This window comes from Caulobacter sp. CCNWLW153 (genome assembly GCF_036889365.1).
GTDB classification, from domain to species: domain Bacteria; phylum Pseudomonadota; class Alphaproteobacteria; order Caulobacterales; family Caulobacteraceae; genus Caulobacter; species Caulobacter radicis.
Genome location: NZ_JBAKFV010000004.1, coordinates 57,672 through 113,832, shown reverse-complemented (window position 1 = coordinate 113,832; position 56,161 = coordinate 57,672). Strand labels below are relative to the sequence as shown.

Genomic DNA, 56,161 nt, shown 5'->3' with positions numbered 1-56,161 from the left:
GACCGGGTCGCCGATCAGGGCGGCGGGGCTGGCGATATTGGCGTCCATGGCGCCACTCTACCCCGATCGCCGACGCAATGGTTCATCGGCGCGTGTAGCATCCGGCGGCGCGGACGGCGCATGACGAGGTCCATGAGCACCCAGCCTTCCCGCCTGCCGCTGATCACGGCCGCCGCCAGTTTCGGCTTCCTGGTCACCCAGCTGGACGTGACCATCGTCAATGTCGCCCTGGATGCGATCGGCGACGCGTTCGGCGCGCCCACCGCCCAGCTGCAATGGGTGGTCGACGCCTATGTGCTGGCGCTGGCGGCCATGCTGCTGTCGGCCGGGGCGATCGGCGACCGGGTCGGACCCAAGCGCGCCTTCCTGGCCGGGCTGACGCTGTTCGGCCTGGCCTCGGCGGCCTGCGGCTTCGCGACCGGGCCGCTGAGCCTGATCCTGGCCCGCGTCGCCCAGGGGGCGGCCGGGGCGCTGCTGATCCCGCCGTCCCTGGCCCTGATCGCCCATGCCGCCCACGGCGACGACCGCCGGCGCGCGGCCGCCGTCGGCTGGTGGACCGCCGCCGGCGGGGTCTCGATCGCCGCCGGACCGGTGCTGGGCGGCCTGCTGGTCGAGACCCTGGGCTGGCGCTGGGTGTTCTTCGTCAACCTGCCGCTCTGCGCGATCGGCGCGGTGCTGGCGCTGCTGGTGGCGCCGGCGACCCCGGCCAAGCCGAAGGTCCCGCTTGACCTGCCGGGCCAGGCCCTGGCCGTGGCCGCCGTTACCCTGCTGGTCGGCGGCCTGATCGAGGGCGGCCATCGCGGCTGGGGTGGCTGGCCGTCTTCGGCCCTGGTCGTTGGCGTCGCGCTGGCCTTCGCCTTCGTGGTGTTCGAGCGTCACGCCCGGCATCCGGCCATGCCGCTGTCGGTCTTCCGCAGCCGTCCGGCCTGGAGCGCGGTGGTGGTCGGCTCGGCGCTGAACTTCACCTATTACGGCCTGATCTTCGTGCTGGGCCTCTACATGCTGCGCACCCTGCACTGGTCGCCGGGCAAGGCGGGCCTGGCCTTCCTGCCGCTGACGGCCACCTTCATCGTCTCCAACCTCGCCAGCGGATCCCTGGTCGGGCGCTTCGGGGCCCGGGTCGTCACCAGCGGCGGGGTGCTGGTCGCCGCCTGCGGCTACGCCCTGACCGCGCGGCTTGGACCGGAAAGCGGCGTGCTCGACATGCTGCCCGGTTTCGCCCTGATCCCCGGCGGCATGGGCCTGGCCATCCCGGCCCTGACCAGCGGCCTCCTGGCCAATGTCGACCGCCACGACGCAGGGGCCGCCTCGGGCGTGCTCAACGCCTGCCGCCAGGTGGGCGGGGCGGCCGGGGTGGCGATCTTCGGGGCGTTCGCTGGGGCGGGGATCGCTGGCGGCCTGCGGACCTCGGCGATCGTCGCGACGGCGATGCTGATCGCGGCTGCGGGGGTGCTGCTGGCGCCGGGGCGGAAGGAGTGATCGCCACCCCTACCTCACGTCATTCCCGCCACCAGGGCGGGAATGACGGGAGATTAAGGGGCTAAGCCGCCGCGTAGTCGTACTTCAGGTCGAACGCGCCGTCCGACTTCAGCGAGAACACGGCCTTCGACCACGGCTCGTGGGCGCTCGACGCCGTCAGGCGGTGCAGGTTCCGCAGCGCCTTCGACACCGTGTGGTCCAGCTTGCGCACGTCCAGGTCGGCCACGTCGCCGGCGGCCTTGGTGTAGTCGCCGGTCAGGCCCACCGAGCCGTCGATCACGTCGATGTTCAGGCGGATCTCCGACCAGGGCTCGGCCACGCTGTCGGCCAGGGCCTGACCGACGTGGCGGTAGATGCCTTCGGGGCTGTCGATGTCGGCCATGGAATCCTCCGGGAGGCGATCTTGAGCGATTTTAGTCGTTGAAGAAGGTTCGGGTCGAGGGCTTGCCGTCGATGACGTACTCCACCCTGAACGCATCGGGCCGTTTGGAGCCGCCCTCGAACACCGCCTTGATGTCGACGTCGACCTGCTTGCCCTCCTTCAGGGCGGCGGCCCACTCGTTCTCCATCACCTTCCAGCCGCTCTTGTTCAGCGTGCCGTCCATGGCGTGGTAGTTGATCTGCTCGCCGGGGCCGTTGAAGATCGCCGCGATCAGGTGGCCCCCCTCGTCGCCGTCGACCCCGTCCTTGATCCCGCCTTCCTGGCCCGCCTTGGTCTGCTGGTAGCCGTTGCGGTCGGCGTGCTTCAGGTCGAGCGTGCCGGTGACCTGCTCCACGCGGCCGCTGGCGTCGGTGGAATAGGTGTAGCGGCCGCTGACCACGTAGTCGGTGTTTGGCGCCAGTTCGCCGTTCAGCTTTGCGTTCCAGCCGCCCTTGGCGCCCTGGTCCAGCTCGACGCGCGGACGGGCGGAGAGGGCCTCGTCCAGCTTGCGGCTGGCGGTCTCCAGCGTCTGGCGGGCGCTGTCGGGCAGCTTGTCCAGCGGCAGGGCGTCGATCGCGCCCTTCAGCTTTTCGAGCGCCGGCTTGGCGGCGGCGGCGAAGGCGCTGTCGACCTTGGCCAGATCGGCGGCCTTGCTCACCGTCTCGGCCCACTTGCCAAGCTTGCCCAGCTTGGCCGCGTCGCCGATGTAGGGAACCATGCTGACGGCCGACAGGCCCGCGCCCAGGAAGTCGCCGCGGAACAGCGAGATCACCCCGTTGACGCCGTCCGAGATCGGGGTCGGGTCGAACAGGCCCGCGACGTCCAGCGCCATCTGGCCAAGGTCGAGGATCAGCTCCTGCTTCTGGGCCGCCGTGGCCGCGTCCATGTCGTCGGCCAGGCGCTTCTGGTCGGCGGGCGACAGGTCGGCCTCGATCTGCGCGCGCAGGCTCTGGGCCTTGGCGGGATCGGACTTGGCGATCTCCGAAAGCTGGCCGGCCAGCTCGCTGGTGTTCAGTTGGCCGCCGGTGCGGCTGGCCGCCAGCAGGCCCGAAGCCTCGGTGGAGACGTTGGCGGCGCTGGTCGCGACGCGACTGGAGGCCCCGATGGACTCGGCTGCGTTCAGTCCGGACATGGATGCCTCCGTTGCGCCTCGACTGGCGCGACGATGGCCGGGGGCAGGGGGCGTCGATAGCTGGGGGCGTCCCTAGCTAGGGATAACCCTAGTTATGCCGCCAGCGGCCCGGGACTAGCGTCCTCTCCATAGGAAAGCGTCCGTACCAGGAGTGCCCGATGACCGCCGTGTCCCTCAACACCCAGTCATCCGTTTCAGGCTCCGGCGGCGGCAGGTCCAACGACTACGTGGTCAAGTCCGGCGACACCCTGTCGGCCATCGCCGATAAGCATGGCGTGTCGCTGGACGCGCTGATCCGCGCCAATCCGCAGATCACCAATCCCAATGTCATCCGACCCGGCCAGGAAGTGACCGTGCCGGCGGGCGCCGCGGCCGAGCCGCGCAGCTACACGGTCGAGGCGGGCGACAATCTCTCCAGCATCGGCGCCGAGTTCGGCGTCTCCTGGCAGTCGCTCGCCCAGGCCAACCGGCTGTCGAATCCCAACCTGATCAATGTGGGCCAGGAGCTGCTGATCCCCGGCGGCGGAACGGCCGCGCGGCCCGCGTCCGCCACGACGGACGCGGCACCGACCTCGCCGACGACGACCGGCCAGGCCACGGGCGTCCTGCCGTCCACCCAGGGCATGAGCGAGGCCCAGAAGTACGCGCTCTATTCCGGCTACGTGAACGCCTATGGCGACGCCCAGGCCAAGGCGGATCTCGCCGCCGGCAAGCAGGTGATCCTGGGCCTGCGCACCGAGACCAGCCTGGGCGCCAACGGCGGCAAGGGCGCCTATGACGACCGCGTAGTCGTGTTGCAGAAGGGCGGCAAGGTTCAGGAGTTCGCGGCCAACACCGAGCCTTCGGCCCAGTACGACGGCCGCTATGGCGCCGACTTCAACGGCGACGGCCGCAAGGAGCTGGGCCGCATCGCGGAAGGCACGGTCACCTTCCAGAAGAGCACGAGTTCAAGCCTGGGCGACGTGCTGCGGCCGACCGAGAGCCACGCCATCCAGCGCGACACCAATCACGACGGCCGGATCGACGACGCCGACGCCAAGGGCAAGGGCGTCAGCACCGACAACTCGTTCCTGTTCCACGCCGGCGGCAATTCCAACACCGGCTCGGCCGGCTGCCAGACCCTGAAGCCCGGCGACTTCCAGGCGTTCTGGAACGGCCTGGGCGGCCAGAAGGCCTTCAACTACGTGCTGGTCAATGTCGACAGGCAGGGTCCGCCCGGCGGCGCGACCGCGACGACGCAAACCTCGGCGTCGAGCGACGCGCGGATCGGCGCGCTGTCGGAACAGTACGAGACTGGCGGGCGAGGCCCGGGCACGGTGTCGAGCGGCGCGGGCGATCCGGGCGGCGTCTCCTACGGCACCTACCAGTTGGCGGGCAATCGAGGCCGGCCGCAGGAATTCCTCGCCGCCGAGGGCCGCCAGTGGGCCGCCGAGTTCGGCGGGGCCAGCCCAGGTTCGGCCAGCTTCACCGCGACCTGGAAGGCGATCGCCGCCCGCGAGCCGGAAAAGTTCGAGGCCGCCCAGCACGACTACATCCAGCGCACCCACTACCAGGTGCAGCTCGACACGGTGAAATCCGCCACGGGCCTGGACCTGTCGACCCGCTCGGCGGCGATCCGCGACGTGGCCTGGTCCACCTCGGTGCAGCACGGGCCCGAGACCGGCGCCATCGTCAAGGCCATGGCCAGGGTCGAAGGGCAGGGGCTCTCGCCCGCCGACGGCAAGGCCTATGACCGGGCCCTGATTAACGCCATCTACGACGAGCGCGGCAAGCGCAACGACGCCGGGCAGCTGGCCTACTTCACCAGCGCCTCGGCCGCCGTGCAGGTCTCGGTCGCCAACCGCTTCGCCAGCGAACGCCAGGACGCCCTGGCCATGCTGGGCCGATGAGAACCGCCGCGGCGGGCCGGCGTTGAACAGGCTGGCCCGTCCCGGATCACCCGACGATGAAGTTTGCTCCCCCAACCCTCATCGCCCTCGCGCTGGCCGTTGCCGGTTGTGAGCGACCGGCGGCGGCCGATCCCCCCCTACCCATGGCCGCCGCCGGCACCGCGCAGGGACCTGCGGGAAAGTATGTGATGAGCGGGCAGCGGCGAGGCCTGCTGACCCTGACCCCCAAGGGCGATCTCTGGCGGGTCAGCCTGTCGGGCGGCGCGCTGTCCGACGGCGCGGCGACGGCGGCCGATTGCGAGCTCGAGGCCGAGGGGCCCTTGAAGGACGGCCGCATCGAGGCGCGGGTCGTGCCCTTCGAGGGAACGAATATCGACCTTACCGCCGCCAACCTGGCGGCCCGTCCGGCCAAGGCCCAGGTGACCCTCAATGCGGAGACGGCCAGCGTGAGCACGGACTTCCAGGGTTGCGGCGTCGGCGCCGACCTTTCCGGCCGCTACGTGCGCCAGACGCCAGGGGCGATCGCCGAAGGGGATCGGGTGACCGATCTGGCGGCGGCCCTGCCGGACGCGCGGCTGACGATCCTCGATGGCTATCCCTGGGCCAGGTTCGCCATCGAGCACGGCGGCAAGCGCCTGGCGATCGTGCAGTTCGACGGCGAGAACGAGGAACTGGCCGACGGCCGCAACAGCCAGCAGGCGATCGGCGCCCGGCTCGGCTGGAGCGCGCTGAAGCCGGCCTTGCGGGTCGTGAGGGTCGAAGGAGGCGCGTCGTGATCCGTCCCGTCGAGCGCGCCTCGGGCGCGGATCTCTCCACCTGGACGCCGTCGACCACGGCGGCGCGGGCCGGCGTCGCGCGCCTGGCGATCGATGCCATGGCCACCGTCGCCGGCGCGGCCCTGGTCGATCCCCTGCGGGGCGGCGATCGCGGCCAGGCGGCCGCCTTCGTCTGGGCCGAGCACGGCCAGGGAAGCATGGCCCAGGTGGGCGCCGACCTGCGGATTCTGGCGGCCCAGAGCGGCCAGTCGGTGGCCGGCCGGCTGTCGGCCACCTCGCCGGTGGACGCCGGCCGCATCGAGCGGGTGCTGGCCGACTTCGCCCGCGAACTGCGCGCCCAGGCCGCGGGCAAGCCCCACCTGACGCCCTCGGCCATCGTCGAGCCGCTGCTGCGCTCGGTCGCCGCAGGCCTTCAGCGCGAGCCGGCGCCTGGCGTGGCGCGGGGCGATGTCGTCGAGCAGTTCGTGCGGATCATCGACGGCGCGACCGCCGAGCTGAAGGCGGTGTAGGGGGGGCTCGCCCGCTCGCGACCCCATCCCGTGTTTCCCCGCGAAGGCGGGGATCCAAGCTGACTTTCAGGAAGGTGTGATGCCGTGGATCGCCTGCGGATTCCGCTTGGATCCCCGCCTTCGCGGGGATGCTCGGAGGAAAACAGGGTCCTGATCGTGGATGTCGGCCGAGGCTAACCTTCCTAGCGGTTGCCCACCCCCGCGCCGTCGTCGGTGCGGGTCAGGTTGGCCAGGGCGGCGGCGGGGCGGTCGAGCTTGTTGTGGACCGCCAGGGTCACGTCCATCCAGGCCTGGCCGCGCATCTGGCTCCACCACTCGTCGTGGACCGCCGCCTGGAAGTCGCCGTTGACCCGTTCGGAGCGGGTCTCGACCACGGGATCGGCCACGGTGTCGGCGGTGTCTTCCACCACGCCCACCGTGTCGTCGACCACGCCGCCGACGCCGTCCAGCAGGCCGCCCAGGCCCTTGGCCAGCAGCGCGCCTTCAAGCGCGCCGCGCTGGGCGGGCGGCAGGCCCTTCAAGGCTTGCGTGGTTTCGGCCGGACCGGCGGCAGCGAAGGCCGCAGCGTCCACCTCGCCGGTGCGCGCGAAGCGGTCGACGGCGTCATCCAGGCGGCCGGGGCGCGGGGCTGGCGCGGCGGCGGCGTGGGCCGGGGCGGAAGGGTCTTGCACGATCATGGCCGGGGCCTCCTCAAGTGCAGCCTGCGCCGGGGGCGTCGCCGCCGCTATTGGGGTTTTCCCGATCGCCTCAGCGGACGAAGCCGGCCTCGGTCAGCTTCAGCTGTCGCAGGTCGATGCTCATCTCGTTGCGGAAGCGCGCCACCGCCGCCTCCGACAGCTGGCGGCTCAGCGTGGTGTTCTTCTTGGCGTTGGCGTCGGAGAAGGCCGAGCCCTGGGCCACGAAGTTCAGCATGAACACCTCGGCCATCTCCTGCTTGCCGGCGTCGTCGAGGCGAGCGAAGGCGGGGTTCGAGCTCAGGGCCTGCGAGACCTGGCCGCGCACGCCCTGCACCTGGGCGCGGTTGGCGAAGGGCACGTTGTTGGCGATCTGCCAGTTCTGCACCCAGTAGGCGGTCATGGCGTCGGCCACGTCGCCGCGCCGCAGGCCGTCGACCGCGACGTGCTTTTCCCAGGCGCCCAGCAGGTCCTTCTGCTGCACGGCCTGGCGCAGGCGCTCGCCGTTGGTCGGGTCGCGCTTGGCGACGAAGTCGGCGAACTGGCCGCGCACGCGGGTCGAGACGGCGGGCGAGGGGCGGTAGCGGGTGTTGGCCGCCGCGGCGTTGCGCTGCTGGGCCGACAGGCTGGCGCCGGGCACGGGCCGGGCCGTCGTGGAGCGGGCGCGGCCGCCGCGCTGCACCGTCGAGCCCAGCACGTTGTTCATCTGGCCCACCGACATCATCGACGAGCCGAAGTCCATGTACTGGGTGCCGATGCTGGAGAAGTCCTGCGCCGCGGCCGGCAGGCCGATCATCAGGGCGATGGCGCTGAGCGCGGGAACGAGGCGGCGGTTCATCCGGTGTGCTCCACTGTTTTTCCAACCCTGACGTGCAATATTGACAAGAAAACGACAGGCGGCCAGATGGCCGCCTGCCTTTTCTACTGTCGAGCTTAAGCTTAACCCTTGCGGGCGAGGGTCGAGCCGGCTTCGCCGATGGACTTGATCGAGTTGTTCAGGGCCTGGCTGACCATGTTCATCTCCTGGCCCAGGGCCTGGATCTCGGCGGTCAGCTGGCCGTACTTGGAGTCCTTGGAGTCCAGGCCGCCCAGTTCGTCGGTCTTGGCCTTCATCTGACCCATCTTGCCGTCCATCACCTTGCCGAGAGCCTTGGCCAGGGCGACCAGGAAGCTGTCGCCCTTGGTCGACTTGCCCTCGCCGCCGTCGCGGACGCTTTCCAGGATCGAGCTGGTCCAGCTCTGGGCCACGTCCTCGGCGGTGCGTTGCAGGTCGCCCTGCTCGGCCGGGCTGAAGCCGAAGGTGTCGGCCGCGCCCTGGACCGCTTCGGTCAGGCTCTGGGCCGCGCCGCCCGGGTTGCCGCTGGCGGCCTGGAAGACGCCCTGGGCCAGGTCGATCACGCCCTGCGGCAGGCCCAGCTGCTGACCCACCTGCTGGATCACCTGGCTGGCGACCGAGCTGATGATCTGCTGGAAGATCGACTGGAAGGCCAGCGAGGTGCCGCCGGTGAGCGCCGCCAGGGCGACGGTGCTGAACAGGCTGCCGATGTTGAGACCGCCGCCGCTGAAGATGCCGGACATGTTTCGAACTCCGCGATTTTGAAATCTGTCGTCCTCGGTCCCGCGTTCATCGCTGCGACCTGACGCCGCAAGACAACCATCGCGGGTCGATCGTCAGTAGTCGGGTCGTTCCCTAGCTAGGGTTTTCCCTATCAGCCGGCGCATGGCGGCCGAGGGCTGGGCCGCGCGCATGCGGGCCTCGTCGGCGGCGCGGGCCTCGGCGGCGATCTCCTCGGGGCTGCGCGTGCGGCGGTCCAGCACCGTGATCTGGCCGGCGGTCACGCCCAGCAGGAACACCTCGTCGCGATAGGCCACCAGGGTCAGCCGCTCGCGTTGGCCCACGGGCAGGGCCCGCAGGTAGCGGATCTGGTCGTCGCTGGCGGGCCCGGCCTGCACGCGCTTGAGCAGCTTCAGCGAGAAGAACGCCAGGCCCAGCACGATGGCCAGGGCGATGGCGACGGTCAGCAGGTCGAGGATGGCGCTCACGGGGGCTCCGTCTGGCGGCTAGGGCGGGGGCGGGAAGGTCGGGCCGGGCGGCGGCCCTTCTGGCGGTTCTTCGGCGGCGGCCCTGGCCTGCTCGTCCTTCAGCCGGCGGGCCCAGAGGATCACCTCGGCCACGGCGGCGAACAGGTCCTGGGGCACGATGTCGTCGATGGCGGCCTTGTCGCGCAGGGCGCGGGCCAATTCGACATTGCGGATGATCGGAACGCCCGCTTCCTCGGCCGCCTCGCGCATGGTCTGGGCGATCGGCCCTTCGCCCTTGCCCAGCAGCACCGGGGCGGCGTGCTCGGCCGGATCGTAGGCCAGGGCGCAGGCGATGTGGGTGGGGTTCACCACCAGCACCGAGGCGTCGCGGGCGGCCTGGGCGGCGTTCTGCTGCGCCCACTCCTGGTGCAGCTGTCGCCGGTGCGCCTTCACGTGCGGATCGCCCTCGGAATCCTTCATCTCCTGGCGGATGTCTCGCCGGCTCATCAGCATCTTCTTGGTGAAGCTGTGGCGCTGGTAGGCCAGATCCAGCAGCGACACGAAGACGAACAGCACCACCGTTCCGGCCAGCAGCTTGAAGGTCAGTCCGCCGTAGGCCGACAGCGCGCCGTCGGCCTCGCCGGCCGGCAGCGCCATCAGCTGGTCGAACGACATGGCCACGACGATCCAGGTGAAGATCCCCAGCAGCAGGGTCTTGGCCAGCGACTTGGCCACCTCGAACAGGTTGTCGAGGCTGAACATGCGCTTGAGCCCCTCGCCGGGGTTCATGTGCGACATCTTCGGGCTCATCTTCTCGAAGGTGAAGACCGGGCCCACCTGGCCGAACTCGGCCAGCATGCCGAAGATCGCCACGGGCACGAAGGTGATCGCCGTCAGCAGCACGAAGGCCTTGCCGGCGGCCGCGCCGGCGATCGGCCAGGCCTCGGCGAAGGGCCGGTCCATCACCGCGAAGACCTCGTCGAAGAGGCCGCCCAGCCTGTCGAAGGCGAAGCCCGCCGTCATTGCCCCCAGCAGCAGCCAGACGCCCAGCACCGCGGTCGAGGTCAGGTCCTTGGACTTGGGAACATCGCCCTTCTTGCGGGCGTCCGACAGCCGCTTGGGTGTCGGTTTCTCGGTCTTGTCCCCGCCGTCGTTCTTCTCAGCCATAGCGTGTGTTCTGGCGCCGTCGCGATGGACGTCGGGCGTTCGCCGACCGGTGAGATGCCGACAAAGGCCGTAATCATGGCTAAAAAGCGGCGAGCTTAGCCATAGTAGTTGTTAAGCTGAGCCATAGAATTTGTTGTCTGGTAAGCAGTATACTGAGTATGAAAATTGTTTTAACTCCGAGGTTGACAGGATTGATGCGCCAAAGTTAGCTTTTGAATGGGTAGTATGCACAGGCGGGGCGCTGCATAGAGGGACAAATTTATGCGCAAGTTCCGCGTAGTGGCGTCGAGCGTGTGTTTAATCTTATTTTCTTCAAGTCCAGTGTTCGCATATGAATGCGTGACCGCCGACGGCTTGAAGTTCAGCAGCGCTCTCCCGATCAATGAAAAGTTCTCGTTGGCGCGCATAGATTGCGTTGAAGAAACACAACCGACAGGGGTGTCTGAACAGCTCCGTCTCTATGACAGCCCCCAGGTGGCGACCGCCGTTATCTCGGCTGGACGTATCGCCCCGGCGCCGGTCGTCATCGCCAGGGGCGCCCGCGGATCGGCCCTCTACGCGCCGCTGGTGGCCGCCGCTGGCCGCGACTTCGACATCGATCCGGACCTGCTGCAGGCGGTCATGCACGTGGAATCGCGGGCCAATCCGGGGGCGATCTCGCCCAAGGGCGCGCGGGGCCTGATGCAGATCATGCCTGCCACCGCCAAGCGCTTCGGCGTGCGCGATCCGGCGGTCGAGCTGGGCGACCCCATGGTCAACATCCGCACCGGCGCGGCCTACCTCAAGACCCTGCAGGGCCACTTCGGCAACGACCTGGAACTGGTGCTGGCGGCCTACAACGCCGGCGAGGGGGCCGTCATGAAGTACGGCCGCAAGATCCCGCCCTATCGCGAGACGCAAGGGTACGTCGCCAGCGTCCTCGACCGCTATCGCGGCCTCGTTTCAGCCCGCGGCGGCTTCTGAGGACCCATTCCCCATGAGCGTCGAAGGCTATCTCAAGCGCCTGCAAAGGCGTCCGCGCCAAGGCGTCATGGCGCGTTTCAGCGACCTGTTCCTGGTGGCCGGCGTCGTGGCGATCGTCGCCCTGATGATCCTGCCGCTGCCGGCCCTGGCGCTCGACGCGCTGGTGGCGGTCAACATCTGCTTCGGCGTGATGCTGCTGCTGATCGCCATCTACATCTCGACGATCGTCGAGTTCTCGGTGTTCCCGAGCCTTTTGCTGATCACCACGCTCTACCGGCTGGCGCTGTCGATCGCCACGACTCGGATGATCCTGATCGAGGGCCACGCCGGGCACATCATCGACACCTTCGGCACGATGGTCGCCGGCGGCAACCTGGTGGTCGGCCTGGTGGTGTTCCTGATCATCACCGTCGTGCAGTTCATCGTCATCGCCAAGGGCGCCGAGCGGGTGGCCGAGGTGGCCGCGCGCTTCAGCCTCGACGCCATGCCGGGCAAGCAGCTGTCGATCGACAGCGACCTGCGCTCGGGCATGATCGACAAGGACGAGGCCAAGCGCCGCCGGCGCGTGCTGGAGATGGAGAGCAAGCTCCACGGCAGCCTCGACGGCGCGATGAAGTTCGTCAAAGGCGACGCCATCGCCAGCATCATCATCGTGGTCATCAACCTCCTGGGCGGCCTGGCCATCGGCATGCTGCAACAGGGCCTCGACTTCGGCTCGGCGATCCACAAGTACTCGATCCTGACCATCGGCGACGGCATGGTCACCCAGATCCCGGCGCTGCTGGGCGCCATGGCCGCCGGCCTGATCGTCACCCGCACCACCGACGAGGACAGCGAGACCCACCTGGGCGACGCGATGCGCCGGCAGTTCGCGGCCAAGCCCCGGGTGTTCCTGGTGGCCGGTGGCATCTGCTGGCTGATGGCCCTGGTGCCCGGCTTCCCGGTGATCGTGTTCCTGCTGCTGGGCGGCGTGGCCATCGTCACCGGCGCCCTGGTCGACGCCGACATGCGCGCGCGCCTGACCCGCAGGATCGCTCCGGCCCGCGCCGCCGCCGACGAGGCCAAGGCCTCGCCCGCCGCCGCCCGCACCAAGGTCACCGAGACCCAGCCCGTGGTGCCGCTGCTGCTCGAGCTCGACGGCGAGGCCGTGCGCCGCCACGAGGCCGCCGTCATGACCCGGGGCCTGGAAGAGGTGCTGGAAGAGTTCGAGCTGCGGCTGGGCGTGGCCCTGCCGCGCGCCTCGTTCCATTACGGTGAGGGCGCCGGCGCGCCGCGCTGGCGCCTGCTGGCCTTCGAGGCCCCGATCGGCGCCGGCGAACTGGCCCATCCGGCCGACCTGTCGGAGTTGCAGGACGCCGTGCGCCAGGCCCTGCGCCGCAACGCCGGCCTGTTCGTCGGCATCCAGGAGGCCAGCAACCTCTTGACCCGCGCCGGCGGCGAATATCCCGAGGTGGTCAAGGAAGCCGCCCGCGCCCTGCCTCTGGCCCGCATCGCCGAGGTCATGCGGCGCCTGGCCGAGGAAGAGGTGCCGCTGCGCAACCAGCGCGACATCCTAGAGGCCCTGGCCGACGCCGGCCAGCGCGAGAAGGACCCGCTGGCCCTGACCGAGTTCGCCCGCGTCGCCCTGCGCCGCCAGATCAGCCACCGCTACGCCCCCGACGGCGCCCTGAAGGCGGTGGTGCTGGAGCCGGCGCTGGAGCAGCACCTGCGCGAGGCCATCCGCACCGGCGGCGGCGCCCAGCAACTGGCGCTGGATCCCGAGATGAGCCGCCGTGCCACCGACGCCATCCTGGCCAAGGTCGACGAGACCGGCGCCACCGTCGTCCTGGCCGCCATCGACCTGCGCCGGCACGTGCGCAAGCTGATCGAGGCCCGCGCCTTCGACCTGGGCGTCCTGTCCTTCCACGAACTGCTGCCGACACTGCGGCTGGACGTGGCTGGCCGCGTGGCCTTCCCGCGCGAGCCCCTGACCGTAGTGCCCAACGATCCCGACCCGCCGCCGCCCGCGTCCGCGGCCGCCTGAACCCGGAGACAGAATGTCGCTTCCGAAGGATAGAACTGCTGTTCGCCGCGCCGCCCGGATGGGCGTGGCCGCGGCGGTCGCCGCCGCCCTGGCCGCGACGGCGCCCCAGGTCCAGGCGGGCGAGGTCCCGCTGGGCGCGCGCAGCGTCGACCTGACGGCGCGCGAGCAGCCGATCGCCCAGTTCCTGCAGAACTTCTACAATCAGGTCGGCGTGCCGGTGGTGATCTCCTCGCAGGTCGCCGGCACCATCAACGGCGTGTTCCGCGGCCCGGCCGCCAAGATCGACGCCGACATCGCCAAGGCTTTCGACCTCGTCACCTACTACGACGGCGGCGCGGCCTATGTTTACACCGCCGCCCAGCTGTCCAGCCGCAGCTTCCCGATCTCGGGCTCGGCCTCGCGGCGGGTCGACCGGGCCGCCCGGCAGCTTGGCCTGCTCGATGGCCGCAACACCCTGCGCGCCACCGGCGACATGCTGGTGGCCACCGGCGCGCCGCGCTTCCTGCAACAGGTCGACGAGCTGGCCCGCGGCGGGGTGCAGGCCGAGGCCGTATCGCCGACCCTGCAATATCGCGTGTTCTATCTCCGCTATGGCTGGGCCGACGACGTGAACCTGACGGTCGGGTCGCGCCAGGTGACCATTCCGGGCGTGGCCTCGATTATCCGCTCGCTGGTCAGCTCCGATCCCAACGAACGATCCGGCGCGGCCGCCCGCAGCGAGACCCCGATCCCGGCCGCCGTCCAGGGCCTGCGCGGCCAGGGCCTGGCGACGCTGGGCACGCCCAATGCCGGCGGCGCCTTCTACGGCGGCCAGGAGACCCTGGGCACGCCGCTGGCCAACGAGCAGACCGGCGTCTACTCGCCGCAGAACCCGATCCGGGTGCAGGCCGACAGCCGCCTCAACGCCGTCATCGTCCGCGACGTGGCCGAGCGCATGTCGGCCTACGAGGAGCTGGTCCGCGCCCTCGACGTCGAGCCGCAGCTGCTCGAGGTCGAGGCGGCGATCATCGACATCGACACCACCAAGGCCCGCGACCTGGGCGTCAACTGGCGCTTCGACGACGGCAACGGCGGTATCCAGTTCGGCCGCGGCCCCAATGCGCCGGCGGGCCTGGAGGACGGCAACCTGGTGCGCGGCAACACCTCGCCCAAGTCGGCCGCCGGGCTCGTGGCCTCGACCATCATCGGCAACGGCGACTACTTCGCCGCCCGCCTCAACGCCCTGGAGACCGAGGGCGTGGCCCGGGTCGTCTCGCGGCCGCAGATCGTCACCCTGTCGAACGTCGAGGCCGTGTTCGAGAACAGCCGCGACTTCTACGTCCGTCTGGCCGGCGAGCGTGATGTCGACCTCTTCAACGTCACCGCCGGCACCACCCTGCGCGTCACCCCGCACGTCACCCGCGACGGGACCCAGACCCGCATCCGCATGCTGGTGACCATCGAGGACGGCTCGCTGACCAACGCCAGCGTCGACAACATCCCCGTCGTCCGCCGCGCCGCGCTCAACACCCAGGCCCTGATCCAGGAGGGGCAGAGCCTCCTGCTGGGCGGCATGACCGTACAGTCCGACACCACCGGCTCGCAGAAGATCCCGGTGCTGGGCAACATCCCGGTGCTGGGCAACCTGTTCAAGGTGCAGCAGCGCAGCAGCGGCCGCATCGAGCGGATGTTCCTGATTACCCCGCGCCTGGCCTCGATCGCCGCGCCGCGCTCCACCACCCAGGCGGGCCTGCGCTACGACGCGCCCGCGTCCGGGTTCGAGAACGCGCCTTTGCCGGCCGCGCCCAAGCTGCCGTCCGACCGCAAGCCGCCGCCGAAGTCGGCCCCGCGTGGGCCCGCCCAGCCGCTGCCGCCGGCGCCGCCCCCGGCGCCGGAACCCTACGGCACGATGAAACCCATCCCCAATCCGAGCTAGGCCCATGACCGATCAAGCCCTGCTGTCCGAAGAACCGACCGAAGTTCCCGCCGCCACGCCGTCCGAGGCGCTGGTTGTCAAGGTGCTGTCGGGCCGCGTCGCCGGCGCCGTCCTGCCATTGCCGGCCGGTGAAAGCGCCGAGCTTGGCCACGGCTTCGACGCCGACATCGTGCTGCGCGACCCCAGCGCCAGGGGCGTGCGCGTCCGCCTGACCGCCGGCGAGGAGGCCGCCGAGATCGAGGTGGTCTCCGGCCAGGTCGAGATGCTCGGCCACCGGCTGGAGGCCCCGGCCCGCGCCGTGCTGCCCTGCTACGTGCCGCTGATCGTCGGCGACAACGCCCTGGCCCTGGGCGTCGAGGAAAGCCCCCGCTGGGGCGAGGCCGAGCGCCTGCTGGCCGCGTCGGGTCCTTCCGAGTCCGCCGCGCCGGCTGAAGAGGAGGGCGACTTCTTCGAGGACGGCCGCAGCCTGCTGCGCCGCACGCTCGACCGCGGCGTCCAGGTGGTCGGCTCCACGCCCCACCTCGTGCCGGCCCTGGTGTTCGGCGCGGCCCTGGCCTGCGTCACCTACGCTGTGGCCAACGTGCCCCGCTTCGGCGGCCAGGAGGCCAGCCCCTCCAAGGTCCACGCCCTGCTGCGCCAGGAGGGCTACGGCGCCCTGGCCGTGCAGCCCGAGGCCAACGGCAAGCTGGTCATCGCCGGGGTGCTCAACCGCGACGCCGAGAAGGCCCGCCTGGCCCGCCTGATCAGCTCCCGCGAACTGCCCGCCCGGGTCGAGGTCGTCACCAGCGAGGGCCTGGCCCAGAACGTCGAGGACGTGTTCCAGGCCAACGGCCTGGCCGCCACCGCCCGTCCCAACGGCCTGGGCCGCGTGCGGGTGCAGGTCACCGGCCCCTCCGACGAGGTGGCCAAGGTCGAGAAGATCGCCCTGCACGACGTCAAGGGCCTGCGCGACCTCGACGTGGCCCGCGCCGCCGGCGGCGACCGCTTCGGCGCGGTCTTCGACCAAGGCCCCGGCAAGCGCGTGGTGGCGGTGGTCGGCGGCGACGCCGGCTACGTCGCCACCGCCGACGGCGCCCGCTACTTCGCCGGCTCCACCCTGCCCACGGGCGACCGCATCGTCGGCGTCGAGAGCCAGGCCGTCGTCGTCGAGAAGGACGGCGCCACCACCCGCCTGATGTTCTGAAATTCCAACCCCATACGAGGAGAAGCGACCATGTCCGACAGCAGCATTTCCGGCTTCAGCAGCGCCTCCGTCGCGCCCAGCCTGGCCGGCTCCAACAACAAGAACCGCCCGGGCAGCTGGTTCGAGGCCATGGCCCATGCGTGGGGGCAGGTGCTCGACGCCCAGGCCGTGAAGATCACCGAGCTCTCCGACCAGATAGGACCCGGCGGCGAGGACAAGCCCTCGGTCATGGCCCAGCTGACCGCCGAGAGCCTGCGGATGAACTTCATGGCCAACTCGGAATCCACCTCGGTCGACAGCGTCGGCCGCGCCCTCGAAACCATGGCCCGCAAGAACTAAGCGCGTCTTTCAGGAGAGGACGCCATGTCCTTCGATCCCGTTTCGGCGGCCGCCCTGGCCATGCCCCAGGAAGCCGCGCCGCAGGTGGCCCAGGTCGGCTATGGCGCCAGCCTCACCGACGCCGTCCAGTTCCAGAACGCCCTGCACACCGCCGGCGCCTCGCAGGTGGCGGGGCTCGGCGGCCCCGAGGCCCTGGCCCCGGCCATGAAGGGCGTCTTCAACCAGCTGGAGTTCGTCAACAGCCAGGCCTCGAACCTGGCCGCCCACGCCAAGGCCGCCGAGGCCAAGGGCGCGGCGATCACGCCCGGCGAGATGATCGGCCTGACCGTCCAGTGCCACGAGTTCATGTTCAACTGCCAGCTGACCTCGAACATCGCCAACCGCACGTCTGACGGCCTGCAGCAGCTGTTCCGGCAACAGGCTTGAGGGTGGCGGCCATGCGCAAGATCCTGCCCGCCGTCCTGGTCGCCGCGGCCCTGGGCCTGTCGGCCTGCGCCGAGAAGGAGCTCTACGGCGGGCTCACCGAGCGCGAGGCCAACGAGATGGTCGCCGTGCTGCAGAACGCCAATGTCTCGGCCTCCAAGAGCAGCAAGGACGGCAAGGTCTGGGCGCTGAAGACCCGCGCCGAGCAGTTCTCGTCGGCCGTCGCCGTGCTGCACGACCAGGGCTATCCGCGCGACAAGTTCGAGAGCCTGGGCGAGGTCTTCAAGAAGGAGGGCTTCGTCTCCTCGCCGATGGAGCAGCGGGCCCGGCTGATGTACGGCCTCAGCCAGGAGCTCAGCCAGACCATCTCGTCCATCGACGGCGTGGTCCAGGCCCGGGTGCACATCGCCGTGCCCGAGGCCGATCCCCTGGCCGAGCAGCAGAAGCCGTCCTCGGCCTCGGTGTTCATCCGCCACAACCCCGACGTCGACCTCTCCGGCCAGGTGGGCTCGATCAAGGCGCTGGTCACCAACTCCATCGAGGGCCTGCCCTACGACAAGGTGACGGTTGTGATGTTCCCGGCCAAGCCGGTGATGGCCGCCGCGCCGGTCTCGCCGATCCGGTCGTTCACCATGCCGGCCATCGCCATCCTCGCGGCCATCGGCGGGGTGGGGGCCTATGTCTTCAGCCGCACCAGCCGGGGCAAGCCGCGCCGCAAGCTGAAGACCCTGGCCGAGACCGGGACGCCCGTCGCATGAGCGCCCGCGCCGACCGCCGGCGCCTGGTCGCCCAGGCCCGCCTGCTGGACGCGATCGGCGCGCCGGCGCCGGTCGGCCCGCGCGCGGCGCGGCTGGCGCGACGCCTGACCGGGCGAGCCGAGACGCCGCTGGCCTTCGCCGACGTCGCCGCCGCGCCGGACTGGGCGGCCTGGCCGGCCGAACGCCGCGCGCGCCTGGCCGACTTCGCCGCCGCCGCCGCTTGCACCGAGGTCCTCCAGCGGACCATCGACGGCAAGCGCCTGGCCCGCGTCGCCCGCCGCATAGGCGAGCCGGCGCTGGACGCGGTGCTGGCCTCGCCGCCGGGCCTCGTGGCGGCGATCCCGCAGGCAGCGTTGGCGCTGGGCGACGAGGACGCCTTCAGCGCCCTGGGCGCCGGCGTGCTGCTGGCCGAGGTCGGACGCCGCCCGGTCGCCGTCGCCCGCCTTTCCGAGCTTTTCGAGGTCGCCCCGCTGGCGATCGATCCCGACCGGGGCCTTGGCGCGGCGCACGCCGCGCGCGGGCTCTTCATGGCCTTCGAGGCCGGCGCCCTGGAGGCCGCCGCATGACCTATCTGCTCCTGTCTTCCGGCCCTTCGGGCGCGCTTCTGACCGACCAGCCGGTGATCCGCCGCGAGGACGTCGGCGCCGTGCGCGACGCGGCCGAGCTCACCGCCGCCCTCGACGCCCTGCGCCAGGCGACCCGCGAGGCCGCCCTGCGCGACGGCTTCGCCCAGGGCCATGCCGAGGGAACGGCCGCCGCCGCCCGCGAGACGGCCCATGTGTTGGCCGGCGTCCACGCCGCCCTGCAGGTCGAGCGCGACCGCCTGCGCGCCAGCGCGGGCGCCCTGGCGCTCGACATCGTCCGCCGCATCGCCGCCGGCCTGGCCTCCGACGAGGTGCTGGCCGCCCTCGCCGAGCAGGCGGCCCGCGACCTGCTGCCCGAGGAGCCGATCCGCGTCCGCGTCGCGCCCGAGGCCGCCGGCGCGGTGACCCGCCGCCTGTGGTCGATCGACGCCCGCATCGAGGTGATGGCCGACGCCGACGTAGCGGCCGGCGACTGCGTGCTCGACACCCCCTCGGGCCGCACCCACGCCGGGCTCGAAACCCAGCTTAGGGCCCTGGAGGCGGTGTTCGCCGCCCCAGCCGGCGAGGCCGCCGCATGAGCTTCGACGCGCCGCCTTCCGAAGTCGCCAACGACGCCCGACTGCGCGACGTCCTGCGCGGCGCCCGCACCGTCGAGCGGCGCGGCCGCGTGGCCCAGGCGTTCGGCACGACGGTGCGCGCCACGGGCCTGGACGTGCGCATCGGCCAGGAGTGCGAGATCGTCGACCGCGCCAGCGGCAACGTCGTGAAAGCCCAGGTCGTCGGCCTCGACGGCGGGGCGGCGATCCTCACCCCGCTGTCGCGCCTGGAGGGCGTGGCCGTCGACGCCGAGGTGGTGGCGGGCCCCCGCCGCAGCGAGATCGGGGTAGGTGAGGGGCTGCTGGGCCGCGTGCTCGACGCCCATGGCGAGCCGCTGGACGGCCTGGGTCCGATCACCGGGCCGCTGCGCCCGTTTCCCGTCTATGGCGAGGCCCCCAATCCGCTGGCCCGTCCGCCGATCGCCCAGCCGTTCGCGACTGGGGTGCGCTGCGTCGACGCCCTGCTGACCACCGGCGAGGGCCAGCGCGTGGGCCTGTTCGCCATGGCCGGCGGCGGCAAGTCGACCCTGCTGGGCATGTTCGCCCGCCACGCCCGCAGCGACGTCAACGTCATCGCCCTGATCGGCGAGCGGGGCCGCGAGGTGCGCGAGTTCCTCGACGACTGCCTGGGGCCCGAGGGCCTGGCCCGCTCGGTGGTCATCGTCTCGACCTCCGACCGGCCGGCCATGGAGCGGGTGCGCGCGGCCCACGTCGCCACCGCCATCGCCGAGGGGTTCCGGGCCGAGGGCCGCCGCGTGATGCTCCAGATGGACAGCGTCACCCGCTTCGCCCGCGCCCTGCGCGAGATCGGCCTGTCGGTGGGCGAGCCGGCGGTGCGCCGGGGCTTTCCGCCGTCGGTCTTCGCCGAACTGCCGCGCCTCTTCGAGCGGGCGGGCGCGATCGAAGGCGGGGCGATCACCGCTTTCTACACCGTGCTGATCGAGGACGAGGAGGGCGGCGACCCGGTCGGCGAGGAGGTCCGCTCGATCCTCGACGGCCACATCTATCTCTCCCGAAAGCTCGGCCAGGCCGGGCACTATCCGGCCATCGACGTCGCCGCCAGCCTCAGCCGCGTCTATCCGCGCGTCGCATCGGCCCAGCAGCAGGAAGCCGCCATGAAGGTGCGCGGCTGGATGGCCAAGTACGCCGAGATCGAGTTCCTGCTTCAGATCGGCGAGTACAAGCCCGGCGGCGATCCCCTGGCCGACGAGGCCATCGCCCGCCGTCCGCGCATCACCGACCTGCTGCGCCAGGGCGCGCACGACGCCGTCGCCTTCGACGAGGCTCTGTCGGCCCTGGCGGAGGCCGCCGCATGACCGCCCGCGCCCAGGTCCAGGCTCTCGTTCCGGTGGTGAAGCTGCGCGAGCGCCGTGTCGAGAAGGCCATGCGCGAGGCCGCCGAGGCCCGGCGCAAGGTGGCCGACGCCGTAGAGGCGCTGGAAATCCGCGACCGCCTGATCGCCGCCCACGACGTCGCCAAGGCCCGGCTCGACGACTGGTTCGCCGGCGGCCTGTCGGGCGCGGCCCATCTGGTGGCCTCGGCCTTGGCCCGGCGAGAGGCTGTCGCCATCGCCCGCGACGCCGACCAGCGCCTGCGCGACCAGGAGGCCGTGGCGCTGGACCTGGCGCGCGAGGATCTGGCCGCCGCCATCAGGGCCCTGGCCCGCGCCCAGGGCCGCTTCGACGCCATGAACGGTCGCCTCGATCACGCTCGCGCCCTGGTCGCCGCCGACCGCGAGGCCCGCGAGCAGCTCGAGATCGAGGACGCCGGCGCCTTCAGGAGCTTCCGATGACCACCATCCGCGACAACGCCGCCGCCGAGCGTCCGAACACCTCCACGCCGCGCGGCGCCGGCGAGCCGCCCACGCCCTGGCGCGGATCGGAGTTCCAGGCCCTGCTGCAGCAGGCCGCCGAGCGCCGCGAGCCGCTCGTCCGTCAAGGCGCGCGCGCCGAACGGGAAAAGGAAGCCGAGCGCGACGAGGACGACGGCCGGATCGACCTGTCGGCCCTGCTGGGCCCGGCCCGCGACTTCCAGGACCTGGCCGGCGGCCAGGAGGCGACGGGCGTCGACGCCCTGTCGGCGCTGACCAGGTCGGCCGGCGGCGGGGTAGAAGCCCCCGTGACGGCGCCCGGCGCGACCGCGGCCGACATAGAGGCCTTCAGCGCCGCCATGGACAAGGCCTGGCTGGCCTCGGGCGGCGACCGCAAGACGCTGGCCTTGGGCATGGCCGACAAGGCTTCGCTGCTGACCGGCCTTGGCCTGTCGCGCGCCCCCGACGGCTCGCTGTCCCTGACCCTGGCCGCTCGCCCGGAGGCCACGCCCGAACTGACCAAGGCGCTGGAGGCCTTGCGCAAGCGGCTGGAGGTGCGGGGCCTGGCGCTGGCGGATCTCTTCGTGGAAGCCGACGACGGGCTGGATCCCGAGGCGTTGATCCGGAGGGTGCGTTGAGCGTCAGCCCCTCTACCCCCCACCTCCCGTCATTCCCGCCCTTGTGGCGGGAACCCCTCTCTCAGCCGCAGGGGCGAATGGGGCGGCATGCCGAGCATGCCGCTCGCATCTCACGTGTCAGCGGAACCAGGGGTTCCCGCCACAAGGGCGGGAATGACGGGATCAATGGGAAGTGCTCACCGCAACGGCAGCCCGAACCGTCCCACGCCGCGATCGGCTTCCGCCGCGCGGGTCACCGCCCGGGCCACCTCCGCGGGCGGATCGCCGGCGGCCCAGCGCTCGGCCAGCACCTCGATCAGCCGGCGGCTCTGGGCGTTGTGCAGTCCCTCGGTCGGGTCGGCCGCGTCGGCGCGCAGCTTGTCGATGTAGAGCGCCGTCGCCTTGGGCGAGGCGCTCACCAGGTCCAGCAGGTAGGTCGCCGCCGTCTCGAAGGCCTCGGCGTCCAGCGGCGCGTCGGCGATGTCGCGCACCAGCCAGACGCACAGAAACTCCAGCGGCCCGACCTTGCGGCTGTTGCTGAGCAGTGGTCCGCCGCCGCCCAGGCCAGCGAAGCCTCCAGCGCCCCAGGCGGGAACCCGCGCGGCCGGCAGGCGGGCGGTCAGCAGGGCCTGGGCCAGCGCATCGGCGACCAGCGCCTTGACCTCCGGCTCGCCGAAATGCGCCACGGCCGCCAGCAGCTTGGCGAAGCCTGGGTACAGCGCATCGCCCAGGTCGGTGCAGACGCGCTCCAGCACGTCGACGCGGCGGTCCAGGCTGGCCTGGCCCCGCAGGCCCTCGACCAGCGCCTGGGCGGCGCCGAACCAGTCGGGCTCGGACTTGAGGATGCGGTCGGCGTTCACGCCGAGAAGCTAGCTTCAGAAGAGGCCGTTGTCGCGGGTGTCGGTCAGGCGATCGGCCACGGCGCGGGCCGTATCGTCCAGGTCGCGGGCGGCGCCGGAAAGACCGATGCGGCCGTCATGGCGCGAGAAGCCGGAGAAGTCGCCGAAGGCCTGGGCGCGCGAGGGCTCGCCCGCCGGGCTGATCCCGGAAAGACCGTGGCTCCAGACGCCGGAGACGGACGGGGCGTCGATACGGCTGGCGGACATGGCAAGCTCCTTCAGTCTCTCGATACGAAAGACAACGCGCGCCCGCCAGTCGGGTTTTCCCTAGCCGGCCTGTGTGTCGCATGACGGGCCTGGCCGCGCTACTTTCGCAATCGCCCGAGGCCGAGGCGCTGGACGTCCTGGGTCTGGCCGTCGCCGCCTTCGAGGACGCCGCCGTCCCGCGCCTGGCCTGGCGCTCCCCGGCCTTCGCGCGGCTGACCCCCGACCTCGCCCCCGGCCGGGTTCCGGCCGGGGGCCTGCTGGCGGCGGTCGAGGCGGCGCGGCGCGGGGAGGGCGGCCTCTTCCCGCTGGATCTCGACGGCCAGGCCTTCGAGGCCCGGGCCGCGCACGGCGACGGCCGCATCTGCCTGATCCTGTCCAGCGCCGCCGAGCGCCAGGAGGCGGAAGGCCGTCGCCTGGCCGACCGCGAGCGCCTGCTGCTGACCTCGCGCGTCATGTCCGTCGGCGAGATGGCCACCATGATCGCCCACGAACTGAACCAGCCGATCGGCTCGATCACCAACATCGCGCGGGGGCTCAAGGCCCGGCTGTCGCGCGGGGCGCTGTCGAAGGAAGAGGGCGTCGAGGCCCTGGATCGCGCCGCCGAGCAGGCGCTCTACGCCTCGGGCGTCATCCAGCGCATGCGCTCCTTCGTTGAGCAGCGCCAGCCCCAGGTCGAGCCGCTGGACCTGCCGAGGCTGGTGCGCGCCACGCTCGACCTGCTCGACTGGGAGATCGCCCGCGACAAGGTCGTGGCCCGCGCCCAGTTCGCGACCCTGCCGCCGGTGCTGGGCGACGCGGTGATGATCCAGCAGGTGCTGGTCAACCTCGCCCGCAACGGCCTGGACGCCATGCGCGGCCGGCCCGGCCCGCGCCGCCTGACCATCGCCGCCGCGCCGATGGAGGGTTCTGACCGCATGGTCGAGCTGACCGTCGCCGACAGCGGTCCGGGCGTCGAGGCGGGCGCGGAGGGCAAGATGTTCTCGCCATTCTTCTCGACCAAGCCCGGCGGCATGGGCGTGGGCCTGGGGATCTGCCGGTCCATCGTCGAACTGCATCGCGGGCGTCTGTGGCACGCCCCGGATCCCGAGGGGGGGACCGTATTCCACATCGCGCTGCCCGCGGCGCGCCAGGAGGAGCCATGACCACCCCCTCTACCTCGACACCCCCGCCCAGCGCCCTGGGCGCGGTCTGCCTGGTCGACGACCACGGCGAGTTCCGCCAGTCCGCCGCCTGGTGGCTGGAAAGCCTGGGCTACGCCGTCTCCACCTTCGACGGCGCGCGGGCCTTTCTCGACGCCGGCGATCCGCCGCCGGACGCCTGCCTGCTGCTGGACGTGCGCATGCCCGACATGTCGGGGCTGGAACTGCTCGACGCCTTGAAGGCCCGGGGCTGCGAGCGGCCCGTGATCTTCATGACCGGCCACGGCGACGTGCCCCTGGCGGTCGAGGCCATGCAGAAGGGCGCCGTGACCTTCCTTGAAAAGCCCTTCCAGGAAGCCGCGCTCGAAGCGGCCCTGGAGCGGGCCTTCGCCCAGGTCCGTCCGGTCCAGACGCCCGGCCAGCAGGCCTATGCCCGCCGCGTCGCCGGCCTCACCGAGCGCGAGCGCGAGGTCATGGCCCTGGTCGTGGCCGGCAAGGTCAACAAGGTCATCGCCTACGACCTGGGCATCAGCCCCAAGACCGTCGAGCTGCATCGCTCGCGGATCATGACCAAGATGGAGGCGACCAGCCTGACCCGGCTGGTGCGCATGGCCGTCACCGGAACCGTGGACGACGACGCATGACGGCCTTCCTCGACCTTCAGGCCGGGGAGGGCGCATCGTCCGCCGCCGACCTCGCGGGCCTGGTCTCCCGCAACCACGCCCTGGCCGTGCTGGCCGCCCTGCGCGCGCCGGGCCTCGTCACCCGCGTCGCCCTCGACGCCGAGGTCGGGGCCGGCCCATGGATCCTGTTCGGCGAGGACGAGCCGAGCCTGCGCCTGGCGATCCGCGAACTGTCCGGCGCCGCCTTCGTCCCGGCCGACGACGCCGAGCTGCTGGTCGCCCTCGACCGGGTCGAGCCGGTCCTGGCCGCCATCGAGGCCGCCACCACCGAGAGCCTGTCGCCGCTGGGCGTCGAGACCGACGCGCTGGACGGCCTGCTGGCCCTGTCGATCGTCGTCGAGACCCAGGACGGCGCGCCCTTCGCCCGCCTGGTCCTGGCCGTCGACCCCGGGGCCGCCCGCGCCTGGCCGCAGCCTATCTTCGATCCATGGGCGCCGGGCGCGCACCAGGCCGTGCCGGCCGTCGGCCCCCTGGTGCTCGACGGACCCGACCTGCCGGCGACGACCGCCGCGGCCCTGCGCCCGGGCGACATCGTCTTGACGCCGTTGTCGGCGTCGCGCCCCGGCCTCGCCAGCCTGACCCTGTTCGACCGCCGCCTCGTCGGCCGGTTCGAGCTTTCCCAGCATCGCTTCACGCTCAACGCCATCGAGGAGAGCGCCATGGCTCCGCCGCTCGACATCGCCGTCGTCCCGACCGAGGACGCCGCCCCTGACGCCTCCCCGGTCGCCCCCGCTGACCTGCCCGTGCCGTTGAAGGTGCTGCTGGGCGAGGCCAGCCTGCCGCTGTCGGAGCTGGCCGGTCTGCGCCCCGGCTCCACCGTCGTCCTGGCCGGCCCGCGCGAGGACGCCCCCGCCGTGCTGCTGGCCGGCGACCGCGCCATCGCCCGGGGGCGCCTGGTGCCCGTGGGCGAGGCCTGGGGCGTCCTGATCGAAACCATAGGCGGCGAAGGCTGAGCCCAGATGGACCTGACGCAATTCTCGCCCGGCTCGGCCCTCATCACCGTCATCCTGCTGGCGCTCGCGCCGTTTGTGGCGGTGATGGTCACCTCGTTCACCAAGATCGTCGTCACGCTCAGCCTGTTGCGCAATGCGCTGGGCCTGCAGCAGGTGCCGCCCAACATCGTGCTCAACGGCCTTGCCCTGATCCTGACCCTCTACGTCATGTATCCGGTCGGCCAGCAGATGGCCGCCGCCAACCAGGACATGAAGCCGATCGCCGCCGTCAGCAGCGACACCCAGGCCCTGTTCACCTACGCCGACAAGGCCAAGGAGCCGCTGCGCGAGTTCCTGATCAAGCATTCGACGCCCCGCGAGCGGGCCTTCTTCCTGAAGACCGCCCAGCGCATCAACGGCCCGGAAAAGGCCCGCGCCCTGACCCAGCGCGACTTCATCGTCGTTGTCCCGGCCTTCACCGTGTCGGAGCTGGCGGCCGCCTTCCAGATCGGCTTCCTGATCTTCCTGCCGTTCCTGATTATCGACCTGGTGGTCTCTAACATCCTGCTGGCCATGGGGATGATGATGCTGTCGCCGACGACGGTGTCGCTGCCGTTCAAGCTTTTGCTGTTCGTGCTGATCGACGGCTGGGTGAAGCTCTCGCACGGCCTCGTGCTGTCCTACACGTGAGGAGGGCCGCGCCATGCTGAACGCCCAGGCCATCGAGCTCGTCAACCAGGCCCTGTGGCTGGTGCTGATCCTGTCGGCCCCGCCGATCGTCGCCGCCTCGCTGGTGGGCCTGTTCGTGGCGGTCATCCAGTCGGCCACCCAACTGCAGGAGCAGACCCTGCAATACGCGGCCAAGTTCTTCGCCATCGTGCTGACGATCTTCGTCACCGCCAGCCTGCTGGGCGGCACGCTCTATCGCTTCGGCGACCGGGTGTTCACCGAGTTCCCGGCCATGGTCCGCCGATGAAGAGGGGCGCATGACCGGAGCGCCCGACTGGCTCGGGGCGATCTTCGAGAACACCCTGATCCTGGCCGTCGGCGCGACCCGGGTGGCGGCGGCCTTCATGCTGCTGCCGCTGCTGTCGCCCGAGACGGTGCCGGCCCTGGTGCGCAACTCGATCTTCCTGGCCTTCGGGATCATCGTCATCACGCTCCAGCCGCAACTGGCCCAGATGGAGCTGCCGACCGTCCAGTGGATCATGATCTTCGCCAAGGAGGCCTTGGTGGGCCTCGTCATCGGCTTCTTCTTCGGAACCATGCTGTGGGCGCTCGAGGCGGCCGGCCAGATCATCGACGCCAAGGTCGGCGCCACCATCGCCCAGGTCGTCGACCCCCTGAGCGGCCACCAGACCTCGCTGACCGGCGAGTTTCTCAGCCGCCTGGCCAACTTCGTCTTCATGTTCTCGGGCGGGCTTCTGCTGATGGTCGGGGTGATCCTCGACAGCTACGCGGTGTGGCCGATCGGCAGCCTGACCCCGGTGCTGTCCCTGCGCAGCCTGTCGCTGTTCGAGGGCGAGTTCTCGCGGCTGATGGTGATGGCCGTGATGCTGGCGACCCCGGCCCTGATCGTGCTCTACCTCGTCGACGGCGGCCTTGGCCTGATCAACCGCTACGCCCCGCAGCTCAACGTCTTCTCCCTGGGCCTGGCCATCAAGTCGTGGATCGCCACGGCGGTGGTCCTGGCCATGCTGACGGGCCTGGTCCAGCTGCTGCTCAACGAGATCGGCGCCCGGCCGACGGTGATCCTGCAGGTGCTGCGCGGGCTGGATGGGAAGGGGTAGGGCGCTTCGCGCGCTAGGGTTTTCCCTGATGGGATATGCCCCAGCTATCTGGACCGCCCCGCTTGGCGCCACCTTTCGTCGCAGGCCGCAACCGGCGGCTATCCGATCGAGCAGGGGTAGGAGCGATGACCACCATCAACAGCGCCTTGAACACGGCCGTGAACGCGGCGATCCTTACCGGCGTCAGCGCAGGCCTGGGTCAGTCGCTGAAGACCTTCGGCGCCATGCAGTTCACCCTGGGCGCGATGGTCGCCGGGCTGTTCCAGCCCGCGCCCGCACAGCCCAAGTTCTCGGCGACCATGCCCGAGGCGGGCAAGGCCGAGATCGACATCGGCGACGGCTACACCCTGTCGATCAACGAGGCCAACTCCGAGATCACCGTGCGCGACGCCGACGGGAACGCCACGCGCATCTGGGGCGACCCCCACGTCGACTACAACGGCAAGCACATCGGCGACTTCTGGGGCACCACCACCTTCCAGCTCGAGAACGGCACGAAGATCACCATCAACACCGAGAAGTCGACCTGGAACGACATGACCTACGCCGAGCAGGTCGTGATCACTCGCGGCGACCAGGCCCTGGTGGTGGACGGCGTCAGCGAGCTGACCAAGGGCGACCTGTCGGTCTCGGTGAGCACCGACGGCCGGGCTCTCGACGCAGCCCATGACGACGGCTTCGTCATCCATGAGAACGACGCCTCCTCGACGGGCTGGACCAGCAGCATCACCGGCGGCGACGTCGGTCAGGCCGACTTCAACCTGACCAAGCCGGGCATGGAGCCGGTGCGCGAGGCGCTGGAAGCCTTCAACAGCAGCCTGGGCCTGATGCTGACCGGCTGGTTGCTGGGCGTTGGCGTCGCCGCCCTGGCCGAAGGCTCGACGGAGGCCACGACCACCAACGCCAAGGCGGCCGAACGCTTCCCGCTGCTGAACTTCTGATCCTCGGCCCGTTTCCGGTCCTTTCCACCGCCCGCGATTTGCCAAATGACGCAAATCATCGTGGGTAGGCCACAAAGGATCTGGGGGCGGACGATGCGCGCGCGAAATTGGTTTCTGACCAGCGGACTGATCATGGCGGCCGGGCTGTTGACGCTCTCGCCCGCCCAGGCCGCCTCTTCGGACGCCGAGGCGCGCGCATCGGCCGCCTTCGACGCCGCCGCTCCCGACAAGGCCAGGCTGCGGCTCTTCCTACAGGCCATGCCCAAGGGCGGCGACCTGCACAACCACCTGTGGGGCGCGCCCTATGCCGAGGACTTCATCGCCTGGGCGGGCGAGGGCGGCCTCTGCGTCTCCACCGCGACGCCGCCGGCCCTGACGCCCGCGCCCTGTGATGGCAAGGCCACGGTTCCCGCCGCCGGCCTCGCTCGCCGCGATCCGGCCCTCTACAACCGGGTGATCGACAGCCTGTCGGTGCGCAACTACGACCGCGGGGCCGACCACGCCGCCGCCTCGGGCCACGACCAGTTCTTCTCGACCTTCGAGCGCTTCGCCGCCGCCGCCGCGCCCAACATCGGGCCGATGGTCGCCGTCACCCGCGAATACGCCGCCCAGGACCGCGTCTCCTATGTCGAGAGCTCGGCCAACCCCAACGCCATGCGCGCCTTCGCCGAGCGCGAGGCCGGCCGCTGGGATGGCGACTTCGCCAAGACCTACGCGGCCTTCGCCTCCGGCCTGCCGGCCATGGTCGAGGCCTCGCGCAAGGAGATGGACGCCGCGCTCGCCGAAGCCGACAAGCGCCTGGACTGCGCGCAGAACAGCGGAACCACTGGTCCATGCGCGGTCGAGGTGCGCTTCCAGCCCTTCGTCGAGCGCGCCCAGCCGGCCGGCTTCGTCTTCGCCCAGATGGCCGCCGCCTTCGCCCTGGTCGACGCCGACCCGCGCTTCGTCGGGGTCAACATCGTCAATCCCGAGGACCATCCAGTCTCGCTCGGCGACTACGCCCTGCATATGCGGATGATGAGATACCTGTCGGGCCGCTACCCCAAGGTTCCGATGGCCCTGCACGCCGGCGAGCTCTCCCTCGGCCTCGTGCCGCCGCGCGACCTGACCTTCCACATCAATCAGGCCGTCATGGTGGCGGGCGCGAAACGCATCGGCCACGGCGTCGACATCGCCTACGAGCACGACGCGCCGGGCCTGCTGAAGCGCATGGCCCGCGACAAGGTCGCCGTCGAGATCAACCTGACCAGCAACGACGTCATCCTGGGCGTCAAGGGCGCGGACCATCCGCTGTCGCTCTACCGCCAGGCCGGGGTGCCGGTGGTGCTGTCCACCGACGACGAGGGCGTCTCGCGCATCGACCTGACCAACGAGTACGTCCGCGCCGCCACCGAGCACGGCCTGCGCTATGCCGACCTCAAGGCCATGGCGCGAGACAGCCTCGAATACGCCTTCCTGCCGGGCAAGAGCCTGCGCGGCGCGGTCGAATGCGCCAAGTCCGGCACGGCCTGCGACGTGTTCCTGAACAAGAACCTCAAGGCGGCCATGCAGTGGCGGCTGGAGAAGGACTTCGAAGCCTTCGAGGCGATCCAGTAAACCTCTCCCAGAGGGAGAGGGAGGGGCCCGCGCGCAGCGTGGGAGGGTGAGGGGTTACGCCGCAAACCGGCGTGCCGGCGCGCCGTCTCCGGTCCCTAACCCCTCATCCGACCTGCTCCGCAGGCCACCTTCTCCCTAAGGGAGAAGGATCACTGTGCGCACGCTCCCGCGGGCGCCAGCACCAGCGCGTCAAGCACCACCCCTGGATCCACCGCCGTCACCCGCATGGCATGATCGCCGCCGCACAGCGTCAGGCCCGAGCCCACCCGCAGGCGGCCTTCAGTCACGCCCTGCGCCCAGGCCTTGTCGCCGACCTTGCGCGGCGCGACCACGGTCACCGGCGCGCCGCCGTCGGCGCTCACCGCCAGCCGCAGCGCCGTCTGGCCGTTCAGCGGGAAGGTCGGCAGCAGGTCGAGGTCCAGCGCCCAGGCGCCGGCCGGCAGCCTCACGGCATAGTCCAGCGTCGCGCCGCCGGTGGAAGCCTTGCGCACGTCGCCGGCCGCCATCGACGCCCCGCCGCGCCCCAGGCCGTCGATCCGCCGCCAGCCCTTGCCGCTGGCCGTCTCGGCCTCGACCACGATCACGCCCTGTCCGGTCGCCTGAGAAGGCGCCAGGCGCGGCGTCGTCGCGTCCGCCGCCGGAGCCGCGAACGGCCGCTGGCGGAACGAGGTCCACGAGCCGTCGGCCGGCTCCACCGACATGATCCCGCGCCACTTGCCGCCGGCGATCTCGTCGTTGAACCGGCGGGTGAGGGCGGCGATCTGCGCGTCCGCCGCCCGGGCCTTGGCCGCGCGGGCGCGGGCCTCGTCCGGCCGCTCGCCGATCAGCCGGTCGAAGGCCTCGGCGTCGAAGAACCGGTGGTTGGCCAGCGCCGCGGCCCGCACCGGATAGTCCACCAACTCGAACCAGGCGTCGCGCTGCTCGGCGGGGACCTTGGCGGCCTCTGCGTCCAGCTTGGAGACCAGGGCGTCGAACCGCGCCAGCCGCGCATCGGCCTCTTCCACCGACAGCGGGCTGGAGCGCGGCGTCGAACCCTTGCCCCAGAACCATTGCAGGTGCTCGGGCTTGCGCTCGAAGTTCAGCTGGTGATGGTCGGCCAGGATTTCCGCGATCGCCTTGGCCCGCTTGGGCCCGAAGGTCTCGCGGGCGAAGGCCTGCTCATAGCCGTGGGCGCCCAGCCCGCGCACGCGCTCCACGTCCCAGGCCAAGTCGAGGAACAGCTGGGTCCCCAGCTCGGCCGGCTTGATGTCGCCGACATTGACCACCCACAGCTGCCGGGCGTCCAGGTCCCAGGCCCGGCCCATCTCCTCGATCACCAGGGCCGGCGGCACGGTCGACAGCCATAGGTGCGACAGCGGCGCGCCCAGGTACGACAGGTGATAATAGACGCCCGATCCGCCGGGCCGCTTGCGCTCGTCGGCGTTCGGCAGCTGGCGGATGTAGCCGAAATTGTCGTCCGGCCAGACCAGGGTGACGTCGTCCGGAACCTTCAGCCCCGAGCGGTAGATGTCCAGCACCTCCTTGTAGGCGGTGAACACCTGCGGGACGGTCTCGACCTTGGGGTCGACATACTGGCCGATCAGCCCGCGCTGGTCGGTGATGATCTTCTCCAGCAGCGCCCGCTGGCCGTCGATGTCGCCGCCGCCGACCATGCCGGAGTCGTGGATGCCGCGCATGCCCAGGGTGTAGACGTTCTCGTAGCGGCCGTTGGCCTTGGTCCGCTCGCGCCAGTAGTCGAGCACGCCGCCCGGATTGGCCGCGTAGTTGAAGGCCTCCGCGCCGGCCTTCCACTCGCCGACATTGTTGCGCAGCATCGGTTCGGCGTGGGACGAGCCCATGACGATCCCCCAGCGGTCGGCCAGGGCCGCATTGGCCGGATCGGCGTTGAAGGGCCTGGTCACCTCGTGCATGGCCGGCCACAGGGTGTTGGCCTTCAGCCGCAGCAGGAGCTGGAACACCTTCACGTAGGTCTTTGGCCCGATGTCGCCATAGGCCGGGTCGAAGGTCTTGGCCGCCCAGGGTTGCAGGCCCCAGTCCTCGTCGTTGATGAAGATCCCGCGATACTTCACCGACGGCGGGCCGAACCGGCGGGTGTCGGCGGCGACGTAAAGCGCCTTCTTCCTTTGGGGTTTGACGTCGGCCCACCAGGTCCAGGGCGAAACCCCGGCCGCGCGGCTCAGCTCATAGGCGCCGAAGGCCGCGCCCCGCCGGTCGCTGCCGGCGATCACCAGGGCGCGGTCCAGGCCCGGCGCCGGCTTGTCGACCACGGCGATGACGAAGCTTTCCCAGGCGCCGGCAAGATCCCCGACCTTCAGCCTGCCGTTGCGCGCCAGGCCGTCGATCAGCGGGTTCCTGCCCAGGGTCCCGACGATGATGGCGGTTTTGCCGGCGGGCCCGCCGGTGGAGAGGGAAGGGGTCTTGCCGATGACCGCGCCCAGGTCGTCTTGCAGGTCCTTGGCGGCCAGGCCGACGACCGGATAATCGCCTTCCGCGTAGAGGATCCCGGCGCCGGCGATCGGGAAGGCGCCTGGCGAGCGCTTTTCGCTGACCCAGGCGTCCTGCGCCCAAGCGGTCGTAGCCAAGACGGCGGCCGCCAGGCCGGCCAGCAGCGACGTCAGCCGCATGGTTTCCTCCAGATCGCGAAGCTGTCAGGCAGCTTGGTCGAATTGGTCAGACCATAGAGCGATCTGGAGGATTATCCATTCATTTTATGAGCATTGATCCCACAATGTGGACTTGGCTATTCGAGATAGCGGGCCCGCAGGCTGGCCAGGTCCTTGGCGTCGACGCCCAGCACCTTGTCCATATAGGCCTCGACCGAGCCGTACTTCTCCGTCATCGCGTCCAGAGCCGCCTCCACATAGGCCGGTTCGGTGCGCATCAGCACCCGGGTGATCTCCGGCGGCAGCTTGGCGAACATCGCCGCGTTCGGATCGTCCGACTTGGCGCCGGCCGCCATGGCCCGGCGGGCGCTCTCGGTGTCGAGCAGGGTCTCGCTCATGGCGTAGTCGGCGGTGACCTGGGCGCGGGGCACGCCCAGCGCGGTCAGGATCAGGGCCGAGGCCACGCCGGTGCGGTCCTTGCCCGCCGAGCAGTGCACCAGCATCGGCGCGTCGCCGGCCAGCAGCTTTGCGAACATCGCCTTGTATTCGCCCGCATAGGCTTCCGGCATCAGCTTGTAGAAGCCGATGAAGTTGCCCCGCACGGCCTGCGGCGTCGGCGGGCCGTTACCGAACAGCGCCCGCATGTCCATGTCGAGCCCCGCCTTGGGCGAGTTCAGGAACACCGGCACGGCCTTGCCGCCGCGCCAGACGGTGGGCTGGGTCTTGCGCTCCTGGTCGGTGCGCAGGTCGCAGACCAGGCGCACGTCCAGGTCGCCGACGGTCTTGTAGTCGGCGTCGGTCAGGGTCGACAGGCCGTTGGAGCGGAACACCTGGCCCCAGCGCACGTGCTTGCCGCCGGCCGCCGAATAGCCGCCGAGGTCGCGGAAATTGGCCGCGCCTTGCAGCGGCACCACACGGGTGGCGGTGCGCAGGCCGGTTTTCTCGCCATCGGCGACCACGTAGAAGTAGGGGCGGGCGGCGCCGGCCTCCGCGGCCGTGACGCTGGCCGCGCCGTCCTTGTCGTTGTCGGCCAGCTTGCGCATGGCCTTCAGCGGCGCTTCGGGCGAGCCGGCGACATAGAGGTCGACCGGCGCGCCGGGGCGGCTGGTCTTCCAGGCCACCTGGTAGGTCCCATCCTTCAGCACGACCGAGGCCTCGGTCACGGTGGCGGAAGCGGTGCGGGCCTGGACGGCCGGGGCGGCGAGGACGGCCGCCGCGCAGGCGGCCGTCAGCAGGTTGCGGATCAGCATTTTTCTATGTCCCGATTTTAGAAGTTGAACCGCACGCCGCCCATGAACCGGCGGCCCACGCCCTCGGCTTCGATCGGGCGGTTGGCGTGGCCCTGGTAGCGCATGCCCGTCTCGTCGGTGAGGTTGCTGGCGTCGAAGTAGACGGTGACGCCGTCGCGCACCTGGTAGCGCAGCGACAGATCAAGCTGCTCGGTGGCCGCCCAGTAGGTGTGGTCGGTGGCGTCGGCGCTCGGCTCGTCCAGCCAGTCGTTGCGCCACTGGTACGAAAGGCGCGCCGACAGCCCGTACTTCTCATAGAAGATCGAGGCGTTGACGAGGGTGTCCGACAGGCCCGGGAAGGCGCTCTTGATCCCTTCGGGCGTCTTGAACTCGCCGTCCAGGAAGGTGACGTTGCCCTGGAAGCCGAAGCCGCTCAGCGGGCCGGGCAGGAACCGCCACTGCTGCATGTAGGCCAGCTCCAGGCCGGCCATCTTGCCGTCCGAACCGTTCAGCGTGGTGACGTAGGTGTAGTCCCTGCGAGCTGCGCCGTAGCGATCGTCGCCGACCATTCGGTGGCTGTCGAAGAGCACGTCGTCGATCTGGCGGTAGAAGGCCGAGGCCGACAGCAGGCCAGCCCCCGGCAGGTACCATTCCAGCGCCGTGTCGAAGCCGAAGGCGCGCTCGGGCTTCAGGTCCGGATTGCCGCCGCTGACCGTTTCGGCGATGTCGTCGACCGACACACTGGTGCGGATCTCGCCGAACGAGGGGCGGGCCACGCCGCTGATCACGGCGAAGCGGGCCTGGATGTCGTCGGTGACCTCGTAGTTGACGTGGATGCTGGGGAACAGGTCGGTGTAGCTCTGCTTGGCCGTCATCGGTGTCTGGACGCCGCTGGCGACCGCCACGCCCCGGCTTTCCAGGTCAACGCTCTCGACGCGCAGGCCGGCTAGCACCTCCCACTTGCCCAGGGTCCACTTGTTCTGGGCGTAGGCCGACAGGATGTTCTCGTCGACCGCGAAGCGGTCCTGCGGCAGAACATTGCCCGCGGCGTTGTAGAGCCCCGCGCTCGTGGCCTTGGCCAACAGGGCGTCCAGGTCCTGGCGCAGGCCGATGTTGTCGACGTAGTTGACGCCCCAGCCGCGCGCGAAGTCGCTGGTCCACTGGGCGTTGGTGATCCGGGGGGTGACGCTCCAGGTTCCGCCGGTCTGGCCCGCCAGCTGCTGCAGGATCGGCGTCGAACCCGGCATGCCAGAGAAGGTGTTCCCGGTCGCCTTGCGCATGTCGTACTTCACGCCGGCCTTGAAGGTGGAGCTGACGCCGAACGGGGTCCAGTCACGGGCGATGTCCACCTGGCCCGTCCAGGCGTCGGTGTCGGTGGTGTAGACGATCGGGATCAGCACGTCGGCCTGCGAGCCGGTCTGCGGCAGGGCCGACAGCGCCGTTCCCCGGCTGTAGGTCGCGCCCGAAAGGTTGGTCGTGTAGAGGTCGAGGTCCGGAATGCCCGAGGTCGCGCCGCTGTAGACGAGCGACAGGCGGCCGAAGTTCTGTCGGATCAGCGGCAGATAGGCGCCGGCGTCGGTATGGGTGTAGTTCAGCCGCCACTTGATCGAGGTGTCGGCCCAGTCATGGTCGCCGCCCAGGGTGTTGGCGAAGGTGTCGCTGTAGTAGCGGCCATACTGCCAGCTGGCGGTATAGGCCGCGCCGTCGGCGAAGCCGCTGTCGGGGCCGCGATTGGCCGCCGTCTGGGTGCGGGCGTTCCACAGCGAGAAGTCGTACTGGTTGCGCTGCTCGCGGTCGATGAATTCCGAATACAGGCTGTTGAAGAAGATCCGGCCGCCGCCGTCCGGCCGGTACTCCAGTCCCAGCTGTCCGGCGTTGTTCTCGCGCTCCAGGCGGTAGGAGCGGAAGCTGAAGGTGTCGACGGTGTCGAGGTTCTGGTCGTTGTTCCAGCCGATCTCGCGGTTGTCGGTGGTCTGGTTGCGGCGGTAGTGGGCCAGAGCGGCGACGACGCCGAACTTGTCGTTCGACCACGAGCCGCGGATCGAGCCCTGGCGCTGCGGGCCGTCGCCCAGCGCCATCTCGCCGTAGCCGATGTCGCCCGAGACGTGGAAGCCGCGGCGGTCGAAGGGCGAGGCGGTGACGATGTTGATGCGGCCGGCCAGGGCCTCGGCCGGTTGTTCCGGCGTCAGGGTCTTGTTGACCTCCATCGACTGGATGACCACGGCCGGCACGGAGTCGAAGCGGAACACCCGCTCCTCGGCGCCCAGCACGTTCATCCCGTCGATCGACACCACGGTCCAGCGCTCGGGTGCGCCGCGCAGCTGGACGTAGCGCTCCTGGCCTTGGTCGCGCTCGATGGCCGCGCCGGGAATGCGCGACAGGGCGGCGGCGGCCGACTGGTCGGGGAAGCGGCCGATGGCGTCGGCGGCGACCACGCTCATGATGTTGTCGGCGGCGCGCTGCTGGGCGATCGCGGCGGCCTGCGAGCCCAGGATCGGCCCGGCGGTCACGACCACGGCCTCCATCTCGGCGCTGTCGGCGTAGCTGATCTCGATCGGCGCGGCGCCGGCGCTGGCCTCGACCGAGCGGTCGGGCAGGCCAGGATAGCGCACCAGCAGGGTCTGCGCGCCGGCCGGCAGGGCCAGGCTGAAGCGACCCTCGCGGTCGGTGGTGGTGCGCAGGCCCAGCTTCGGGGCCGACACCTCGGCGGCGACCAGATAGGCCCCGTCCGTGCCGATCACCCGGCCGGTGGCCGTGGCGGTGGCCGCGATCGCGGCGGGCTGGGCCGCGTCGGCGGCATGGGCGGCGATCGGCAAGGCGAGCGCGGCGGTGGTGAGCAGCAGGGCCTTGGCGGCGCTCCGGCGGGCGCGGGTCATGATGGCTTCCCCTCGATGAAGATGAGGGGCGGATAGCAATTTGAACGATTGTACCGTGTGAAACTGTCGTGAAATTTAGGCGACGGATTAATGTACTCAATGATATATATCTGAAATTACTGAATAATATTTGTTGCCTGTCGCCCCGCTCTCGCTCTTCGTGGTGCGGAACTTGAACGCTTGTCCAGACTTGCATTTGAACGGCTGTCCAGCCACACACGCGCATGGCCGTCGCAGACTTGGATTCCGCCGCCCAACTGGTCGAGGCGGGCTACCGCATCGCCCTGGAAGAGGGGCTGGGAGCCGTCAGCGCGCGTACCGCCGCGGCCCGCGCCGGCGCGGCGGCGTCGGCCGTGAACTACCATTTCGGCGATCGCGCCGGCTTCCTGCGGCGGATCCAGGCCCTGGCCCTCGAAGAGGCGGCAGCGCGGCGCGAGGCGCTGGTCGCGGGCCTGTCGCGCGGTCCGCGCTGGAACAGCCTTGCCGACCGCATGACCCTGCTGGTCGCCGAACGGCTGGAGGCCGGTCGCCTGGGCTTCGTGCTGCTGGGCGAGTTCGAGATCGAAGCCGAGGTCGGCGGTGATCTTGAGCTGCAAGCCGCGGCCGGGCAGGGCGGCGAGGCGGAGTTCGCTTTCTGGCGCGAGACGGCGCTGGTTCTTGGCGCGTCCGAGATCGAGGCCGACGGCTGGGGCGGTCTCGCGGTCGGCCTCTGCACCCTGCTGCATGTCGAGCCCGACGCCGGCGAGCGCCTCCTTTGGCTGGTCCCGGCCTTCCGGCGCCTTGGCGCGCGGCTGGGCAAGGCGGCCATCGAGCCGGTCCCGCCCGGTCCCGCGCCCGACGAGGTCCTGCCCGAGCGCGAGCACGCCAACGACACCGCCCGCCGCATCGTCGAGGCGGCCATCGCCGGCATCGCCGATCGGGGCGTCTCCCGCCTGACCCAGCGCGACGTCGCGGCCCGGGCCGGGGTGTCGCTGGCGGCCACCACCTACTTCTTCCGCACCAAGGCCGACCTTGTCGAGGCGGCGATGGTCGAACTGCATCGTCAGGTGCGGGCCGAGGTCCTGGCCTCGTCCGACGACACGGGCGTCGCCACCGTCATGGCGCCGACCGGCGGCTTCTCGGCCCGGGTGCGGGCGCTGGGGGCCCTGCAACTGGCCGCCGCCCGCGAGCCGGCCCTCCAGCCGCTGGCCGCCGCCGTCCGCGCCACCCGCGGCGCCACCTCGATGCGCATGCTGCGCCGCCAGGGCGTCAACGACGCCGACGGCCTGGACGCCATGGTCTGGTCCACCCTGATGGGCGGCCTGATCGGCAAGCTCCGCTTCGCCGCCCCCGCCGACCGCGAGGCGGCCTTCGGCGTCATGCGCGATGCGCTGCAGGCCAGGCTGTTCGGAGGGGTCTAGAGATCCTCCCCCAGAAGGGGGAGGTGGCCCGGAGGGCCGGAGGGGGAGCGGCTACCGAGGCCAGAGTCCCTTCCCAGCCACCCAAACCCGCTTCCCTCGCCCCTGTGGCGAGGGCCCATGGCGGCCGTTGCTCAGATCGGGGCCCGCCTCGAAAGGTCTGAGCAAGCTGAACAATGGATCCTCGCCACAAGGGCGAGGAAGACGACCCATTTAGATCCTTCCCCTGAAGGAGGGAGGTGGCCCGGAGGGCCGGAGGGGGTCTGCTTCGGCCTACTTCAGCCCCAGCGCCCCGGCGATCGCCGACCACGGCACGAGCTTGAAGTTCTGGTGCTCGGGCGGGAAGACGTTGCGGCCGTCCTGGGCCACGAAGGCGCCGGCTTCCAGGCCCGCGCCCAGTGAGGCGCTGGTCACGTCCAGGCCGTCGGTCTCGGAGATCCCGTCGATGCCTTTCGCCCCGTCTGCGGTCACCGAAAAGCTGCCGACATAGGCGTTGTCGCCCTCGCGGCGATAGACGGCGTAGCTGTTGTTGCCCTGACTGGAGACCACCAGATAGCCCTTGCCCCCCGCCTGCCGATAGAGGCCGATCCCTTCCAGGTCGTCCTTCAGGGCCGGGTTGGACGCCACGCGGTCGATCGCCTTGGGGACCTTCCGGTCGGTCGGCTCGGCGCCCAGCTTCCACAGGGCGACGTCCTCCTCGGCCACGTACAGGGCGCCGGTCTCGTCGTCGGCGACGCAGCCTTCGGTCTGGGTGTCGAACTTCACGTCGCGCACCGGAACGGCGCGGACCTTGCCATTGGCCTGGGCGACCAGCTTCCACTGGCGCACCAACCCGTCGGGATCGCCGACGAACACGTAGGTCTGCCCCTTGCGGCCGCGGTACATGCAAAGGCCGTAGGGATCCGAAAGCCCCGTGGCCTGCACCCCGTCGGCGACCGAGGTCAGCTGCCGGGTGGCCGGGTCCAGCGTGTAGAGGGCGATCGACTTGTGGGTGCGGTCGCTGGCGGCGACCAGGATCGTCTCGCGGCCGGCCAGCTTGAAGCCGGCCCGCAGGTCGACATTGTTCATCTTGCCGTCGGCCAAGTACTGCAACGGCTGGCCCGACAGGTCGTAGACCAGCAGGCCGCCCTTCTTGTCGGTGGCGATGATCGCGCTCCTGGCCGGATCGGCCGGGTTGGCCCAGATCGCCGGATCGTCGGCGGCGTCGCCGTCATGGTCGACGGGCCTGGTCTCCATGGTCGGCTGGACCGTGGCGAAGCCCTTGGCGGGCCTGGAGCCGGCCGCGTCGCCGGTCGCCAGCTTCAGCCCGGAGGCGACGTCGGCCCACGAGACGACCTTCATGTCCGCGCCCGACTTGCGGTCGTCGGCGACCAGCAGGGCGCCGGCCGGCAGGCGATCGGCGAGGGGGCCGCGCAGGGCGAACAGGCCCGACGGGTTCTCGACCGCGTTCTGGTCGCCGGTCCCGATGCGGAAGGTCCCGACGAAGGCGTCGTCGCGGGCGCGGTCATAGACGTTGTAGTCGCCGGCGGTCGCGTTGGCGGCCACCAGGAAGCGGGCGCTCGGCCCCCCATCGACCAGGGCCAGGCCCGCCACTTCGCCGGCGATATGGCCCAGGCGGTTGGCGTCGACCAGGGTCGGCACGGCCTCGGCTTCGGGATCGGCGTCGTAGCGCCAGACGCCGACCGCCTCCTGGGCGACGTAGAGCGCGCCCGTGGCGTCGTCGCTCACGCAGTACTTGGCTTCGGACGACAGGTGCAGGCGGCGCACGATGCGCCCATCCAGCTTGCCGTCGGCGGTGGGAAACAGCAGCCACTGGTCCATCTGGCCGGCCACGCCCAGGGTGAAGGCGTACAGCGAGCCGTCGCGAGCGCCGCGATGCAGGCAGACCCCTTCGCCGGCGTAGTCCAGCGTCAGCGGCTTGGCGTCGAGGCTGGCCGCCTGGCCGGTGGCGAAGTCGTAAGAGGCCAGGCGCAGGCGCCCGCCCTTGCGGTCCAGCAGCGCCAGCAGCGGCTTGCCGTCCAGCTCGCGCACGTCGACGCCATAGACCTCGCCGCCGGGAACGGCGCCGACCCGCTGGCCATCCAGGCCGTAGAGCTCCAGCCCGCCGCCCTCGCCGGTGGCGGCGATCTGGCTCTTTTCCGGCGCGGCCGGATTGCGGATCAGGGCCACGCCGTTGGCCCCGCCCTCGACGGTGGGGGCGGTCGAGACGACCGGGGCGACCGCCGCTCCCTGGGCCAGGGCCGATCCGGCGCCCAGCAGGAAGGCGAGCACGCCGACGGCGGCGCTGGCGCGAAGATGGTTCATGCGGCTTGTCCCCCGGAAACCTGCGCGTGAGCTGGCGGCCCGCGCGCGAGGGCTTATGCGACGATTGCAAAACGGATTGATGACAGGCGAGCCTTTTCCACCAGAGGGACGTTCCCTTGCGCCGGGGCGGCGATAGGCTGCGCCGACTCTCAATCGCCCGGAGCCCCGATGTTCGACGCCCCCTTCGAGACCGCCCCCGCGCCTGAAGCTCCGGTCTCGGAAGTCGTCGTCACCGGCGCCCGCCTGCCGCCGTCGGCGGGGGAGGGCGCTTTCGCCATCACCAGCCTGGCCGATCCGGCCTGGGCCCGCTCGACGCGGCTCGACGAGCAGCTGGCGCGCGCGCCTGGCGTGTCGCTGTTTCGCCGCACCTCCAGCCTGGCGGCCAATCCGACCACGCAGGGCCTGTCGCTGCGGGCCATCGCGCCGTCGGGCGCCGGGCGGGCGCTGGTCACGCTGGACGGCGTGCCGCAGAACGACCCGTTCGGCGGCTGGGTGATCTGGAGCGGCCTGCCGTCCGAGGCCATCCAGGACGTGCGCATCGTACGCGGCGCCGGGGCACAGGCCTATGGCGCGGGCGCCCTGACCGGCGTCGTAGCCCTGACGGGACGCGACGGCGGCGCTCCTGTGCTGGAGGCCGGCGCCGAGGCTGGCGGCCATGGCTATCGCCGCGCGGCGGTCAACGCCGGCAGCGGCGGCTTCCTGGCCAGCGCGACGGCCGAGCGCTCCGACGGCTGGACGCCGGTGCGGGCGGGGCGCGGCGCGGCCGACGAGCCGCTGGCCCTAGACGCCTGGTCGGCGGCCCTGCGCTACGACGCCCGGCTTTCGAGCGGTCCGGCCATGGCCGCCCGGGTGGCGGTCTATGACGAGAACCGCCGCTCGGGCCTCGTCGGCGCCGACTCCCGCTCGCGCGGCGCGCAAGGCAGCCTGACCTTCGCGCAAGCCCCCGCAGAGGGGCGCAACGGCTGGCGCCTGCAGGCCTGGACCCTGGTCAGCGACCTGCAGAACCGCTCTGTCGCCGTCGGCGCGGAGCGGGCCTTCACGACCCCGGCCAACGACCAGTTCGAGACGCCGGCCCATGGCTACGGTTTCAACGCCGCCCTGCGCGGCGTGCGCGGGCCGCTGGAATGGGAGATTGGCGCCGACCTGCGCGCCGCCGAAGGCGAGACCCACGAGCGTTTCCGCTACATGAGCGGCCAGTTCACCCGCCTGCGCGAGGCGGGCGGCCGGACCACGACCCTGGGGGGCTATGCCGACGCCAGCTGGACCGCCGGCCCGTGGCTGGTCACCGGCGACCTTCGCCTCGACCACTGGCGGGCCTTCGACGCTCGCCGCCGCGAATACGACCTTCAGACCGGCGCGGCGACCCTCGACGAGACGCCGGCCGGGCGCTCGGCCACCACGCCCACTGGCCGCATCGGCCTGCGGCGCGACCTTGGCCCGGCCTTCGTGCGCACCGCGGCCTATGCGGGCTTTCGTCCGCCCAGCCTCAACGAGCTGCACCGGCCGTTCCGTGTCGGCAACGACGTCACCGAGGCCAACGCCGCCCTCAAGCCCGAGCGCCTCTACGGCGTCGAGGCCGGGGCGGGGCTGGAAGGGCAGGGGGCGAGCCTCGCCGCCACCCTGTTCCTCAACCGGCTCGAGGATCCGGTGGCCAATGTCACGATCGGCCAGGGGCCGGCGACCTTCCCGACGGCCGGCTTCATCCCCGCCGGCGGCGTGCTGCGCCAGCGCCAGAACGTCGGCCGCATCGACGCGGTCGGGCTCGAGCTGGAAGGCCGCGCCAGCCTCGGCGAACGCCTGATGCTGACTGGCGCGGTGATGGCCACCGACGCCGAGGTCGACGGCGGCTCGCAGGCGCCGCAGCTGACCGGCAAGCGCCCGGCCCAGGCGCCGCGCGTCGCCGCTTCGGCCGGCCTGGAATGGCGCGCCAGCCAGGGCCTGGACCTGTTTTTCGCCGCCCGCCATGAGGGCGCGCGCTTCGACGACGATCTCAACACCCGCCGGCTGGCGGCGGCCACGACCCTTAATCTCTCGGCCCGCTACGCGCTCAATCCCTCGACCCGCCTGGAGCTCGACCTGCGCAACGCGCTGGACGCCGACGTCGCCACCGGCCGGACCGGCGACGGCGTCACCAGCTACGACGCGCCGCGCAGCCTGAGGGTGGGGATCACCTACGTCCGATGACGTAGGGGTAAAAAGAAAAACAAATTTATTTATTCTATTGACGGCGAGCCGGGGCCCGTGGTCACCTCCGTGTCAAGCCAGCCGCCCGCGCCACCAAGGACGCGGCGCAGGACTTGGGGAGGCAAACATGACTTTCGGGCACGGCCCCGGCGCGCTTTCGCGTCCACGAACCGCTTTCTTCCCCGCCTGATCGACTGAGGCCCTCGTCGCCTCGCGGTCCGCCGGTTCACCCGCGCCTTTCCCAAGATTCCTGCAAGCGGGAGCCAAGGGACCGGCGGACCGTCCTTCTCTTCACCTCATTTCCAGCGTGAACCCATGAAGCGCCTCGTCTCGACCCTGGCGGCCGTGTCCCTGATGGCGACCGCCGCTCCGGCCCTGGCCGACGATCCGCCGCCGCCTCTGCCCGACAACGGCCTGGCCCGCACGCCGCCGATGGGCTGGAACAGCTGGAACAAGTTCGGCTGCAACGTCGACGAGACCCTTATCAAGCGCATGGCCGACGCCATGGTCGCCTCGGGCATGAAGGACGCCGGCTACGACTACGTCGTCATCGACGACTGCTGGCACGGCGAGCGCGACGCTCGCGGGGACATCCAGCCCGATCCCAAGCGCTTTCCCAGCGGCATGAAGGCGCTGGGCGACTACATCCATTCCAAGGGCCTGAAGTTCGGCATCTATTCCGACGCGGGCCTGAAGACCTGCGCCGGCCGTCCGGGCAGCCGCGGCTACGAATACCAGGACGCCCGCCAGTACGCGGCCTGGGGCGTCGACTACCTGAAGTACGACTGGTGCATGGCCGGTACGCAGGACGCGCCGTCGTCCTACTACATCATGTCGGCCGCCCTGCAGGCGTCGGGCCGGGATATCGTGTTCTCGATCTGCGAGTGGGGCAATTCCAAGCCCTGGACCTGGGGGGCGTCGGTCGGGAACCTCTGGCGCACCACGGGCGACATCTACGACGCCTGGGAAGGCGTGAAGGGCTACAGCCTGGGCGTCATGAACATACTCGACAAGCAGGTCGAGCTCTATCCGTTCGCCAGGCCCGGCCACTGGAACGATCCGGACATGCTGGAAGTCGGCAACGGCGGCATGACCACCGAAGAATACCGCGCGCACTTCAGCCTGTGGGCCATGCTGGCCGCGCCGCTGATCGCCGGCAACGACATCGGTCACATGGACGCCGACACCAAGGCCATCCTGACCAACAGGGAAGTCATCGCCGTCGACCAGGATCCGCTCGGCGCCCAGGCGCGGCGCGTGTCCAAGCAGGGCGATCTGGAGGTCTGGGCGCGGCCCCTCAAGGGCGGCGGCCGGGCCGTCGCGCTGCTGAACCGCGGGCAGGCGCCGGCGACGATCCGCGTGGACTGGGCGATGCTGGACTACCCCGAAACCCTGCCGGCCAAGGTCCGCGACCTTTGGGCGGGCAAAGACCTGGGCGTCCGCAAGGGCGGGCACGCGGCCCAGGTGGCGCCGCACGGCGTCGTCATGCTCAAGGTCGCGCCCTGACTTGTAGTATGAATAAATAAAAAGTCTTTTTTTATTCTGGCGCGGTTTGCGGACGCAAGGTAAGCCTCTGGCCGCTGGAGGTTGCGGCGTCCGGTAAGGACGCGTGCGGCGAGGGAGTTTCGGGTGATCCAGATCGGGGTCGATTTCGGCGGAACCAAGATCGAGGCGGCGGCCCTGTCGCCCGAGGGGCGCGTGCTCTCGACGCTCCGCGCCGCCACGCCCGGCGACTACGAAGCGGCGTTGAAGGTGGTGCGCGATCTGGTGGACCGCACCGAGCAGACCGTCGGCGGCAAGGGAACGGTGGGCGTGGGTGCGCCGGGCTCGGTCTCGCCGCGCACCGGCCTGATCCGCAACGCCAACACCACCTACCTAAACGGCCGCCGGTTCCGGGAAGACCTGGAGGCCGCTTTGGATCGGCCCATCCGCCTGGCCAACGACGCCAACTGCCTGGCCTTGTCCGAGTCCGTCGACGGCGCGGCCGCCGGGGCGCGGGTGACCTTCGCGGTCATCATCGGCACCGGCTGCGGCGGCGGTCTCGCGATCGACGGCAAGCTGGTCGAAGGGGGCAACGGCGTGGCCGGCGAGTGGGGCCACGTGCCTCTGCCCTGGCCCAAGGCCGAGGAGAGCCCGGGTCCGCAATGCTGGTGCGGGCGGCACGGCTGCCTGGAGACCTGGATCTCGGGCACGGGCTTCCGTCGCGATTTCCGCGAACACGGCGGCGGCGACCTCAGCGGCGCGGCCATCGTCGAGGCCGCCGTCGCGGGCGATCCCGTCGCCCAGGGCGCGCTCGACCGCTATCTCGACCGACTGGCCCGCGGGCTGGGCGTGATCGCCGACATCGTCGACCCCGACGTCTTCGTGCTGGGCGGCGGCATGTCGAACGTCGAACTGCTGTACGAACGCCTTCCGGCGCTGGTCGCGCCGCACGTCTTCACCGACAACTGGGAGAGCCGCATCGTCAAGGCCCGCTGGGGCGACTCCTCCGGCGTGCGTGGGGCCGCGCGCCTGTGGAGCCAGGCCGATTGGGCCGGCGATGTCGCTGCCTGACGCGAGCTGAACCCATGGGGCTGGCGCGCTTGCTCATCGTCGCCGTCCTGACAGCGCTGGCGGGCGCCGCCGTCGCCGATCCCATCCGCGTCTCGACGACCGCCGGGACGCTGGTCGGCGAGACGCGGGCCGACGCCAGCCAGGCCTTCCTCGGCGTTCCTTTCGCCCGGCCGCCGGTCGGTGAGCTACGCTGGAAGCCGCCTCAAGCCGTCGCTGTATGGAGCGGCGAGCGGCCCGCCAGGGCGTCGGGGCCTGCCTGCCTGCAGACCTCGCGGGGCTGGAACGCGGCGGACGCGGCGCGCTCCAGCGAAGACTGCCTCTACCTGGACATCCGCGCGCCCAGGCATGCGCCGGGGGCGCGGCTGCCGGTCATGGTCTGGATCCACGGCGGGGCCAACCATGCCGGCTCCGGCGCGGGCACGGTGGAATCGAGCCTGGTCGACCAGGGCGTCGTGCTGGTCAGCGTGCAGTACCGGCTGGGCGTCTTCGGCTTCCTGTCGCACCCGGAACTGACGAGCGAGCAGGGCGGGGCGTCCGGCAACTACGCCCTGATGGACATCATCGCCGCCCTCAAGTGGGTGCGCGAGAACGTCGCCGGGTTCGGCGGGGATCCCGACAACGTCACCCTGTTTGGCCATTCCGCCGGCGGCCAGGACGTGAGCCTCGTCATGCTGTCGCCACAGGGGCGAAGCCTGGCCGCCCGGGGGATCCTGCAGAGCGGCATGCCGGGCTTCGGCTTTCCGGCGAGATCCCTGAAGCAGAACGAGGCGATCGGAGAGGATCTGGCGCGTCGCGTCGGAGCCGGGGCGCTGGCCGATCTTCGGCGGACCTCCGGCGACGACTTGCTGAAAGCCGCCGAGGCCCTGACAGCGCCGATCGACGACCAGGGCTTCATCTGGACGCAGGCCGTCGTCGACGGCGGCGTGCTGCCCAAGGCGCCGGAGGCGTTGCTGGCCGATCCTGGCGTGAAGCCGATGATCGTCGGCTCCAGCGCCCGCGAGATCGCCCTGTTCGGCGGCGAGCCGCAGCGCGCCCAGGCCTGGATCGCCGAGGCCTTCAAGGCGCGCGCGCCGCAGGTGCTGGCGGCCTATGGCCTGGATCGTGATCCGCGGCCCCCCGTGGATCCCGTGCGAGGGGACGCGGTGCTGCGACTGGCGACCGACCGAATGTTCCGCTGCCCGGCCGAGACGACGGCGCGCCTGCGCCAGAAAGCCGGCGGCAAGGTCTGGCGCTACGAGCTGGAGGTTCCCGCACCCAGGCAGACATCCGTGGGTCACGGTTCGGAGCTTCCTTACGTCTTCGATCGGCCGGGCGAGGGGCGTCCGCCGTTGCAGGCCTACTGGGCGGCTTTTGCGCGCACCGGCGAGCCGAACGGACCCGGATTGCCGCCCTGGCCGGCCGAGAGCGGCGCGGGCGAACGGCTCGTCTTCGCCGCAGCCGGACCACGGGCGGAGCGGGGCCAAGAACCCGACTGCCGGTTCCACACCCGACCTTAGATCATCAGCAACAAGCGGCGACCAAGCCGCGCGCGGAGGAAACGATGAGGATGAAGAGCCGCTCGAAATCCGTCCTGGTCGCCGGCTGCGCCCTGGCCCTGCTGGCGCCGCTGACGGCGTCCGCCCAAGGCTGGGGACCCTACAACGCCGATTTCCCGGCCGGCGGCGACGGCCTGTCGCGACCTTTGGCCGGCGCCGCGGCGGACCAGACCCTGCCGGCCGGCGCGCCCTGGTCGCTGTCGGGCTGGATCAGGGTCTCGGAGGTGCAGTCAGGCCAGGCGTTGGCGGCCGGGATCGGCGACGTCGCCAGCGGACGCTTCCTGGCGGTCGGACCCGACGGTTTCGCCGTCGTGACCTCGGGAACCCAGATCAAGGGCGGCGATGCGCCTCGTCCCGGCGACTGGCGTTTCGTCGCCGCCGTTTCGGACGGCGCCAAGGTCACGCTCTATGTCGACGGCAAGGCGCAGGCCCAGGGCGCCGCGCCCGCCGCCGCGACGCCGGCCATGGTCGCGCTGGGACCGCGCAAGGCCGCCGGGTTCGCGCCGTTCACCGGACAGGTCGCCGGCTTCCGCGCCGAGGCTCGCGCGCTCTCGGAGAATGAGGTTCGGGCCCTCGCCGCCCGCAAGCTCGATCCATTGACCGTGTTCGAGACCGGCAGCCCGACCTGGCCGGTGCAGGTGCGCCAGCAGGCCGGTCAGGTGACGCCGCAGGAAGCCTGGACGCGCCCGCAAGGGAAGGGGGCGATATCGGCTCCGGTCGCCAAGCCCGCCTATGCGGGCCCGGCCCTGGTCGAGGCCGGCCCCGGCGCCTGGACGCTGAAGCGCTGGAGCCTGGTCGAAGCTCCCAAGGCGCCGGAAAGCGGCGCGGCGATCTCGTCGGCTGGTTTCGACGCCAAGGGCTGGTACGCCGCCACGGTGCCCGGCACGGTCCTGACCACCCTGGTCGATCGCGGCGTCTATCCCGACCCCGACTACGGCCTCAACAACACCGCCATCCCGGAGAGCCTGAACAGGCAGGCCTATTGGTACCGGACGACCTTCGATGCGCCCGCCGCCGTCGCCGGCAAGCGCCCGCGCCTGACCTTCAAGGGCGTGAACTACGCCGCCGAGGTGTGGCTGAACGGTACGAGGCTGGGCGACATGAAGGGCGCCTTCGTGCGCGGCCGCTTCGACGTGGCGGGCAAGCTCAAGCCGACCGGCAACGTGCTGGCCGTGAAGGTCTCGCCGCCGCCGCATCCGGGGCTGGCGCACGAGGAGTCGCTGACCGCCGGCGTCGGCGAGAACGGCGGCATGATGGCCCTGGACGGCCCGACCTTCGTCGCCAGCGAGGGCTGGGACTGGATCCCCAGCGTCCGCGACCGCAACACCGGCCTCTGGCAGGACGTGGTGCTGGAGGCGTCGGGCGATGCGCGCCTGGGCGACCCGCAGGTGGTCACCACCTTGCCCCAAGTGGCTGGCAAGCCCGACAACAGCCTGGCCGACATCGAGATCCTCGCTCCGGTCGAGAACCTGTCGGACCGGGCGGTGCAGGCGGCGGTGACGGCGACCTTCGACCGTGTCTCCGCTTCCAAGACTGTTACCGTGCCGCCCGGCGCTTCGACCGTGCGCCTGACGCCGGCCGAGTTTCCGCAACTGGCGGTGGCCAACCCCAGGCTCTGGTGGCCCAACGGCTATGGCGAGCAGGCCTTGCACGACCTGACCCTGACCGCCTCGGTCGACGGCCAGGTCTCGGACGAGAAGCGCCTGCGGTTCGGCATCCGCCAGGTGACCTACGAGCTCTCGCTGATGAACCCGACCGGCCATCTGCGCCGGGTCGAGGTCGATTTCAGCAAGGCCCGGCAGCTTGGCCAGGACGTCACCGACGGCAGCCACGAGGGCATCCGCAAGGTGGTGGACGGCTGGGCGACCTCGTTGACGGCGCAGGGCGAGACCTCGTCGGCGGTGCGCGACGTACCCGAGACGGGCCTCTCGCCGCATCTGGTGTTGAAGGTCAACGGCGTGAAGATCGCCGCGCGCGGCGGCAACTGGGGCACGGACGACTGGCGCAAGCGCATCGAGCGCGAGCGGCTGGAACCCTATTTCCGCCTGCACAAGGAGGCGGGGCTCAACACCATCCGCAACTGGGTGGGCCAGAATACCGAGGAGCCGTTCTACGACCTCGCCGACGAGTACGGCCTGCTGGTGCTCAACGATTTCTGGGCCTCGACCCAGGACTACCAGCTCGAGCCCCAGGACGTGCCGCTGTTCCTGGACAACGCCGCCGACGTCATCAAGCGCTACCGCAACCACCCCTCGATCGTGCTGTGGTTCGGGCGCAACGAGGGCGTGCCGCATCCGATCCTCAACGAGGGCCTGGAGGCGCTGGTCCACGACCTGGACGGCACGCGCTGGTACACCGGCAGCTCCAACCGGGTGAACCTGCAGAACAGCGGGCCTTACAACTACCGTGAGCCGGAGACCTATTTCACCGAGCACGCCAAGGGCTTCTCGGTCGAGGTCGGCACGCCGTCGTTCCCGACGCTGGAGGCGTTCTCGGCCGCCGTGCCAGCGCCCGATCGCTGGCCGATCAGCGACACGTGGGCCTATCACGACTGGCACCCCACCGGTAACGGCGCGACCAAGACCTTCACCGACGCCATGGCCGCCAAGCTGGGCGCGCCCACCAGCCTCGAAGACTTCGAGCGCAAGGCCCAGCTGATGAACTACGAGACGCACCGGGCGATCTTCGAGGGCATGAACCAGGAGCTCTGGACCAGGTCGTCGGGACGCTTGCTCTGGATGACCCAGCCGGCCTGGCCCTCGACCATGTGGCAGATCCTCAGCCATGACTACGACACCCACGGCGCCTTCTACGGAACCAAGGCCGCCGCCGAGCCCGTCCACGCGCAGATGAGCCTGGCCGACCACGCCCTGGCGGTGGTCAACAACACGACCGCGCCCATCGCTGGCGCCAGGTTGCGGACACGGGTGCTCGACCTGTCGGGCAAGGTGCTGTCCGACCAGACCGACACGGTGGACGTCGCCGCCAACGCTGTCGCGCCCGGCCGCACGCTCGACCTTGGCCTGAAGAGCGGGGAGGCGGCCGTGGTCCGCCTCGACCTTGCGGCCCCAGACGGCGTGGTGGTGTCGCGAAACCTATACTGGGTCGGGGCCGACGACGCCGGCGAGCGACGGCTGTCGCAGATGGCGGCCCAGCCCGTGACGGTGTCGGCCAGATCCGGAAGGGTCAAGAAGGGCGAGGCCGTGGTCGCCGTCACCCTGGTAAACAAGGGCGCCGCGCCCGCCCTGAACACCAAGCTGACGCTGGTCGACGCCAAGGGAGGCCGCATCCTGCCGGCCTACTATTCCGACAACTATGTCTCGCTGCTGCCGGGCGAGGCGCGGACGGTGGAGGTCCGCTACCCGGCCGGGGCAGGGAAAGGCGCGAAGGTCGCCCTGCGCGGCTGGAACGTGACGCCCAGCGTGGCGACGGTGCGCTAGGGGCGGCCTAGCCTTCGCCGCGCAACTGCTTGTTCAGCGCCACGCTGGCCTCCATGCGGGCCAGCTGTTCGGGCGTGGCGGGGGCCTGGTGCCTTGTCTTCCACTCGGACTGGGGCATGCCGTAGATCGCCTCGCGGGCGGCGTTCTTGTCGAGCGCGCCGTCCGAGGCCTCCTCGACCCAGTCGGCCAGGCAGTTGCGGCAGAAGCCGGCCAGGCCCATCAGGTCGACGTTCTGGGCGTCGGTGCGCATGCGCAGGTGCTCGACCAGGCGGCGGAAGGCGGCGGCGGCGAGGCGGTCGTCGATCTCGACGGTCATGGTCTTCAGGTCTTCTGCAGGGCCGCCCGCGAAGGCAGCAGGCGTTCGATGATCGGAAGGATGGCCGCGCCCATGGCCGGCGCGTCGGCGGCCAGGGCCGCGCGCTGAACCGGAGCGAGGGCGGGTACGCCGGGCACGCCGGCGAGCTTGGTTTCGAGAGCGGCCGCCAGGCGGTCGACCAGGCTCTCGGGCAGGCGGCCGCCGATGTAGACGGCCTGCGGATTGATCAGGCAGCTGATCGCAACGGTCGGCCCGGTCAGCAGGTCGGCGGCCAGGTCGATCCAGGCCTCGACGGCCTCCAGGCCCTTCTGGGGCAGCGTTTCCAGGTCGCCGGGGGCGGCGATGGAGAAGCCGTTGTTCTCGAGGAACTGGGCCAGGGCCGACAGCGAGACCGCCTCCTGCAGGGTGGCCACGTCGATGCGCGGCGATGTCACCGGCAGGAAGCCCAGCTCGCCGCTACGGCCCTGGGCCCCGCGGAAGTACTCGCCCTCGACCACCAGGCCGCCGCCCAGGCCCGAGGTGACCAGCACGTAGAAGAAGCTGGGCGCGTTCATGCCGTGGCCAAAGTGCAGTTCGCCCAGCGCCGCGGCGGCGGCGTCGTTCTCGACGGTCACCGGCAGGTCGTGGCGGCGCGACAGCAGCTGGCGCACGTCGGTGGTGTTCCAGGCGCCGTATTCGGCCGGGCGATGGGGCAGGTCGACCCGGGCCATGTCGTCGGGCATGGCTACGCCGACGCCGATGATCCGCTCGGCCTCGACGCCCTTGGTCTTGAGGAAGGCCTTCCAGTTGGTCTCGAAGAACTCCGCCACCGCGTCGGGGCCGGCGAAGGCCACTTCCCAGGTCGAGCGCGCCCGCACCTGGCCGGCGAAGTCGAGCAGCAGGATGGTGACGTGGTCGCGGTCGATGTTGAGGCCGATCGAGAAGCAGCCGTCGGGATTGACCGCCAGGGTCATGGCCGGTTGGCCGCGACCGCCGTGCAGCTTGCCGGCCTCGACGATCAGCCCGTCGTCCAGCAGGCGCTTGGTGATGTTGGTGATGGCCGGCACGGTCAGGCCGGTCAGGGCCGCGATCTCGGGTTTCGTCTTGGCCCCGCCGATGCGGATCGACTGCAGCGTGACCCGCTGGTTGTAGTCGCCGGCCCGCTCCAGATTCGTGCCGGACAGGCTCGGACCGGCTTGCGAGGTCTTGCGGGCGGGGCTTTTGGGCGACTGGCTCATCTGTGCTCTGGCTTAGCACCTGCGGCGTGGCGCGCGAAAGGTCGGTGGCCAATGCGGCGCTGAATGAAATAAAGAAAATTGTTTTCTTTTATGCCTTGCGCGCGGCCAACGCCATCGCCAGGGTCGCCTTCCTGCGCAGGGAGGCAGTGATGGGGATGCATGCCGTGCGGACTTGGGCCGGAAGCCTTGGGCTCGCGTTCGCCCTGCTCGCCACGCCCGCCTTCGCCGGCTTCTCGGTGCATGACGGCCGCCTGATCGACGCCTGCGGCGATGTCTTCGTCATGCGCGGGGTCAACCTGCCTCACGCCTGGAAGCCGCGCGCCACGGGCAAGGCTATTCGCGAAACGGCGAAGCTGGGGTCCAACACCGTCCGGGTCGTTCTGAGCGACGGAACACGCTGGCGGCGCACCTCGCCGCACGCGGTGCGCAGGATCATCGCCCGGGCTCGCCGCGCGGGGCAGGTGGTGATCCTCGAGGTGCACGACACCACAGGCTATGGCCTGGAGCCGAAGGCGGCGCACATCGGCGCTGCGCTGGCCTATTGGACCAAGCTCGAACCCGTCCTGCGCGGCCAGGAAGACTACGTCCTCGTCAACATCGGCAACGAGCCCACGGCGGGGACGGCCACGCCGCAGCAGTGGCTGGAGGCCCATCGCACGGCGATCGTCGCCCTGCGCGCCCTGGGCCTGCGCCACACCCTGGTGATCGACGCCCACGACTACGGACAGGACAGTTCGGGAACCATGCGTGACCGGGCCGCCGAGTTGTTCGCCGTCGATCCGCTGCGCAATCTCGTCTTCGACGTCCACATGTACGAGGTCTATGGCGAGGCGCAGGCCGTCGAAAGCTACCTGCGCGCCTTCGAGGCCGCGCGCCTGCCGTTGATCGTCGGCGAGTTCGGACCGGACCATCGCGGCCAGGCGGTCGACGAGGAGGCGATCTTTCATCTCTCCGGCGCCATGGGCGTGGGCTATCTGGGCTGGTCGTGGTCGGGCAACGCGCCCGAGGTCGCCGACCTCGATCTCGTCGAGCGCTTCGACGGGCGGCGGCTGACGCCGTGGGGCAGGCGTTTCTTCGACGGGGCGGGCGGTGTGCGCGAGACCAGCCGGCGCTCGCGCGTCTTCTCCGGCTGCCGCTAGCTGCGCTTGGCGGCGGCGGACTCGGCCAGCACGCGCGACAGGATGGTCAGCAACTCCCTGGCCGCGCCTTCGTCCAGATCGCCTAGGATGCCTCGCGCCGGCGGCGGCAGGTGCTCGTTGGCGTCGCCTTCGGTGCGGAAGACGTAGTGGTCGAACATCGCTTTCCAGGCCTGGCGGTGGGCCGGGGGCAGGGCGCGCAGGGTCAGCATGGCGTGCATGAAGGCGTCGCGCGCCAGGCCCCGTCCCTGGTTGGGCGGGTTCCACCAGTAGTTCACCAGCATGTTGACCGTCTCCAGCGAGCGGACGTGGTGCCACCACAGGTACGGCACGTAGATCGCATCGCCCGGCTCCAGTTCCGCGGTCTGGGCGACCTCCAGGGCCTGGGAAAAACGGGGGAACGTCTCGAGGTCGGGGTCCTCGAACGAGACCAGGCTGATGGTCGCCCCGGCCGGCGTGCGCTCGAACGGACCCATGTAGAGGTTCTCCACCTGGTCGGGCGGGAACAGGGTGAAGCGGCGGCGGCCGGCGACCACGCAGGCGATGTTCTCGAACGGGTCGTGGTGGGCGGCGACGATGACGCGATTGCCGATCCAGGCGCGCGGTTCGACCTCGGGGTCGAGCAGGGGCAGGGGGTTTTCCTCGGCGAAGCCGGGCAGGGCGTTCCAGGTCGGCACGGACTGGGCGGCCAGCGCCGTCTGCTCGGCGTCGTCGGCGTGCTGCGCCAGGAAGTCGAAGGTCTTCCGCAGCCGGGCCCGTCCGCCCCGGAAGTTCATGTTCGCGAGGTCGTCGGCATAGAAGAACCGCCCGCCGGCCTCGGCTGGGGCGAAGACGGTGGCGACGGACTGGCCGGCGTCGAACCGCGACAGATAGTCGAACAGCGAAGCATGGCCAGCCCCGCCCGCCGCGACCACGGGCCAATGGGATACGAGACCGCGGATCACGACAGGCTCGGCGGCGGCCGTCAGGGCGCTCAGCGCCTCTGGAGAGGTCGCCGTGGATTCGCGGATTTCCTTCACCGGCTTGCCTCCCCTCGAAGGTCGTCACCCTTCGAACGGGGCGTACTGGAGGGTGATTGTGTCCGTCAGGCAACAGCGGTTGGCAAGGCTCAAAGATTAAACAAAATATTTTTATAAAATGCTGGCGTACCGGCGTTTGCTACGGTTATGAAACATCAAGCGCCCGCGTCGAGACGGGCGCGACGGGAGGAAGCGCGACGCCAGGACGCTTGGCCAAGCCTTCCCGCACAAACGGCGGCACGACCGCTCATCTCCGGGCGAAAGCCCCGGACACTTGAAGGGCTGCGTGAGCGAGCGCGGCCTTGGGAGGGGACGACTATGAGAACCACGCGAATCCGCATGTCCGGATGGATGGGCTGCGCTTCGGTCGCGGCCCTGCTGAGCGCGGCGCCGGCGCTGGCGCAGGAGACGGTGTCGACCGCTCCGGCCGCCTCGCAGGCCTCGCCGTCGGACGTGATCGCCGACAATCAGGTCGAGACGGTGATCGTCACGGGCCAGCGCGCGGCGCTGAAGTCGGCCCAGCAGATCAAGCGCAGCGCCGACACCATCGTCGACTCCATCACAGCCAGCGACATCGGTTCCTTCCCCGACAAGTCGGTCGCCGAGGCCCTGCAGCGCGTACCGGGCGTCACCGTCAACCGCTACGCCTCGACCAGCGACACCACCCACTTCTCGGCCGAGCCCTCAGGCGTGATCGTTCGCGGCCTGTCGCAGGTGCGCTCGGAGTTCAACGGTCGCGACACCTTCAGCGCCAACTCCTCGCGCGGCCTGTCGTGGGGCGACGTCTCGCCCGAGCTGATGGGCGGGGTCGACACCTACAAGAACCAGACCGCCGAACTGATCGAAGGCGGCATCGCCGGCACGGTCGACCTGAAGACCCGACTGCCGTTCGACAGCGCTGGCAGGGTGATCGGCATCACCACCTCGCTGAACTACGGCAACCTGTCCGAACAGGTGACGCCCGAGGTCTCGGCGATCTACGCCAACCGCTGGACGACCGAGATCGGCGAGTTCGGCCTGATGGTGAACGGCGCCCATTCGGAGCTGAACACCATCTCGGAAAGCTCGCAGTTCGGCCGCATGGGCATCTTCAAGGATGTGACCATGTTCGGCGGCGGCACCAAGTACATCCCGGCCTGGTACCGCCTGGCCCACACCGAGTTCGACCGCACCCGCAACGGCGTCGCCGCCGCCGGCCAGTGGCGCGACAACGACCAGAAGTTCCTGGCCACGGTGCAGTTCAACAAGTCGAGCTACGAGAACATCTGGCACGAGCGCTCGGTGCAGGGCAGCGCCTTCAGCCTCTACAACCGTGGTCCGCACTTCCAGATCACCAACGCCGACGCCAATACCTATGTGCTGCCCGCGCCTGGGACGACCTTCAAGTTCGACGACGAAGGCAATTTCGAGAGCGGGATCATGACCTCGCCGCTCGGCTGGGTCGGCAACACCACCTCGGCCAGCAACGACTGGGCCGGCTACCTGATCGGCCAGACCTCGACGGGCCAGCCGGTTATCGAGCCCTGCTACGGCTGGACCGGCCGCACCGACTGCGCGCCCGAGCAGCGCGGCGGCGAGCTGTCGGCGACCACCCGCTACAACTACAACAAGCAGACCACCCAGGACCTGGGCTTCAATCTGAAGTGGGATCCGACCGACCGCCTGCGCTTCAACTTCGACGTCCAGAAGGTGAAGGCCAAGCTGTCGAACTACGACGCCGACGTCGGCCTGGTGTCCTACGCCAACCTCAATATCGACGCGACGGGCGACCACCCCGTCATGACCGTGCTGCCGGGAACCAACATCAACTACGCCCCGGGCGGCCTGGCCAACCCGAACGCCTGGCGCTTCAACAACGTCAACAACCACCTGGAACGCAGCGAAGGCGACCAGTTCGCCGCGCGGATCGACGTGCAGTACGACCTGGGCGACGGTTGGCTGGACTCGCTGAAGGTCGGCGCGCGCCATGCCGACCGCGAACAGACGGTGCGTTGGAGCGTCTATAACTGGGGCGGCATCGCCAATGCCTGGGGCTGCGACCAGGGCGGCGGCGGCGTCAACAGCACCGACTATCTCTGGTACAACGTCGACCGCACCGCGCCGGCCGCCAACGTCAACGGCGACTGCGCCGCCGGCAATCCCACGACCACCTTCAGCGGCTGGGATCGCAACCTGCCGGACGTGCGCTCGTTCAACGACATCTTCGGCGGCGACGTGCTGAAGACCGGCATGCTGACCTTCGCCAGCATGGACTTCGTCAAGGACCTGGAGAAGTTCCAGAAGGCCTTCGGTTATTCGAACACCGGCGTCGGCTCCTCGCGCTGGGAGGCGGTCTGCTATCGCGCCGGCGAGACCAACTGCTTCCTGCCGCAGGAAATCACCGACGTCTCGGAGAAGACCAACGCCGCCTACTTCATGCTGAAGTTCGGCGGGCGCGACCACACGATCGGCGGCTTCGGGATCAGCGGCAACATCGGCCTGCGCTATGTCGAGACGTCCAACGAGAGCAGCGGCTCGCTCGTTCACGCCGACTTCGGCAAGACCGATCCTCGGGTCTGTCAGCCGCGCGGTCGTCCGATGGGGCCGGACGGTCTGCCGATCGCCGGCGCCTACGTGCCGCAGAGCCTGTGGTGCTACCTCTCGGCCGACGACAAGGCGTTCACCGATGGGCTGGCCTCGGCCAGCACCGTGCGCCAGAAGCACCACAACGTGCTGCCGAGCTTCAACCTGAAGATCGACCTCAATGACGAGTGGCAGCTGCGCCTGGCGGCGTCGCGCGCCATGTCGCGTCCCGACATCGGCTACCTGAAGAACTATGTTCAGGTGAACATGGCCGGGCCCGACATGAACAACGTCAATGACCCGCTGTGGGTCAAGGACAGCGC

The 56,161-nt window shown here is 70.5% G+C and carries 49 protein-coding genes (2 of these 49 only partly in view); 32 read left to right on the top strand and 17 right to left on the bottom strand.

What is annotated here, in order from left to right:
• Positions 1-48, bottom strand: partial view of an ArsR/SmtB family transcription factor gene (locus tag V6S85_RS08110; protein ID WP_334348629.1) — the start only. 657 nt of this gene lie to the left of the window's left edge; 48 of the gene's 705 nt are visible here — the first part of the coding sequence; the start codon lies at positions 46-48; its stop codon lies beyond the left edge, outside the window.
• A 72-nt stretch (positions 49-120) separates the two neighbouring features.
• Between V6S85_RS08110 and V6S85_RS08105 the strand changes: the two genes are divergently transcribed.
• Positions 121-1,479, top strand: a complete 1,359-nt coding sequence (locus tag V6S85_RS08105) for an MFS transporter (RefSeq protein ID WP_334348628.1) — start codon at positions 121-123, stop codon at positions 1,477-1,479.
• Between the two features lie 61 nt (positions 1,480-1,540).
• Here V6S85_RS08105 and V6S85_RS08100 read toward each other — a convergent pair whose 3' ends face one another.
• Both V6S85_RS08100 and V6S85_RS08095 read right to left on the bottom strand, forming a co-directional pair.
• The gene (locus tag V6S85_RS08100; RefSeq protein ID WP_334348627.1) at positions 1,541-1,861 is read right to left on the bottom strand and encodes an immunity protein YezG family protein; all 321 of its coding nucleotides are present in this window, start codon (positions 1,859-1,861) and stop codon (positions 1,541-1,543) included.
• Positions 1,862-1,892: 31 nt separating this feature from the next.
• Entirely contained in the window at positions 1,893-3,032 is a 1,140-nt protein-coding gene (locus V6S85_RS08095) for a DNA/RNA non-specific endonuclease (protein WP_334348626.1), read from the bottom strand.
• A gap of 158 nt (positions 3,033-3,190) precedes the next feature.
• Between V6S85_RS08095 and V6S85_RS08090 the strand changes: the two genes are divergently transcribed.
• The 3 genes from V6S85_RS08090 (at position 3,191) to V6S85_RS08080 (ending at position 6,206) form a co-directional block, all read left to right on the top strand.
• Complete coding sequence (locus tag V6S85_RS08090; RefSeq protein ID WP_334348625.1) at positions 3,191-4,921, top strand: LysM peptidoglycan-binding domain-containing protein; 1,731 nt, start codon at positions 3,191-3,193, stop codon at positions 4,919-4,921.
• A gap of 188 nt (positions 4,922-5,109) precedes the next feature.
• A complete protein-coding gene (locus V6S85_RS08085) occupies positions 5,110-5,697 on the top strand; it encodes a hypothetical protein (RefSeq protein ID WP_334348624.1) in 588 nt (195 codons plus the stop codon).
• Positions 5,694-6,206, top strand: coding sequence for a hypothetical protein (locus V6S85_RS08080; protein WP_334348623.1), 513 nt, complete (start codon positions 5,694-5,696; stop codon positions 6,204-6,206). The genes V6S85_RS08085 and V6S85_RS08080 overlap by 4 nt, the downstream gene beginning before the upstream one ends.
• A 182-nt stretch (positions 6,207-6,388) precedes the next feature.
• On the opposite strand, the gene V6S85_RS08075 is transcribed toward V6S85_RS08080, so the two are convergent.
• The 5 genes from V6S85_RS08075 to sctU form a co-directional block, all read right to left on the bottom strand.
• Entirely contained in the window at positions 6,389-6,883 is a 495-nt protein-coding gene (locus V6S85_RS08075; RefSeq protein ID WP_334348622.1) for a hypothetical protein, read from the bottom strand.
• Positions 6,884-6,953: 70 nt separating this feature from the next.
• Positions 6,954-7,718 carry a DUF6683 family protein gene (locus V6S85_RS08070; RefSeq protein WP_334348621.1) on the bottom strand — a complete coding sequence of 255 codons (765 nt, stop codon included), beginning with the start codon at positions 7,716-7,718 and terminating at the stop codon, positions 6,954-6,956.
• 101 nt (positions 7,719-7,819) lie between these two features.
• Positions 7,820-8,458, bottom strand: coding sequence for a hypothetical protein (locus V6S85_RS08065; RefSeq protein ID WP_116489304.1), 639 nt, complete (start codon positions 8,456-8,458; stop codon positions 7,820-7,822).
• A gap of 93 nt (positions 8,459-8,551) precedes the next feature.
• Positions 8,552-8,923, bottom strand: coding sequence for a flagellar biosynthetic protein FliO (gene fliO, locus V6S85_RS08060; RefSeq protein ID WP_101712223.1), 372 nt, complete (start codon positions 8,921-8,923; stop codon positions 8,552-8,554).
• 18 nt (positions 8,924-8,941) lie between these two features.
• Complete coding sequence (gene sctU / locus V6S85_RS08055) at positions 8,942-10,069, bottom strand: type III secretion system export apparatus subunit SctU (RefSeq protein ID WP_334348620.1); 1,128 nt, start codon at positions 10,067-10,069, stop codon at positions 8,942-8,944.
• Positions 10,070-10,543: 474 nt separating this feature from the next.
• Between sctU and V6S85_RS08050 the strand changes: the two genes are divergently transcribed.
• Genes V6S85_RS08050 through V6S85_RS07995 form a run of 12 tightly spaced genes read left to right on the top strand, consistent with a single transcriptional unit; the run spans position 10,544 to position 21,301 of the window.
• Entirely contained in the window at positions 10,544-11,032 is a 489-nt protein-coding gene (locus V6S85_RS08050) for a lytic transglycosylase domain-containing protein (protein WP_207780820.1), read from the top strand.
• A 13-nt stretch (positions 11,033-11,045) separates the two neighbouring features.
• Positions 11,046-13,055 carry a flagellar biosynthesis protein FlhA gene (locus V6S85_RS08045; protein ID WP_334348619.1) on the top strand — a complete coding sequence of 670 codons (2,010 nt, stop codon included), beginning with the start codon at positions 11,046-11,048 and terminating at the stop codon, positions 13,053-13,055.
• Positions 13,056-13,068: 13 nt separating this feature from the next.
• Positions 13,069-14,970: a type III secretion system outer membrane ring subunit SctC gene (gene sctC, locus V6S85_RS08040; protein ID WP_116569960.1), complete on the top strand. Its 1,902-nt coding sequence runs from the start codon at positions 13,069-13,071 to the stop codon at positions 14,968-14,970.
• A gap of 4 nt (positions 14,971-14,974) precedes the next feature.
• The gene (locus V6S85_RS08035; protein WP_334348618.1) at positions 14,975-16,153 is read left to right on the top strand and encodes a SctD/MshK family protein; all 1,179 of its coding nucleotides are present in this window, start codon (positions 14,975-14,977) and stop codon (positions 16,151-16,153) included.
• A 30-nt stretch (positions 16,154-16,183) separates the two neighbouring features.
• On the top strand, positions 16,184-16,492 hold the full coding sequence (locus tag V6S85_RS08030; RefSeq protein ID WP_101717465.1) for a hypothetical protein: 309 nt from the start codon (positions 16,184-16,186) through the stop codon (positions 16,490-16,492).
• 24 nt (positions 16,493-16,516) lie between these two features.
• Entirely contained in the window at positions 16,517-16,918 is a 402-nt protein-coding gene (locus tag V6S85_RS08025; RefSeq protein ID WP_101712230.1) for a hypothetical protein, read from the top strand.
• Between the two features lie 11 nt (positions 16,919-16,929).
• Complete coding sequence (gene sctJ, locus V6S85_RS08020; RefSeq protein WP_116489496.1) at positions 16,930-17,673, top strand: type III secretion system inner membrane ring lipoprotein SctJ; 744 nt, start codon at positions 16,930-16,932, stop codon at positions 17,671-17,673.
• Entirely contained in the window at positions 17,670-18,239 is a 570-nt protein-coding gene (locus tag V6S85_RS08015) for a hypothetical protein (RefSeq protein ID WP_334348617.1), read from the top strand. The genes sctJ and V6S85_RS08015 overlap by 4 nt, the downstream gene beginning before the upstream one ends.
• Entirely contained in the window at positions 18,236-18,835 is a 600-nt protein-coding gene (locus V6S85_RS08010; protein ID WP_334348616.1) for a FliH/SctL family protein, read from the top strand. Before V6S85_RS08015 ends, V6S85_RS08010 begins: the two co-directional genes overlap by 4 nt.
• Entirely contained in the window at positions 18,832-20,169 is a 1,338-nt protein-coding gene (locus tag V6S85_RS08005) for a FliI/YscN family ATPase (protein WP_334348615.1), read from the top strand. Before V6S85_RS08010 ends, V6S85_RS08005 begins: the two co-directional genes overlap by 4 nt.
• Positions 20,166-20,645 carry a hypothetical protein gene (locus V6S85_RS08000; RefSeq protein ID WP_334348614.1) on the top strand — a complete coding sequence of 160 codons (480 nt, stop codon included), beginning with the start codon at positions 20,166-20,168 and terminating at the stop codon, positions 20,643-20,645. Before V6S85_RS08005 ends, V6S85_RS08000 begins: the two co-directional genes overlap by 4 nt.
• Positions 20,642-21,301, top strand: a complete 660-nt coding sequence (locus V6S85_RS07995) for a hypothetical protein (RefSeq protein ID WP_334348613.1) — start codon at positions 20,642-20,644, stop codon at positions 21,299-21,301. Before V6S85_RS08000 ends, V6S85_RS07995 begins: the two co-directional genes overlap by 4 nt.
• Before the next feature lie 176 nt (positions 21,302-21,477).
• Here V6S85_RS07995 and V6S85_RS07990 read toward each other — a convergent pair whose 3' ends face one another.
• The gene (locus V6S85_RS07990) at positions 21,478-22,140 is read right to left on the bottom strand and encodes a hypothetical protein (RefSeq protein ID WP_334348612.1); all 663 of its coding nucleotides are present in this window, start codon (positions 22,138-22,140) and stop codon (positions 21,478-21,480) included.
• Positions 22,141-22,155: 15 nt separating this feature from the next.
• Positions 22,156-22,386, bottom strand: coding sequence for a hypothetical protein (locus V6S85_RS07985; RefSeq protein WP_109101390.1), 231 nt, complete (start codon positions 22,384-22,386; stop codon positions 22,156-22,158).
• A gap of 80 nt (positions 22,387-22,466) precedes the next feature.
• Between V6S85_RS07985 and V6S85_RS07980 the strand changes: the two genes are divergently transcribed.
• The 8 genes from V6S85_RS07980 to V6S85_RS07945 all read left to right on the top strand — a co-directional run bounded on the left by V6S85_RS07980 (position 22,467) and on the right by V6S85_RS07945 (position 29,467).
• Complete coding sequence (locus V6S85_RS07980; protein WP_334348611.1) at positions 22,467-23,528, top strand: sensor histidine kinase; 1,062 nt, start codon at positions 22,467-22,469, stop codon at positions 23,526-23,528.
• On the top strand, positions 23,525-24,169 hold the full coding sequence (locus V6S85_RS07975; RefSeq protein ID WP_116565790.1) for a response regulator transcription factor: 645 nt from the start codon (positions 23,525-23,527) through the stop codon (positions 24,167-24,169). The genes V6S85_RS07980 and V6S85_RS07975 overlap by 4 nt, the downstream gene beginning before the upstream one ends.
• Entirely contained in the window at positions 24,166-25,161 is a 996-nt protein-coding gene (locus V6S85_RS07970; protein ID WP_334348610.1) for a FliM/FliN family flagellar motor switch protein, read from the top strand. Before V6S85_RS07975 ends, V6S85_RS07970 begins: the two co-directional genes overlap by 4 nt.
• A gap of 6 nt (positions 25,162-25,167) precedes the next feature.
• Positions 25,168-25,830: a type III secretion system export apparatus subunit SctR gene (sctR, locus tag V6S85_RS07965; protein WP_116565786.1), complete on the top strand. Its 663-nt coding sequence runs from the start codon at positions 25,168-25,170 to the stop codon at positions 25,828-25,830.
• A 13-nt stretch (positions 25,831-25,843) separates the two neighbouring features.
• Positions 25,844-26,116, top strand: coding sequence for a type III secretion system export apparatus subunit SctS (sctS, locus tag V6S85_RS07960; protein ID WP_058348272.1), 273 nt, complete (start codon positions 25,844-25,846; stop codon positions 26,114-26,116).
• A gap of 10 nt (positions 26,117-26,126) precedes the next feature.
• Positions 26,127-26,930, top strand: coding sequence for a type III secretion system export apparatus subunit SctT (sctT, locus tag V6S85_RS07955; RefSeq protein WP_101717476.1), 804 nt, complete (start codon positions 26,127-26,129; stop codon positions 26,928-26,930).
• Between the two features lie 125 nt (positions 26,931-27,055).
• The gene (locus V6S85_RS07950; protein ID WP_165828744.1) at positions 27,056-27,871 is read left to right on the top strand and encodes a DUF1521 domain-containing protein; all 816 of its coding nucleotides are present in this window, start codon (positions 27,056-27,058) and stop codon (positions 27,869-27,871) included.
• 93 nt (positions 27,872-27,964) lie between these two features.
• Positions 27,965-29,467: an adenosine deaminase family protein gene (locus tag V6S85_RS07945; RefSeq protein ID WP_334348609.1), complete on the top strand. Its 1,503-nt coding sequence runs from the start codon at positions 27,965-27,967 to the stop codon at positions 29,465-29,467.
• 149 nt (positions 29,468-29,616) lie between these two features.
• On the opposite strand, the gene V6S85_RS07940 is transcribed toward V6S85_RS07945, so the two are convergent.
• From V6S85_RS07940 to V6S85_RS07930, 3 genes are all read right to left on the bottom strand, one after another.
• Complete coding sequence (locus V6S85_RS07940) at positions 29,617-32,091, bottom strand: glycosyl hydrolase 115 family protein (RefSeq protein WP_334348608.1); 2,475 nt, start codon at positions 32,089-32,091, stop codon at positions 29,617-29,619.
• Between the two features lie 116 nt (positions 32,092-32,207).
• Positions 32,208-33,320, bottom strand: a complete 1,113-nt coding sequence (locus V6S85_RS07935; RefSeq protein ID WP_334348607.1) for a tyrosine-protein phosphatase — start codon at positions 33,318-33,320, stop codon at positions 32,208-32,210.
• A gap of 17 nt (positions 33,321-33,337) precedes the next feature.
• On the bottom strand, positions 33,338-36,175 hold the full coding sequence (locus V6S85_RS07930; RefSeq protein WP_334348606.1) for a TonB-dependent receptor: 2,838 nt from the start codon (positions 36,173-36,175) through the stop codon (positions 33,338-33,340).
• A 224-nt stretch (positions 36,176-36,399) separates the two neighbouring features.
• Here V6S85_RS07930 and V6S85_RS07925 point away from each other — a divergent pair, with 224 nt between their 5' ends.
• The gene (locus tag V6S85_RS07925; protein WP_334348605.1) at positions 36,400-37,575 is read left to right on the top strand and encodes a TetR/AcrR family transcriptional regulator; all 1,176 of its coding nucleotides are present in this window, start codon (positions 36,400-36,402) and stop codon (positions 37,573-37,575) included.
• 270 nt (positions 37,576-37,845) lie between these two features.
• Here the strand turns inward: V6S85_RS07925 and V6S85_RS07920 are convergent, their stop codons facing one another.
• A complete protein-coding gene (locus V6S85_RS07920; protein WP_334348604.1) occupies positions 37,846-39,876 on the bottom strand; it encodes a phytase in 2,031 nt (676 codons plus the stop codon).
• Positions 39,877-40,044: 168 nt separating this feature from the next.
• Here V6S85_RS07920 and V6S85_RS07915 point away from each other — a divergent pair, with 168 nt between their 5' ends.
• From V6S85_RS07915 to V6S85_RS07895, 5 genes are all read left to right on the top strand, one after another.
• Positions 40,045-42,060, top strand: coding sequence for a TonB-dependent receptor (locus V6S85_RS07915; protein ID WP_334348603.1), 2,016 nt, complete (start codon positions 40,045-40,047; stop codon positions 42,058-42,060).
• A gap of 315 nt (positions 42,061-42,375) precedes the next feature.
• A complete protein-coding gene (locus V6S85_RS07910; RefSeq protein WP_334348602.1) occupies positions 42,376-43,566 on the top strand; it encodes a glycoside hydrolase family 27 protein in 1,191 nt (396 codons plus the stop codon).
• Positions 43,567-43,689: 123 nt separating this feature from the next.
• Complete coding sequence (locus V6S85_RS07905; protein ID WP_334348601.1) at positions 43,690-44,613, top strand: ROK family protein; 924 nt, start codon at positions 43,690-43,692, stop codon at positions 44,611-44,613.
• A gap of 14 nt (positions 44,614-44,627) precedes the next feature.
• The gene (locus V6S85_RS07900) at positions 44,628-46,109 is read left to right on the top strand and encodes a carboxylesterase/lipase family protein (RefSeq protein ID WP_334348600.1); all 1,482 of its coding nucleotides are present in this window, start codon (positions 44,628-44,630) and stop codon (positions 46,107-46,109) included.
• Positions 46,110-46,153: 44 nt separating this feature from the next.
• On the top strand, positions 46,154-49,588 hold the full coding sequence (locus V6S85_RS07895) for a glycosyl hydrolase 2 galactose-binding domain-containing protein (RefSeq protein ID WP_334348599.1): 3,435 nt from the start codon (positions 46,154-46,156) through the stop codon (positions 49,586-49,588).
• A gap of 7 nt (positions 49,589-49,595) precedes the next feature.
• Here V6S85_RS07895 and V6S85_RS07890 read toward each other — a convergent pair whose 3' ends face one another.
• Positions 49,596-49,904 (bottom strand): DUF1244 domain-containing protein, encoded by a 309-nt coding sequence (locus V6S85_RS07890; protein WP_116565760.1) that lies wholly within the window; start codon positions 49,902-49,904, stop codon positions 49,596-49,598.
• A 5-nt stretch (positions 49,905-49,909) separates the two neighbouring features.
• Positions 49,910-51,121, bottom strand: coding sequence for an ROK family transcriptional regulator (locus V6S85_RS07885; RefSeq protein ID WP_116565758.1), 1,212 nt, complete (start codon positions 51,119-51,121; stop codon positions 49,910-49,912).
• Positions 51,122-51,270: 149 nt separating this feature from the next.
• Here V6S85_RS07885 and V6S85_RS07880 point away from each other — a divergent pair, with 149 nt between their 5' ends.
• Entirely contained in the window at positions 51,271-52,260 is a 990-nt protein-coding gene (locus tag V6S85_RS07880; RefSeq protein ID WP_334348598.1) for a cellulase family glycosylhydrolase, read from the top strand.
• Here the strand turns inward: V6S85_RS07880 and V6S85_RS07875 are convergent.
• Positions 52,257-53,276 carry a cupin-like domain-containing protein gene (locus tag V6S85_RS07875; protein ID WP_334348597.1) on the bottom strand — a complete coding sequence of 340 codons (1,020 nt, stop codon included), beginning with the start codon at positions 53,274-53,276 and terminating at the stop codon, positions 52,257-52,259. The genes V6S85_RS07880 and V6S85_RS07875 overlap by 4 nt on opposite strands.
• Positions 53,277-53,615: 339 nt before the next feature.
• Here V6S85_RS07875 and V6S85_RS07870 point away from each other — a divergent pair, with 339 nt between their 5' ends.
• A protein-coding gene (locus tag V6S85_RS07870) for a TonB-dependent receptor (RefSeq protein ID WP_334348596.1) crosses the window boundary here: on the top strand, positions 53,616-56,161 show its 5' portion. Its footprint extends 802 nt past the window's final position; 2,546 of the gene's 3,348 nt are visible here — the first part of the coding sequence; it begins with the start codon at positions 53,616-53,618; its stop codon lies beyond the right edge, outside the window.

What these genes read in the sequence shown, in the direction of transcription:
- V6S85_RS07940 (WP_334348608.1), bottom strand. Translation starts at nt 32,091, where the DNA reads ATGCGGCTGACGTCGCTGCTGGCCGGCCTGGCGGCCGCCGTCTTGGCT.
- V6S85_RS08075 (WP_334348622.1), bottom strand. Translation starts at nt 6,883, where the DNA reads ATGATCGTGCAAGACCCTTCCGCCCCGGCCCACGCCGCCGCCGCGCCA.
- V6S85_RS07935 (WP_334348607.1), bottom strand. Translation starts at nt 33,320, where the DNA reads ATGCTGATCCGCAACCTGCTGACGGCCGCCTGCGCGGCGGCCGTCCTC.
- V6S85_RS07880 (WP_334348598.1), top strand. Translation starts at nt 51,271, where the DNA reads ATGGGGATGCATGCCGTGCGGACTTGGGCCGGAAGCCTTGGGCTCGCG.
- V6S85_RS07885 (WP_116565758.1), bottom strand. Translation starts at nt 51,121, where the DNA reads ATGAGCCAGTCGCCCAAAAGCCCCGCCCGCAAGACCTCGCAAGCCGGT.
- sctT (WP_101717476.1), top strand. Translation starts at nt 26,127, where the DNA reads ATGACCGGAGCGCCCGACTGGCTCGGGGCGATCTTCGAGAACACCCTG.
- V6S85_RS07930 (WP_334348606.1), bottom strand. Translation starts at nt 36,175, where the DNA reads ATGACCCGCGCCCGCCGGAGCGCCGCCAAGGCCCTGCTGCTCACCACC.
- V6S85_RS07920 (WP_334348604.1), bottom strand. Translation starts at nt 39,876, where the DNA reads ATGAACCATCTTCGCGCCAGCGCCGCCGTCGGCGTGCTCGCCTTCCTG.
- V6S85_RS08000 (WP_334348614.1), top strand. Translation starts at nt 20,166, where the DNA reads ATGACCGCCCGCGCCCAGGTCCAGGCTCTCGTTCCGGTGGTGAAGCTG.
- V6S85_RS08105 (WP_334348628.1), top strand. Translation starts at nt 121, where the DNA reads ATGACGAGGTCCATGAGCACCCAGCCTTCCCGCCTGCCGCTGATCACG.
- V6S85_RS08005 (WP_334348615.1), top strand. Translation starts at nt 18,832, where the DNA reads ATGAGCTTCGACGCGCCGCCTTCCGAAGTCGCCAACGACGCCCGACTG.
- sctJ (WP_116489496.1), top strand. Translation starts at nt 16,930, where the DNA reads ATGCGCAAGATCCTGCCCGCCGTCCTGGTCGCCGCGGCCCTGGGCCTG.
- V6S85_RS08035 (WP_334348618.1), top strand. Translation starts at nt 14,975, where the DNA reads ATGACCGATCAAGCCCTGCTGTCCGAAGAACCGACCGAAGTTCCCGCC.
- V6S85_RS08025 (WP_101712230.1), top strand. Translation starts at nt 16,517, where the DNA reads ATGTCCTTCGATCCCGTTTCGGCGGCCGCCCTGGCCATGCCCCAGGAA.
- V6S85_RS07900 (WP_334348600.1), top strand. Translation starts at nt 44,628, where the DNA reads ATGGGGCTGGCGCGCTTGCTCATCGTCGCCGTCCTGACAGCGCTGGCG.
- V6S85_RS07925 (WP_334348605.1), top strand. Translation starts at nt 36,400, where the DNA reads ATGGCCGTCGCAGACTTGGATTCCGCCGCCCAACTGGTCGAGGCGGGC.
- sctS (WP_058348272.1), top strand. Translation starts at nt 25,844, where the DNA reads ATGCTGAACGCCCAGGCCATCGAGCTCGTCAACCAGGCCCTGTGGCTG.
- V6S85_RS07945 (WP_334348609.1), top strand. Translation starts at nt 27,965, where the DNA reads ATGCGCGCGCGAAATTGGTTTCTGACCAGCGGACTGATCATGGCGGCC.
- V6S85_RS08065 (WP_116489304.1), bottom strand. Translation starts at nt 8,458, where the DNA reads ATGTCCGGCATCTTCAGCGGCGGCGGTCTCAACATCGGCAGCCTGTTC.
- V6S85_RS07985 (WP_109101390.1), bottom strand. Translation starts at nt 22,386, where the DNA reads ATGTCCGCCAGCCGTATCGACGCCCCGTCCGTCTCCGGCGTCTGGAGC.
- V6S85_RS08015 (WP_334348617.1), top strand. Translation starts at nt 17,670, where the DNA reads ATGAGCGCCCGCGCCGACCGCCGGCGCCTGGTCGCCCAGGCCCGCCTG.
- V6S85_RS08090 (WP_334348625.1), top strand. Translation starts at nt 3,191, where the DNA reads ATGACCGCCGTGTCCCTCAACACCCAGTCATCCGTTTCAGGCTCCGGC.
- V6S85_RS07980 (WP_334348611.1), top strand. Translation starts at nt 22,467, where the DNA reads ATGACGGGCCTGGCCGCGCTACTTTCGCAATCGCCCGAGGCCGAGGCG.
- V6S85_RS07995 (WP_334348613.1), top strand. Translation starts at nt 20,642, where the DNA reads ATGACCACCATCCGCGACAACGCCGCCGCCGAGCGTCCGAACACCTCC.
- V6S85_RS07975 (WP_116565790.1), top strand. Translation starts at nt 23,525, where the DNA reads ATGACCACCCCCTCTACCTCGACACCCCCGCCCAGCGCCCTGGGCGCG.
- V6S85_RS08070 (WP_334348621.1), bottom strand. Translation starts at nt 7,718, where the DNA reads ATGAACCGCCGCCTCGTTCCCGCGCTCAGCGCCATCGCCCTGATGATC.
- V6S85_RS08095 (WP_334348626.1), bottom strand. Translation starts at nt 3,032, where the DNA reads ATGTCCGGACTGAACGCAGCCGAGTCCATCGGGGCCTCCAGTCGCGTC.
- V6S85_RS07915 (WP_334348603.1), top strand. Translation starts at nt 40,045, where the DNA reads ATGTTCGACGCCCCCTTCGAGACCGCCCCCGCGCCTGAAGCTCCGGTC.
- V6S85_RS08100 (WP_334348627.1), bottom strand. Translation starts at nt 1,861, where the DNA reads ATGGCCGACATCGACAGCCCCGAAGGCATCTACCGCCACGTCGGTCAG.
- V6S85_RS07890 (WP_116565760.1), bottom strand. Translation starts at nt 49,904, where the DNA reads ATGACCGTCGAGATCGACGACCGCCTCGCCGCCGCCGCCTTCCGCCGC.
- V6S85_RS07910 (WP_334348602.1), top strand. Translation starts at nt 42,376, where the DNA reads ATGAAGCGCCTCGTCTCGACCCTGGCGGCCGTGTCCCTGATGGCGACC.
- sctU (WP_334348620.1), bottom strand. Translation starts at nt 10,069, where the DNA reads ATGGCTGAGAAGAACGACGGCGGGGACAAGACCGAGAAACCGACACCC.
- V6S85_RS07970 (WP_334348610.1), top strand. Translation starts at nt 24,166, where the DNA reads ATGACGGCCTTCCTCGACCTTCAGGCCGGGGAGGGCGCATCGTCCGCC.
- V6S85_RS07950 (WP_165828744.1), top strand. Translation starts at nt 27,056, where the DNA reads ATGACCACCATCAACAGCGCCTTGAACACGGCCGTGAACGCGGCGATC.
- V6S85_RS08085 (WP_334348624.1), top strand. Translation starts at nt 5,110, where the DNA reads ATGAGCGGGCAGCGGCGAGGCCTGCTGACCCTGACCCCCAAGGGCGAT.
- sctC (WP_116569960.1), top strand. Translation starts at nt 13,069, where the DNA reads ATGTCGCTTCCGAAGGATAGAACTGCTGTTCGCCGCGCCGCCCGGATG.
- V6S85_RS08030 (WP_101717465.1), top strand. Translation starts at nt 16,184, where the DNA reads ATGTCCGACAGCAGCATTTCCGGCTTCAGCAGCGCCTCCGTCGCGCCC.
- V6S85_RS08045 (WP_334348619.1), top strand. Translation starts at nt 11,046, where the DNA reads ATGAGCGTCGAAGGCTATCTCAAGCGCCTGCAAAGGCGTCCGCGCCAA.
- sctR (WP_116565786.1), top strand. Translation starts at nt 25,168, where the DNA reads ATGGACCTGACGCAATTCTCGCCCGGCTCGGCCCTCATCACCGTCATC.
- V6S85_RS07895 (WP_334348599.1), top strand. Translation starts at nt 46,154, where the DNA reads ATGAGGATGAAGAGCCGCTCGAAATCCGTCCTGGTCGCCGGCTGCGCC.
- V6S85_RS08010 (WP_334348616.1), top strand. Translation starts at nt 18,236, where the DNA reads ATGACCTATCTGCTCCTGTCTTCCGGCCCTTCGGGCGCGCTTCTGACC.